The organism is Amycolatopsis decaplanina DSM 44594, assembly GCF_000342005.1.
GTDB classification, from domain to species: domain Bacteria; phylum Actinomycetota; class Actinomycetes; order Mycobacteriales; family Pseudonocardiaceae; genus Amycolatopsis; species Amycolatopsis decaplanina.
Window position 1 is genome coordinate 57,672 of sequence record NZ_AOHO01000065.1, and the last position, 57,671, is coordinate 115,342.

Annotated in this window: 51 protein-coding genes (2 of these 51 cut by a window edge); 24 read left to right on the forward strand and 27 right to left on the reverse strand. The window is 68.0% G+C overall.

Features of this window, described 5'->3' with window-relative positions; translation table 11 throughout:
* The 7 genes from H074_RS24185 to H074_RS24215 all read right to left on the reverse strand — a co-directional run.
* Positions 1-126: the start of a beta/gamma crystallin domain-containing protein gene (locus tag H074_RS24185; protein WP_007032695.1), read on the reverse strand. Its footprint begins 225 nt before the window's first position; only the first 126 of its 351 coding nucleotides appear in the window; the start codon lies at positions 124-126; its stop codon lies beyond the left edge, outside the window.
* A gap of 148 nt (positions 127-274) precedes the next feature.
* Positions 275-1,093 (reverse strand): type I methionyl aminopeptidase, encoded by an 819-nt coding sequence (map, locus tag H074_RS24190; RefSeq protein ID WP_007032696.1) that lies wholly within the window; start codon positions 1,091-1,093, stop codon positions 275-277.
* Between the two features lie 152 nt (positions 1,094-1,245).
* On the reverse strand, positions 1,246-2,619 hold the full coding sequence (locus H074_RS24195; RefSeq protein ID WP_007032697.1) for a diaminobutyrate--2-oxoglutarate transaminase family protein: 1,374 nt from the start codon (positions 2,617-2,619) through the stop codon (positions 1,246-1,248).
* Entirely contained in the window at positions 2,616-6,680 is a 4,065-nt protein-coding gene (locus H074_RS24200) for a Pls/PosA family non-ribosomal peptide synthetase (protein WP_007032698.1), read from the reverse strand. The genes H074_RS24195 and H074_RS24200 overlap by 4 nt, the downstream gene beginning before the upstream one ends.
* On the reverse strand, positions 6,677-7,945 hold the full coding sequence (locus H074_RS24205; protein ID WP_083920489.1) for an aspartate kinase: 1,269 nt from the start codon (positions 7,943-7,945) through the stop codon (positions 6,677-6,679). Before H074_RS24205 ends, H074_RS24200 begins: the two co-directional genes overlap by 4 nt.
* A 549-nt stretch (positions 7,946-8,494) precedes the next feature.
* A complete protein-coding gene (locus H074_RS24210) occupies positions 8,495-9,181 on the reverse strand; it encodes an ABC transporter ATP-binding protein (RefSeq protein WP_007032700.1) in 687 nt (228 codons plus the stop codon).
* Positions 9,178-10,260, reverse strand: coding sequence for an ABC transporter permease (locus H074_RS24215; RefSeq protein ID WP_007032701.1), 1,083 nt, complete (start codon positions 10,258-10,260; stop codon positions 9,178-9,180). The genes H074_RS24210 and H074_RS24215 overlap by 4 nt, the downstream gene beginning before the upstream one ends.
* 170 nt (positions 10,261-10,430) lie before the next feature.
* On the opposite strand from H074_RS24215, the gene H074_RS24220 reads away from it, so the two are divergent.
* Together H074_RS24220 and H074_RS24225 are read left to right on the forward strand one after the other, a co-directional pair.
* Entirely contained in the window at positions 10,431-11,606 is a 1,176-nt protein-coding gene (locus tag H074_RS24220; protein WP_007032702.1) for a sensor histidine kinase, read from the forward strand.
* A complete protein-coding gene (locus H074_RS24225; RefSeq protein ID WP_007032703.1) occupies positions 11,603-12,238 on the forward strand; it encodes a response regulator in 636 nt (211 codons plus the stop codon). Before H074_RS24220 ends, H074_RS24225 begins: the two co-directional genes overlap by 4 nt.
* 55 nt (positions 12,239-12,293) lie before the next feature.
* Here the strand turns inward: H074_RS24225 and aztD are convergent, their stop codons facing one another.
* From aztD to aztB, 4 genes are read right to left on the reverse strand one after another with little or no spacing between them, the layout of a single operon-like run.
* Positions 12,294-13,466, reverse strand: a complete 1,173-nt coding sequence (gene aztD / locus H074_RS24230; RefSeq protein WP_007032704.1) for a zinc metallochaperone AztD — start codon at positions 13,464-13,466, stop codon at positions 12,294-12,296.
* Positions 13,467-13,493: 27 nt separating this feature from the next.
* Complete coding sequence (gene aztC, locus H074_RS24235) at positions 13,494-14,393, reverse strand: zinc ABC transporter substrate-binding protein AztC (RefSeq protein ID WP_007032705.1); 900 nt, start codon at positions 14,391-14,393, stop codon at positions 13,494-13,496.
* A complete protein-coding gene (locus tag H074_RS24240) occupies positions 14,390-15,586 on the reverse strand; it encodes a WD40 repeat domain-containing protein (protein ID WP_039923301.1) in 1,197 nt (398 codons plus the stop codon). Before H074_RS24240 ends, aztC begins: the two co-directional genes overlap by 4 nt.
* The gene (aztB, locus tag H074_RS24245; protein ID WP_039923267.1) at positions 15,583-16,434 is read right to left on the reverse strand and encodes a zinc ABC transporter permease AztB; all 852 of its coding nucleotides are present in this window, start codon (positions 16,432-16,434) and stop codon (positions 15,583-15,585) included. Before aztB ends, H074_RS24240 begins: the two co-directional genes overlap by 4 nt.
* A 47-nt stretch (positions 16,435-16,481) precedes the next feature.
* Between aztB and aztA the strand changes: the two genes are divergently transcribed.
* Complete coding sequence (aztA, locus tag H074_RS24250; protein WP_007032708.1) at positions 16,482-17,192, forward strand: zinc ABC transporter ATP-binding protein AztA; 711 nt, start codon at positions 16,482-16,484, stop codon at positions 17,190-17,192.
* On the opposite strand, the gene H074_RS24255 is transcribed toward aztA, so the two are convergent.
* A complete protein-coding gene (locus H074_RS24255) occupies positions 17,193-17,789 on the reverse strand; it encodes a TetR/AcrR family transcriptional regulator (RefSeq protein WP_007032709.1) in 597 nt (198 codons plus the stop codon). It abuts the gene before it with no gap.
* Positions 17,790-17,878: 89 nt separating this feature from the next.
* Between H074_RS24255 and H074_RS24260 the strand changes: the two genes are divergently transcribed.
* A complete protein-coding gene (locus H074_RS24260; protein WP_007032710.1) occupies positions 17,879-18,340 on the forward strand; it encodes a nuclear transport factor 2 family protein in 462 nt (153 codons plus the stop codon).
* 17 nt (positions 18,341-18,357) lie between these two features.
* On the opposite strand, the gene H074_RS24265 is transcribed toward H074_RS24260, so the two are convergent.
* On the reverse strand, positions 18,358-19,041 hold the full coding sequence (locus H074_RS24265) for a class I SAM-dependent methyltransferase (RefSeq protein WP_007032711.1): 684 nt from the start codon (positions 19,039-19,041) through the stop codon (positions 18,358-18,360).
* Between the two features lie 53 nt (positions 19,042-19,094).
* Here H074_RS24265 and H074_RS24270 point away from each other — a divergent pair, with 53 nt between their 5' ends.
* The 4 genes from H074_RS24270 (at position 19,095) to H074_RS24285 (ending at position 23,004) form a co-directional block, all read left to right on the forward strand.
* Positions 19,095-20,135 (forward strand): DUF2891 domain-containing protein, encoded by a 1,041-nt coding sequence (locus tag H074_RS24270; protein ID WP_007032712.1) that lies wholly within the window; start codon positions 19,095-19,097, stop codon positions 20,133-20,135.
* Between the two features lie 16 nt (positions 20,136-20,151).
* Positions 20,152-20,535: a hypothetical protein gene (locus H074_RS41295; RefSeq protein WP_039923270.1), complete on the forward strand. Its 384-nt coding sequence runs from the start codon at positions 20,152-20,154 to the stop codon at positions 20,533-20,535.
* A 464-nt stretch (positions 20,536-20,999) separates the two neighbouring features.
* Entirely contained in the window at positions 21,000-21,401 is a 402-nt protein-coding gene (locus H074_RS24280) for a hypothetical protein (RefSeq protein WP_235096862.1), read from the forward strand.
* 127 nt (positions 21,402-21,528) lie between these two features.
* Positions 21,529-23,004 (forward strand): trypsin-like serine protease, encoded by a 1,476-nt coding sequence (locus tag H074_RS24285; protein ID WP_235096863.1) that lies wholly within the window; start codon positions 21,529-21,531, stop codon positions 23,002-23,004.
* Positions 23,005-23,086: 82 nt separating this feature from the next.
* On the opposite strand, the gene H074_RS24290 is transcribed toward H074_RS24285, so the two are convergent.
* The gene (locus H074_RS24290) at positions 23,087-23,575 is read right to left on the reverse strand and encodes a hypothetical protein (protein ID WP_007032716.1); all 489 of its coding nucleotides are present in this window, start codon (positions 23,573-23,575) and stop codon (positions 23,087-23,089) included.
* A 303-nt stretch (positions 23,576-23,878) separates the two neighbouring features.
* Here H074_RS24290 and H074_RS24295 point away from each other — a divergent pair, with 303 nt between their 5' ends.
* The gene (locus tag H074_RS24295; RefSeq protein ID WP_007032717.1) at positions 23,879-24,130 is read left to right on the forward strand and encodes a hypothetical protein; all 252 of its coding nucleotides are present in this window, start codon (positions 23,879-23,881) and stop codon (positions 24,128-24,130) included.
* Here H074_RS24295 and H074_RS24300 read toward each other — a convergent pair.
* Entirely contained in the window at positions 24,102-25,562 is a 1,461-nt protein-coding gene (locus H074_RS24300) for an aldehyde dehydrogenase (protein WP_007032718.1), read from the reverse strand. The two genes, H074_RS24295 and H074_RS24300, sit on opposite strands and share 29 nt — an antisense overlap.
* A gap of 77 nt (positions 25,563-25,639) precedes the next feature.
* Here H074_RS24300 and H074_RS24305 point away from each other — a divergent pair, with 77 nt between their 5' ends.
* From H074_RS24305 to ligA, 3 genes are all read left to right on the forward strand, one after another.
* Positions 25,640-26,176: a TetR/AcrR family transcriptional regulator gene (locus H074_RS24305; RefSeq protein WP_083920490.1), complete on the forward strand. Its 537-nt coding sequence runs from the start codon at positions 25,640-25,642 to the stop codon at positions 26,174-26,176.
* A gap of 134 nt (positions 26,177-26,310) precedes the next feature.
* Positions 26,311-27,408 carry a calcium:cation antiporter gene (locus H074_RS24310; RefSeq protein WP_039923273.1) on the forward strand — a complete coding sequence of 366 codons (1,098 nt, stop codon included), beginning with the start codon at positions 26,311-26,313 and terminating at the stop codon, positions 27,406-27,408.
* 54 nt (positions 27,409-27,462) lie between these two features.
* Positions 27,463-29,454 carry an NAD-dependent DNA ligase LigA gene (gene ligA, locus H074_RS24315; RefSeq protein WP_007032721.1) on the forward strand — a complete coding sequence of 664 codons (1,992 nt, stop codon included), beginning with the start codon at positions 27,463-27,465 and terminating at the stop codon, positions 29,452-29,454.
* 30 nt (positions 29,455-29,484) lie between these two features.
* Here the strand turns inward: ligA and H074_RS24320 are convergent, their stop codons facing one another.
* The 4 genes from H074_RS24320 to H074_RS24335 are packed head-to-tail and all read right to left on the reverse strand — an operon-like array spanning position 29,485 to position 34,373.
* Positions 29,485-30,624 carry a family 2 encapsulin nanocompartment cargo protein terpene cyclase gene (locus tag H074_RS24320; RefSeq protein ID WP_007032722.1) on the reverse strand — a complete coding sequence of 380 codons (1,140 nt, stop codon included), beginning with the start codon at positions 30,622-30,624 and terminating at the stop codon, positions 29,485-29,487.
* A gap of 25 nt (positions 30,625-30,649) precedes the next feature.
* The gene (locus H074_RS24325) at positions 30,650-31,513 is read right to left on the reverse strand and encodes a geranyl diphosphate 2-C-methyltransferase (RefSeq protein WP_007032723.1); all 864 of its coding nucleotides are present in this window, start codon (positions 31,511-31,513) and stop codon (positions 30,650-30,652) included.
* A gap of 53 nt (positions 31,514-31,566) precedes the next feature.
* Entirely contained in the window at positions 31,567-32,955 is a 1,389-nt protein-coding gene (locus tag H074_RS24330; RefSeq protein ID WP_007032724.1) for a family 2B encapsulin nanocompartment shell protein, read from the reverse strand.
* On the reverse strand, positions 32,952-34,373 hold the full coding sequence (locus H074_RS24335; protein WP_007032725.1) for a family 2B encapsulin nanocompartment shell protein: 1,422 nt from the start codon (positions 34,371-34,373) through the stop codon (positions 32,952-32,954). Before H074_RS24335 ends, H074_RS24330 begins: the two co-directional genes overlap by 4 nt.
* 453 nt (positions 34,374-34,826) lie before the next feature.
* Here H074_RS24335 and cmtR point away from each other — a divergent pair, with 453 nt between their 5' ends.
* From cmtR to H074_RS24355, 4 genes are read left to right on the forward strand one after another with little or no spacing between them, the layout of a single operon-like run.
* On the forward strand, positions 34,827-35,153 hold the full coding sequence (gene cmtR, locus H074_RS24340) for a Cd(II)/Pb(II)-sensing metalloregulatory transcriptional regulator CmtR (protein ID WP_007032726.1): 327 nt from the start codon (positions 34,827-34,829) through the stop codon (positions 35,151-35,153).
* Positions 35,150-35,803, forward strand: a complete 654-nt coding sequence (locus tag H074_RS24345; protein ID WP_007032727.1) for a cation efflux transmembrane domain-containing protein — start codon at positions 35,150-35,152, stop codon at positions 35,801-35,803. Before cmtR ends, H074_RS24345 begins: the two co-directional genes overlap by 4 nt.
* Before the next feature lie 10 nt (positions 35,804-35,813).
* Positions 35,814-36,425 (forward strand): class I SAM-dependent methyltransferase, encoded by a 612-nt coding sequence (locus H074_RS24350; RefSeq protein ID WP_007032728.1) that lies wholly within the window; start codon positions 35,814-35,816, stop codon positions 36,423-36,425.
* 43 nt (positions 36,426-36,468) lie between these two features.
* The gene (locus tag H074_RS24355) at positions 36,469-36,900 is read left to right on the forward strand and encodes an LppU/SCO3897 family protein (RefSeq protein ID WP_007032729.1); all 432 of its coding nucleotides are present in this window, start codon (positions 36,469-36,471) and stop codon (positions 36,898-36,900) included.
* Positions 36,901-36,904: 4 nt separating this feature from the next.
* Here the strand turns inward: H074_RS24355 and H074_RS24360 are convergent, their stop codons facing one another.
* Positions 36,905-37,957, reverse strand: a complete 1,053-nt coding sequence (locus H074_RS24360; RefSeq protein ID WP_007032730.1) for an oxygenase MpaB family protein — start codon at positions 37,955-37,957, stop codon at positions 36,905-36,907.
* 89 nt (positions 37,958-38,046) lie between these two features.
* Here H074_RS24360 and H074_RS24365 point away from each other — a divergent pair, with 89 nt between their 5' ends.
* A complete protein-coding gene (locus H074_RS24365; RefSeq protein WP_007032731.1) occupies positions 38,047-38,694 on the forward strand; it encodes a TetR/AcrR family transcriptional regulator in 648 nt (215 codons plus the stop codon).
* 294 nt (positions 38,695-38,988) lie between these two features.
* On the opposite strand, the gene H074_RS24370 is transcribed toward H074_RS24365, so the two are convergent.
* On the reverse strand, positions 38,989-39,573 hold the full coding sequence (locus tag H074_RS24370; RefSeq protein WP_007032732.1) for a TetR/AcrR family transcriptional regulator: 585 nt from the start codon (positions 39,571-39,573) through the stop codon (positions 38,989-38,991).
* A gap of 70 nt (positions 39,574-39,643) precedes the next feature.
* Between H074_RS24370 and H074_RS24375 the strand changes: the two genes are divergently transcribed.
* Positions 39,644-40,591, forward strand: a complete 948-nt coding sequence (locus tag H074_RS24375; protein ID WP_007032733.1) for an NADP-dependent oxidoreductase — start codon at positions 39,644-39,646, stop codon at positions 40,589-40,591.
* Here the strand turns inward: H074_RS24375 and rraA are convergent.
* The 3 genes from rraA to H074_RS24390 all read right to left on the reverse strand — a co-directional run bounded on the left by rraA (position 40,543) and on the right by H074_RS24390 (position 42,875).
* Positions 40,543-41,028, reverse strand: a complete 486-nt coding sequence (rraA, locus tag H074_RS24380; RefSeq protein WP_007032734.1) for a ribonuclease E activity regulator RraA — start codon at positions 41,026-41,028, stop codon at positions 40,543-40,545. The two genes, H074_RS24375 and rraA, sit on opposite strands and share 49 nt — an antisense overlap.
* Positions 41,029-41,129: 101 nt before the next feature.
* Entirely contained in the window at positions 41,130-41,975 is an 846-nt protein-coding gene (locus tag H074_RS24385; protein WP_007032735.1) for a TetR/AcrR family transcriptional regulator, read from the reverse strand.
* A 9-nt stretch (positions 41,976-41,984) separates the two neighbouring features.
* On the reverse strand, positions 41,985-42,875 hold the full coding sequence (locus H074_RS24390) for an EamA family transporter (protein ID WP_007032736.1): 891 nt from the start codon (positions 42,873-42,875) through the stop codon (positions 41,985-41,987).
* 79 nt (positions 42,876-42,954) lie between these two features.
* Between H074_RS24390 and H074_RS24395 the strand changes: the two genes are divergently transcribed.
* Positions 42,955-43,836 carry a LysR family transcriptional regulator gene (locus H074_RS24395; protein WP_007032737.1) on the forward strand — a complete coding sequence of 294 codons (882 nt, stop codon included), beginning with the start codon at positions 42,955-42,957 and terminating at the stop codon, positions 43,834-43,836.
* A 46-nt stretch (positions 43,837-43,882) separates the two neighbouring features.
* Here H074_RS24395 and H074_RS24400 read toward each other — a convergent pair whose 3' ends face one another.
* Complete coding sequence (locus H074_RS24400) at positions 43,883-44,743, reverse strand: NAD(P)-dependent oxidoreductase (protein WP_007032738.1); 861 nt, start codon at positions 44,741-44,743, stop codon at positions 43,883-43,885.
* A gap of 10 nt (positions 44,744-44,753) precedes the next feature.
* Positions 44,754-45,629: an NAD(P)-dependent oxidoreductase gene (locus H074_RS24405; protein WP_007032739.1), complete on the reverse strand. Its 876-nt coding sequence runs from the start codon at positions 45,627-45,629 to the stop codon at positions 44,754-44,756.
* Between the two features lie 83 nt (positions 45,630-45,712).
* Between H074_RS24405 and H074_RS24410 the strand changes: the two genes are divergently transcribed.
* From H074_RS24410 to H074_RS24425, 4 genes are all read left to right on the forward strand, one after another.
* Positions 45,713-48,901: an ATP-binding protein gene (locus tag H074_RS24410; protein WP_039923314.1), complete on the forward strand. Its 3,189-nt coding sequence runs from the start codon at positions 45,713-45,715 to the stop codon at positions 48,899-48,901.
* A gap of 147 nt (positions 48,902-49,048) precedes the next feature.
* The gene (locus H074_RS24415; protein WP_007032741.1) at positions 49,049-51,625 is read left to right on the forward strand and encodes an ABC transporter permease; all 2,577 of its coding nucleotides are present in this window, start codon (positions 49,049-49,051) and stop codon (positions 51,623-51,625) included.
* Positions 51,618-52,310: an ABC transporter ATP-binding protein gene (locus H074_RS24420; protein WP_007032742.1), complete on the forward strand. Its 693-nt coding sequence runs from the start codon at positions 51,618-51,620 to the stop codon at positions 52,308-52,310. Before H074_RS24415 ends, H074_RS24420 begins: the two co-directional genes overlap by 8 nt.
* The gene (locus H074_RS24425) at positions 52,310-52,972 is read left to right on the forward strand and encodes an ABC transporter ATP-binding protein (protein ID WP_007032743.1); all 663 of its coding nucleotides are present in this window, start codon (positions 52,310-52,312) and stop codon (positions 52,970-52,972) included. Before H074_RS24420 ends, H074_RS24425 begins: the two co-directional genes overlap by 1 nt.
* A gap of 61 nt (positions 52,973-53,033) precedes the next feature.
* Here H074_RS24425 and H074_RS24430 read toward each other — a convergent pair whose 3' ends face one another.
* Positions 53,034-54,677: a tannase/feruloyl esterase family alpha/beta hydrolase gene (locus tag H074_RS24430; protein WP_039923316.1), complete on the reverse strand. Its 1,644-nt coding sequence runs from the start codon at positions 54,675-54,677 to the stop codon at positions 53,034-53,036.
* A 226-nt stretch (positions 54,678-54,903) separates the two neighbouring features.
* On the opposite strand from H074_RS24430, the gene H074_RS24435 reads away from it, so the two are divergent.
* Positions 54,904-57,671: the 5' portion of a GH92 family glycosyl hydrolase gene (locus H074_RS24435; protein ID WP_039923276.1), read on the forward strand. 1,525 nt of this gene lie beyond the right edge of the window; only the first 2,768 of its 4,293 coding nucleotides appear in the window; it begins with the start codon at positions 54,904-54,906; the stop codon falls past the right edge of the window.

The following is a 57,671-nucleotide window of genomic DNA, read 5'->3' on the forward strand; positions in this document are numbered from 1 at the left end:
GACGAAGTCGTCCCTGTTGCCGCAGGCGACCTCGCCGATGGCGAAAGCCGGGCTCGCCGGAATCGCGACGAGCAGACCGAGGGCGGCCGCACCGACGACCGAAAGCCTCTTGAGACTCTTTCGCATTGTGGCTGGATTCCTTCCTCAGAGGGATAGTCGCCCGACTGGGCGCGAGCGAGCCTATCCACGCTGCAGCGGCGAAGAATGAAAAGTTCGCGAAGCTGCCTGTTGCGCACGCCGACGCTGTTCGAAGAGGCAACGCGGGTGCCGAAGATCACTCGACGTCGCAAGAATTCTTTGCCGGCAAGCGACCGGCGGCCGACTCGTGCTCGCGCCGCGTCAGGACCAAGGGATCGCCATCGGTGATGGCCACCGTGTGCTCGGAATGGGCGGCGCGTGAACCGTCGGCCGAGCGGATGGTCCAGCCGTCGTCGTCGAAGACGATCCGGTCGGTCGTGCGGGCGAACCAGGGTTCGAGCGCGACGGTCAGGCCCGGCTGGAGCTTCAGGCCGCGACCCGCCTTGCCCTTGTTGGGAATGTGGAGTTCTTCGTGCATGGTGCGGCCGATGCCGTGGCCGCCGAACTCGGTGTTCACCGGATAGCCGTGGTCGCGGGCGACCGCCCAGATGGCCGCGGAGATGTCACCGAGGCGGTTGCCCGGACGCGCGGCCTCGATCGCGGCCTCCAACGCCTCTTCGGTGGCGCGAATGATCCGCAGGTCCTCCTCGGCGGGTGTCCCGACGATGACCGTGCGCGCCGAGTCGGCCGCCCAGCCGTCGATCTTCACCGCGAGGTCCGCGGTGAGCACGTCCCCGTCGCGCAGCGTGTAGTCGTGGGGCAGGCCGTGCAGGACGGCGTCGTTGACCGCCAGGCAGATGACGTTGCGGAACGGGCCCTTGCCGAACGATGGCGCGTAGTCCCAGTAGCACGACTCCGCCCCACGTCGTTCGATCATGCCGCGCACGTGGTGTTCCAGGTCCATCAGGTTGACGCCCACATCGGCGAGCGTGCCGACCTCGCTGAGCACCTCGGCGACGAAACGCCCGGTCACGTGCATGCGCTCGATCTCGGCGGGCGTCTTCAGTTCGATCATGGGATCCCCGTACAGGTTGGTATTATTATACCGGCACCTTAGCATTGAGCGGTATAATAATACCAACCTGCGGCGGTCCTACGGTCGCGTCTCGTGAGTGGTAAGGACGGTTAGAACCGTCCTTACCACTCACGAGACGAGCCGCCACGACTTCACTGCAGCGGCGGGCCACAGCGCTCGATCGCGTCGAGCAGGATCACGCAGGCGAGTTCGATCTCCTCGGCGGTCACGGTGAGCGGCGGCATCAGCCGGATCACGCTGTCGTCGCGGCCGCCGAGTTCGACGATCAGTCCTTGCCGCAACGCGTACGCCTGCACGGCGCGGGCGTATCCGCCTGCCGGACGGCCATCGCGCGGATCGGCCAGCTCGATCCCCCACATCAGGCCGAGGCCGCGAACCTCACGGACCCAGAGGTGACCGTGCAGGGAGCCGAGCCGCTGTGCGAGCTGTAACCCACGCTGCCGGACATTCCCCAGCACGTCGTCCCGCCGGACGACGTGGACGGCCGCCACACCGGCGGCGAACGCGGCCTGGTTGCCCCGGAACGTGCCGGTGTGCGCACCGGGCGCCCAGCCGTCCAATCGCTCGTCGTAGAAGATCACCGCCACCGGGAGTCCCATTCCGCTCAAGGCCTTCGAGGCGATGATCACGTCGGGCTCGATGTCGTAGTGCTCGAACGCGAACCAGGTTCCGGTGCGGCCGCACCCGGTCTGCACCTCGTCGACGATGAGGGGGATGTCCAGCTCCGCGGTCAGCGCGCGGACACGCCGCACGAAATCGCGGTCCGCCGGGATGATCCCGCCTTCGCCCTGCACCATTTCCAGGATCACCGCGGCGGGAAGGGGAATACCGCCGTTGGGATCGCGCAGCGATCGCTCCAGCAAGCCCACGCAGTTGGTCTCACAAGTGTCCGGCGAGAGGCCCACCGGACACCGGGCGCAGTAGGAGTACGGGAAGAAGTGCACCCCGGGCACACCGTTGGCGATCGGCCGTTTCTGCGCGACGAGACCGGTCAACGCCATCGCGGCGTGGCTCGAGCCGTGGAACCCGCCCTGGAAGGACACCAGGTCACCACGGCCGGTCGCGGTCTTGCACAGTTTGATGGCGGCGTCCACGGCGTTCGCCCCGCCGGGGCCGCAGAAGTGCATCCGCATCCGCGAGCGCAGGCTCGAAGGCAGCATGGACAACTGGGCGTCGACGAACTCGCGTTTCGCCGGTGTCGGGAAGTCCAGGCCGTGGGTGAGCACGTTCAGTTGTCCGGAGGCCGCATGTACCAGTTCGGGATGATTGTGGCCGAGGGAGAGCACACCCGCGCCTGCCAGGAAGTCGATGAAGACGTTCCCGTCCACGTCCCACAGATAGCTGCCCTCGCCACCCGCGATCGCGATCGGCAGGTGGCGTGGATACGCCCGCGCGCTGGACTCCCACTGTCGCTGGTGTTCGAGGAACTCGGCTGAGCGCGGGCCGGGCAGGGCACCTTCGACGCGAGGCGCCAGTGCCGGTCTCGCCGTGGGGGTGTGGGTCATGGCAGCCTCCTTGCCGCGGTGATCTCTTCCGCCGTGTCGAGCTCGACCGCGGGATTGGCGTGCCAGCGGGTTCGCGCCGGGGGCGCGGTGCCCTTCATCAAGAACGCGTCCGCTTCGGCGATCGCCGCTTCCGCCATCGTCACTCCATAGTGGACAAAGGCGCCGGTGCCGAGAGTGCATCCCGCGCCGATGGTGATGTAGTCGGATTTGAACGTGCCGTCCTCGAGCGAATGTCCTTGTACGACGGTGTGCAGGTTGAGCACACAGTCGTCGCCGATGGTCACCAGGGACCGTTCCGGGATCGCGCATCCGTCGTCGAAGACGCGGCGGCCGATCCGGACGCCGAGTCGGCGCAGGAGGAAGGGCTTGAACGGAGTGCCGTCGAACAACGCGAGATAGCGGGCGGGACTGAGCTTCCAGAACCGCTCGTGCCGCCAGAAGACCGGATCGTAGATCGAGCAGAACCTCGGCCGCAGCGCCCGGAAGCCCTGTACGGCGAGTTCCGCCAGCATGAGGAACGCCACCGAGAAAACCAGGGTCGCCACGATGCCGCCACCGACGGCGAGTGGGCCGAGCCTCTCGTGCAGGACGCCGGCCGCCGTGCCGATCAGCAGGACTCCGAACAGGTGCAGCCAGTGCACGAGCAGGTAGACGAGGATCGTGACGGTGTTGTGGCGGTTCTTCGCTCTCAGCCCCTGACGCAAGGCGTCTCCGGTGCCGAGGTGCTCGAACCCGGTGTCACGCCGGACCGTCCGGGGAATCTCGAACGCGGGTGACCCCAGCAGACCGACGTTCTCCCGGACAGGTCCGTCCAGTGGAACGAGGACCTTGGTCGCCAGCAGGCAGTTCCGGCCGATTCGCGCGTCCGGCGGGAAGGCGATTTCGTTGCCCAGGAACGCCTGCGGCGCGACGGACGTCCTGCGCAGCCGGAATGACGAGGCGGAGAAGTCGGCGTTGAGCAGTGAAAGACCGTCCGAGACTATCGTCCCGGTGCCCACCGTGCTGAGGAACGGCGTCTCGTGCTTGACCTCGACCCCGAAGTTGGATCCGGTCTGCTGGACCTTCGACAGGTCGTACCCCAGCGCGCGCAGGTAGTACACGATGTAGCTGCTGTCGCCGAACAGGTACGTGTACGTACGCAAGTTGGTCAGCCGCGCGATCAGCCGCTGGATCGCGAAATGCCTGCCGTAGAGCGGGTAGACGTGGTCCGGCCGGAGGAACAGGCCGAGCAGGCGTGGGATCGTGAGGACGACAGTCAGCCCGGCGAGCAATGCCCCGAAGTACAGCAGTGCCGAGTCCGCGATCCGGCCGCGGTAGAAGGCCCAGCTCGTGAAGTCCGCCGTGGCGGTGAACCAGCGGTCGACGAGCACGTCCGCACCGCCCAGCATCACGGGAAGCGTCACCAGCAGCAGAAGCAGCAGGCTGGACACGCAGAAGACGATCGGCCTGAGCCTGCCGCGCGGAACCGTTCCCAGCGCCCGGTAGTCCACAGCGGAGAGACGGGCGGGAGACCCGTGCCAGCTCTCGCCGTCGGGAATGGACTGTCCGGCGTTCAAGGACGACGAGTGACCGAGCTGCGCGTCATCACCGAGTGCCGTGCCGATGTCGAGCACGGTCATTTCACCGACGAAGGCGTGGTCTCCGAGGGTGACCCGGCCGGTCTGGATCCGGCCCGCCCTGGCGCGGTAGCACGAGAAGTAGGCGTCCTTCCGGATGACCGTCCCGGCGCCGACGCTCAGCAGATCGGTGCAGACCGGCGGGTTCCGGGACAGGATGACCGCGCCTTCGCCGATGTCCGCACCGAGCGCCCGCAGGTACCACGAATACAGCGGCGTTCCGGTGAACAGCATCAGCGGGCTGAACCTGACCAGCGTCTTGACCGTCCAGAAGCGCAGATAGCCGAGGCTCCACAACGGGATCTCCCCCGGCTTCCACCGGCCGACGACCACCCACTTCGCCAGAATCGGCACCACGGAGAGAACGACGAACACGACAAGCCCGACTCCGACAGCGCGCGCGTAGCTCTCGACGAAACCCGTCGCGGCGGAGATCCAGGTGAATCCCGTGTCCAGGATCCAGCCCGAACCGGCGGCGTAGGCGAGGAAAGCCAAGAGCTGGAACACTCCACAGAGGGCATACGAAACGCTCGACGCCCGGAGCGGCTCCTCGGCACGCGCGACCGTGACCTGGGCCGCGGGGGCGGCCAAGCCGGCGAGCCCCCGAATGGTGGGGTTGAGGTACACGTCCCTGGCCGACAGCGGCGCGACGTCGCCACGTTCCCGGACCACGGCGCAGAACTTGGCCAGCAGCAGGGAGTCGGCACCGTAATCGTCGAAGAAGTGCCCCGTCGCCGAAATCCGCTCGATTCCGAGGACACCACCCAGAGCCTCCGCCAAGTGGAGTTCGGTCTCGGTGGCAGGTGCCACGTAGTCGACGTCGTTTCCCGCTCTTCGCGGGCCGCTGGGTGCCGGGAGGTGCTTGCGATCGGCCTTCCCCGCCGGTGTCAGCGGGATGTGGTCGAGCTGTTCGAGGTAGGCGGGCACCATGTAGCCCGGCAGCAGTTCCGCCAGACGACGACGTAATTCTCCGGGATCGATGTCCGCCTTGTCGCGTCGCAGGCTGTAGTAGGCGACCAGTTCGGTGGTGCCGGCTTCCGGATGGTGGGTTTCGACCACCGCCTGGGCGATCCCGGGGATCTGCAGGAGAACCGATTCGATCTCGGTGAGCTCGACACGGTACCCGCGGATCTTCACCTGGGTGTCGGCACGGCCGTGGTACTCGATCTCCCCTTCCGGGGTGATCCGGCCCAGGTCTCCGGTGCGATAGATGCGGTGGGACGGGTTGTGCCCGATGCCGAGGAAGTCCGGGATGAACGCGCGCTCGGTCAGATCGGGCCGGTTCAGATAGCCCCCGGCGAGCCCGATCCCGGCGATGCCGATCTCCCCCAGTTCGCCCGCGGCCAGCGCCTTCGGCTCGTCCGGATCGAGGATGACGACCGAATAGGTGGGCAAGGGCACCCCGATGGTCACCGGCCGATCCGGTCGCAGCACCGACCACGTCGCGGTGACAGTGGCCTCTGTCGGCCCGTAGACATTGAGGAAACGTCTGTCCGCGCGATACCAGCGGCGCACGAGATCTTCGGGGCACGCTTCACCGGACACGAGGAGGAACCGCAGCAGCGGCAGGTCCTCGTCGAGACTGGCCAGCAGCGTCGGGACGCAGCACAACGCGGTGACCCGGTTCTCCCGCAGGAATTCGAGGAGGTCGTGGCCGACCAGGGCGGCGCCGCCGGGCTTCGGCACGAGCGTCGCTCCGCACAGCAACGGCACCCAGATCTCCTCGACCGAGAAGTCGAACGCGATCGTCATGCCCTGGTAGATTCGGTCGGTGCCCTGGATGCCGTAGACGTCGGCGGCGACCCGGACGAAGTTGCAGATCGAAGCGTGGTCGATCGTCACGCCTTTAGGCCGCCCCGTAGAGCCGGACGTGTAGACGACGTAACAGAGTTCGTCCGCCGGAGTGCCCTTCTCCGCCGCGCTGAGCCGGTCGCCCGGCAGCGCGGCGATCCGGTCCGAGTCCTCGTCGAGGCAGACCAGATCGACGCTGCCGGGCTCGAACCGGTCGCGCAGGCCGGAGGTCGACACCACGAGCCGGACACCGGCGTCCTGGACGATGTAGGCCAGGCGGTCATCCGGAAATCCCACGTCCAGGGGCACGTACGCCGCGTTGACCTTGAGCACGGCGAGCATCGCGACGTAAGGATGAACCGGCTCATCGAACAACAACCCGATCCGATCGCCGGGCCGCACCCCGCGCGCTCGCAGGTGCCGGGCGAGCCGGTTGGCTTGCTCGTCCAAGCCGTCGAACGTGAGCTTCGTGCTCCCGGCGTCCACCGCGAGGCGGTCGCCGAGCCCGTCCGCGCGCAACCGGTCACAGAGCCGCTCGTACAACTGCTCCAGCCGATCGCCGACGCGCCACCGAACCCGCTGTTCGTGACCGTCGCACGTCAGGACCAGGCCATCGGTGGTGAACTGACCCGACGGCTGTCCGTACGGGCTCATGCCCTGTCCTCCGCCAAGCCGAAAGAATCGTGCAGCGCTCGGACGGTCGTGTCGACGGCGTCTGCGGGGATGACGGCGGTGAGGCGCGACTGCGACGTCGTCATCGCCGGCACCGTGACCCGGTGGTCGGCGAGGACCCGCAGCAACTCGGGCAGGAACCCGGGCGGATCTAGGAGCGCGGTGCCGACCACGGAAACCGAGCCGAGATCCTCGAAGACCGTGGAGCGGGCGTCCAGTTCCTTCGCGAGTTCGGTGATCGGCAGGCCGGGCGGCTCCGAACCCCGGACGGTGAACCGCAGCTCGCCGGGATCGGGCCAGCTCAGGTTGTCCGGTCTCACCCCGCAGCCTGCCAGCATCGCGAGCACGCGCGCGTAATGGTCCGGGCCGGAGGCCGAAACCTCGACCCGGACCAGCCGCACGTCACGTTCATGCGCGATGCCGATGACGCGGGGAGTGCCTTCCAGCGACGCTTCTCCCGCCGTGACGACGGTGGAAGGACCGGGATCCGAAGAATGCGTCACCCGCACCGCCACCCCGTGACGGCGCGCCAGCTCGACGGATCTGGGATGCAGCACACGGGCACCGAGCCCGGCGAGCTCGACCATGGTGTCGTAGGAGATCTTCCGGACCGGACGGGTGTCCGGGACGATCCGGGGGTCGGCCGTGCGAACGCCGTGGACGTCGGTGCGGATCTCGCATTCGGAACCGCCGAGCGCGGCCGCGAGCGCCACCGCGGTGGTGTCGGAACCGCCTCTGCCCAGGGTCAGCAGTTCGCCGTCGGCGTCACGTCCCTGAAACCCGGCGACCACGACGACCTGCGCGTCACGCAGTCGCGCGACGATCTTGCCGGGATCGACCCGCACGATGGTTCCGGCGCCCGGTTCGCCGCTCACTTCGATCCCCGCCTGGTCACCGGACAACGAGACGGCCGCGACCCCGCGCTCGGCAAGGGCCATGGCGAGGACCGATGCGGAGACCTGTTCACCTGTCGCCATCAATTGGTCGAGCTCCCGGGGAACGGGTGGTTCGGCGAACTCCTCGGCCAGGGCGATCAGCCGGTCGGTGGTGTCCCCCATCGCCGACACGACCAGGACCACCCGATCTCCCGCTTCGGCGATCGCGGCCACCTCGGCGGCCACCTCGTTCACCATTCCAGGTGTGGCCAGCGACGAGCCGCCGTATTTCCGTATGACCAGTCCTTCGCTTCGCTTCTTCCGTAAAGGTGACTCAAGGCTGACATCGAGATTCGCGGAAAAATTCACCATTTTCCTTAATAGATCGCCACTTCGGTCGTGTTTGCATTCGGACAATCAACCCGCCACAAATACGGGTATTCGCGACGGGGTCCACGGCAAGAGTCCGGAAGTGCCTGCCGGACATGATGCCCTGGCGCGGGTGACAGGTTTGGAAAGTAGTGCGAGACACTTTGTTCGGGTACCTACATAAGTACTAAAGATCGGCCGGCCGTTTCTCGCAGGTCATAACCCGGCGACAATGCGCAAGGTTATGGCGGCAAACAGCCGAGTTCGATGGAATTAGGTCAGAAGAATGACGTGTTCGCATTGCCTTCGAAATTCGACAGAGCGGCCGCGTGGCAAAGCGGAACGAATTCCATCGCTCGTCGGAGGTTACGATATCCTTTTACGCGCCCGACAGCCGGGATGAACCCGTCAAAATGACCATGTCGGGCTTGGCGGTCGAAACCCAGCATTTCCCTGATTCCTCCTGCTCGAAGTACGTGAAGGCCCCCTTCATTGCGTCTAGCGCAATGAAGGGGGCCTTCACGTACTTCTCGGCCGTTCAGCCTGGGAGCGTTAAAGAGGGGCCGGTGAAGGGATGCTCAACCGTCCATCGTGGACTTCGACGATCCGGTCCACCGCGGCGAGATGGACGCGGTCGTGCGTGACCAGAACGGTGGCGGTGGCGCGCTGGCGGGTCAGGCGGGTGATCAGGTCGATGACGGCGGCGCCGCGGTCGTGGTCGAGGGCGCTCGTCGGTTCGTCGATCAGCAGCACGGTGGGTTCGTTCATCAGCGCGCGGGCGATGTTCACCCGCTGCCGTTGACCGCCGGAGAGCTGATGCGGGCGACGTCCCGCCTGCGGCGCGAGCCCGACGGCGTCGAGCAGATCCATGGCCACACCACGCGCCTCGGCCGGGGAGCGGCCGTCGATCCGGGCCATGACCTGAAGCTGTTCGGCGGCGGTGAGGGACGGCAGCAGATTGGGTTGCTGGAAGACGATCCCGATCTTGCGGCGGCGTAGTTCGGTGAGTTCGCCTCGGGTCAGACCGGTGGTCGTGGTGCCGTCGATGGTGACGGCCCCGTGATCCGGGGTGATGAGGGTGGCGGCGACGGCGAGCAGGCTCGACTTCCCGGAGCCGGAGGGCCCGGCGACAGCGGTGAGCGCACCCGGCGGGACCTCCAACGTGACGTCGTCGAGGGCGGTGAGGCGGGAATCGCCGTCAGGATAGGTGAGGGTGACACCGGTCAGGCTCAGGCTCATCGGGCACTCCCCAGTGCGGTCAGCGGGTCGACGGAAGTGATGCGGCGGACGGAAAGCGCGGCACCCAGCGCGCCGAGCAGGATCATCACGGCGGCCGGGACGAGCACGGTGGCCGGAGTCAGCAGGAAGGGCACGGCGGAGCCGGCGACGACGGTGCCGAGGCCGACGGCCAATCCGGTCCCGACGGCGGTGCCGCCGACGAGAAGGACGACAGCCTGGCCGAGCGCATCCTTCAGCAGGAAGGCCGTGCTCGCCCCCAACGCCTTGAGGACGGCGATGTCGCCGCTGCGCTGGATGGTCCAGACGGTGAAGAAGGCGCCGATCACGAGGGCGGAGATGGCGAACAGGAAGCCGCGCATCAATTGCAGCGAACCGTTTTCGGAGGTGTAGGAGCCGATCGCGGACAACGAGTCGCTCTTCGACACCGTCTTCGTGCCGGCGGCGAGATCGGTGGCCGCGAGATCGGCATCGGCCGTGGTGGCCAGCGCGAGCACCGTCGCGCTCGTCTCGCCGCCCGTGGGCGGCGCGGTCTTCGCCCAGACGTCGAGGCCGGCCCACACCACCGGGGTGTGGCTGAACCAGGCGTCCCCCGAGACGGCGGCGACCGTCAGCGGGCGCCCGGCGACGGCGATGGTGTCCCCGCTCCGGACGCCGAGGTCTTCGGCGGCGGGCGCCGACAGCACCACCGAATCGCCGGTGATCTTCTCGCTGTCCGGGGCGAGCGCCGAACCGGCCTGGACACCGAACACGGAGATCCCGGTGCTGCGGTTCGCCGCCGTGGCCTTGGTGGTGGCGATGCCCAGCGGCTCGGCACCGGTGACACCCGGGGTCTCGGACCACTGTCGCCGCTGTGTCTCGGTGACCGCGGAGTTGGCGTACGAGAGGCTCTGCCCGTCACCAGGAGCGGCGAAGACGATCTTGTCCGCGGGCAGGCCGGTGATCGCGGAAATGTTCTGCTCGCCCAGCCCCGCGGTGAGCCCGGACAACAGGCCGACCAGCAGCGTGATCAGCACGACGACGGCCCCCATCAGGGCGAACCGCCCTTTGGCGAATCTCAGGTCTCTCCAGGCGACGAACACGGCTCGGTCTGTCCTCTCCGGCGGGTGGGCTGGTTACCACCCCACGATCGCCGCCGGTGACCGCGACGACATCTGGCCGGAGATGGCACTTCGCCCGCCGGAAGACGGCACGCCGTCTCTACCTTTGGATAGAGGCGCCCGCCGATCCCGCTCCGTAATCTGGACGCACTGTGACCACCGCGCCCGCTTTGACCCCGACCAGCCGGGTGCTGACCTGGTGTCTGCACCTGCTGCTCATCGCCCTGCTCGCACTGGCCGCCGCGCGGGCGGTGACCGACGGCTCACCCGACGCGGGAGCGGTCGTCGCGGCGGCGCTGACGTGCGTTGTGGTGTACGCGGCCGGCCCGCTCCTGCCCCGCGTCAGGACGTCTCGGCGGGCCGCCATGTGGTGGCTGATCGCCGTAGGCCTTGTGTGGCTGGTCCTGCTGGTGCTGACCGCCGACGGTGTCTGGGTCGCCTTCCCGCTGTACTTCCTGCAGCTGCATCTGCTGCCGCGCCGCCAAGGCCTGTTCGCGGTGATCGCGACCGCGCTGGCGGCGATCACCGCGTTCGCGGCCCACCAGGGTTCCTTCGTCCCGGCCGCGGCGATCGGCCCGGCACTCGGCGCAGCGGTCGCGGTCGCGGTCGTATGGGGTTACCAGGCGTTGTACCGCGAAAGCGAACGACGCCGAAATCTGATCGAGGAGCTCACCGCCACCCGCGCCGACCTCGCCGAAGCCCAGCACGCGGCGGGGGTGCTCGCCGAGCGGGAGCGGCTGGCCCACGAGATCCACGACACCCTCGCCCAGGGACTGTCGAGCATTCAACTCTTGTTGCGTGCCGCGGAAAGAACGCTGCCCGACACCGCCGGGAACGCCGCCCGCTACGTCGAACAGGCTCGTCAAGCGGCCGCGGACAACCTCGCCGAAGCCCGCCGGTTCGTCGTCGCCCTCTCACCTCCCGCGCTCGACGACACCACGCTGGCCGACGCGCTGCAACGGTTGTGCGCCACCACCAGCGCCCGGCACCGGATCACCGCGCGCTTCCACCTCACCGGCGTTCCGGTTCCGCTGCCGACAGCGCACGAGGTCGCGTTGCTGCGCATCGGTCAGGCAGCCCTCGCGAACACCGTCCGGCACGCCGACGCTTCCACCGCCGAGGTCACCTTGAGCTACCTCGGCGAGCACGTCACCCTCGATGTCGCCGACAACGGCATCGGCTTCGATCCCGAACACAGCGGCTTCGGACTGACCGCGATGCGTACCCGGGCGGAAGCCCTGGGCGGCACCCTCACCGTCGAATCCTCCCCCGGGCAGGGCACCAGCTTGTCCGTGCGGCTGCCCGTCGAACCCAAGGAACGCCCGTGACCGAACCCCCGATCCGGCTCCTCCTGGCCGACGACCACCCGATCGTCCGGGCGGGACTCCGCGCCGTGCTGGAAACCGAACCCGGTCTCGTCGTCTCGGCCGAAGCCGCGACCGCGGAGGAAGCGGTCGCCCGCGCCGCGGAAGGCGACATCGACGTTGTGCTGATGGACCTGCGCTTCGGCTCCGGCATGACCGGGGCCGAAGCCACCGCGGTGATCACCGCGCGGCCGGACGCTCCCCGCGTCCTGATCGTCACCACCTACGACACCGACGCCGACACGCTGCCCGCCATCGAAGCGGGCGCCACCGGCTATCTCCTCAAGGACGCTCCTCCCGAGGATCTGGTGGCCGCCGTGCGCACCGCCGCCGCCGGGCGCACCACACTCGCCCCGACCGTCGCCGACCGGCTCATGAACCGGATGCGGATGCCCTCCACCGCACTGACCTTGCGCGAGATCGAAGTCCTGGTCCTGGTCGCCGACGGCCTGTCCAACCGGGCCATCGCGGACCGGCTCCATCTGACCGAGGGCACCGTGAAATCCCACCTGGCCCGCAGTTACACCAAACTCGGCGTCGACTCACGTACCGCCGCCGTCGCCACCGCGACCGATCTCGGCCTCATCCGCCGCTGAAACACCTCGTGAGTGGTAAGGACGGTTAGAACCGTCCTTACCACTCACGAGTGGATCATCCTCCGAGCACGCCGCTGACCTCGTTCGGCGTTCCCGGAATCGTCCCGGTCGCGGTCTTCGTACCGGAGGCGAGGTCGACCGAGTGGATCTCCTTTTTGCCGGGATCGGTGACGTAGGCGGTTCCGCCCCGGACGAAGATCGCCGGACGCGGCTGCTGCCACTCGATCGGTTCCTGCCAGGAACCGATCACCGCGATCTTCCGCGTCACCGCACCGGTCACCGGGTCGATCACATGGATCTGCCCGTCGGTACCCAGCACCAGGGCCTCGCCCTGGGGGCCGCGGGCCAGCGACCGGAAGGTGTAGCTGGTCCCGATGTCGACGTGCTTGAGCGTGGCCTTCTCGGTGTCGATCAGGGAGACCCGGCTCGGGCGTTCGAGCTCGGCCGCCTCGTCGACCTTGTAGTCACCCAAGGTGATCGGGGATACGTCCGAGCCAGCCTGGTTGCCGATGCGTCCGTAGGGGTCCGGGCTGGTCACCTTGGTGATGACGCCGTTTCGGTAGATCAGCGCACCGGTTTGGCAACCGACCACGATCGCCTCCCCGCGAGCGGCGGCTTCACCGTGCACGCCAGGGCACTGCTCGTTGCGCGCGATCTCCTTTTTGTCCCTGTCCAGCACCACGATCCCGGACCGCTTGTCCTTGTTCCCGACGGTGGTGACCAGTTCGCCGTTTTCGAGTTCGACGGCCACACCGTGATGCGCTTCGGGCGTCTTGTGTTTCGGTGCGGGTAACGCCGCGGTGCCGATCGTCTTCGGGTCGAAGACGGTCACTTCGCCGGTCCCGTCGGCGAACAGCGCCGTCTTGCCGGCGTGCCGGACGACGTGACCCGGCTTGGCCGCCTTCAGCTCGTTGTCCGTGAGCACGGCACCGACGGCGTCGAGAACCCGGAACCCGGTGGAGGTCGAGACCAGGAGGTGCCGGTCGTTCCCGGCGGGGTTGAGCCGGTTGAAGCCTTCCAGCGGAAGGTTCTTGGCCACCTTCAGGGTCTTCCCGTCGAGCAGGACGATTCCCCCGTCATAGGTGACGGCCACCGGATTCGCGACGACCGGTGCCGGAGCCGCGTCCTTTCCGGCATTCGCAGCCGGCTGTTCGGTCCCGCACGCGGCGAGCGCGAGCGTGCTCGCCGTCGTCGCCATCAGCGCGAGGTATCGGGTTTTCCGTGCCATTTCAGTTGTGCCTTTCGTCTGTTCCGATCAGGAACGGGTCAAACCGGTGGTGATCGATTCGGTGTTGGCGCGCATCATTTCGAGATAGGTGGCCGCGCCCTGGCCTGGTTCACTGAGCGATTCCGAGAACAAGGGCTTCACCTGGACGTGCAGCCCGGCCTGCTCGGCCAGTACCCGCGCGAGCCGGTCCGGTTGCGAGGAATCGGCGAAGATCACCGGGACTCCCGCCGCGCGAACGGTGTCGGCGAGTGCTTTCAGATCCGAGGAGCTCGGCGAAGCGAGCGTGGTTCCTCCGGGGATCACCGCGCCGACGACCTCGAACCCGAACCGCTGGGCCAGATAGCCGAACACGTGGTGATTCGTGACCAGCTTCCGGCGCTCGGGCGGAATCCCACCGAACTTCTCGTTCATCATCGTGTCGAGCGCCTCGATCTCCCCGCGATAGCGTTCGGCGTTGGCCCGGATCACCGCTTCGTCCACCCCGTCGACATGGGCGACGACCTCGTCGGCGATCGTTTTCACCGCGTCGCGCACCCGTGCCGGATCCGTCCAGAAATGCGGGTCCGGCTTGTTGTCGGCGTAACTGATCGGGTTCACCCGCTCGCCGGCGGCAAGCGCCGGTACGCCGTTTTCCTCGGCTGTGCGGACAGTGCGCAGCATGCCCTCTTCGAGACCGAGTCCGTTGTAGACGATCAGACCGGCCCGCTCGACCTGGGCCGCCTGCTGTGCGGAGATACCGAAAGAATGCGGGTCGGCGTTCGGCTTCATCAACACGGTCACTTCGGCCTGATCGCCGACGACGGCACGGGTGATGTCGCCGAGAATGTTCGTCGTGACGACGACCGACTTGCCGCCTCCGCCGCTTCCGGAGCACCCTGCCGCCGCCAGCAGCGCCACCACGAACAGGGCGAGTGCCCGGCGCCTCATCGGCCGGTCTCCACGATGTGGCCCGCCTTGCCGCCGACCTTCAGCGTCCTGGCGCGACGGAGGTTGTCGTTGTAGTCGATTTCGTACACCTCCGCCGAGAGCGGGTTGTTGAGATAGGCGCGGGTCGAATCGACCTGGATCGAGGGAACGTCGGCGGCGGTCGCTTCGGGCGTCAGGAGCGGGATGGCCGCCTGTTCCTTTCCGGCGCTGTCGAAGGAGCGGAGCTTTCCGTCTCGAGTGAGGACCAGCAGCGGGCCGCCCTCTCCGACGGCGTTCACCGCGGCGATCGGTCCGGTCTCGACGTACTGCCAGCTGCGGCGCCCGACGTCCAGCGACCACACGGCGGACTCCCCCGCCCGCGCCGCGAGCGTGGCGCCACCCGGCCGGTGGAAGAAGGCGGTGGCGCGTTCCTGCGCGGTGACACTGCGCGGGTACGGGATCTTCACCCCGGCGAACGCACCGTCCTTTTCGGTCACCAGCAGAGCGCCGTCCGCACAACCGAAGACGACACCTCGCCGGGTCACGGCCTGGCCCCGCAGTTCCGGGCACGGCTGGTCGATCTCCGCCACGGCCTTGCCCTGACGGTCATGGACGCGCACTCCGCGAGCGAGCGGCTTTCCGATGTCCGCCACCGTGGCGATGATGTGCCCGCCGTAGGGGATCGCGACACCGGCGTGCGGCTCGCGCGTGATCTTCCCCAGTGCGGTCACGGATCCCTTGTCGAGCGCGGCCCGGTCGAGCAACGTCGCGGTACCGTCCGAATAGGACAGTGCGGAGACGGCGGGATCGCTGTAGGCCGCCAAAGGCTGTTTGCCCGGTGCGACGCCGACGTCTCGGACCTTCGCCCGGTAATAGTGGACATGGTCACCGTGGTCGACCATCCAGGACCCGCTGTCGATCACGCGGATCGTGCCGTCGCGAGCGGTCAGGTAGCCGAAGCGGCCGTCACCGGTCACGGCCCGCACACCGTCGACTCGTCCGACTTCGTGGACCTCCTCGGTGATGAGATCCACGACGCGCACGGCACCCGTGTCCGCATCGGCGACGATCAGCCGTGACTGTGCCTCGGCCGCCTCTTCGGCACCTTCGACGTAGCCGTGCGGAACTTCCGGGGGCACCTCACCCGGCTGTTCCGCGCCGCACGCCGCCAAGGTCAGCGCCGCGACGACCGCCGTCACTGCTTTCAGTTTCATCGTGAGCACTCGATCTCCGGTGTCAGGGAACGGAATCGCTGTCGCGCGAAGGACAGGAACGCGGAAAGGAAGAACAGGAGGACCGCGCCGGCGGCGATGGTCGCGCCCGCCGCGGTGCCCCAATGCCACGACACGAGCAGGCCGCCGACCGTGGCGGCGATGCCCAGTGACGCCGCGATGAGCATGATCGTGGTGATCCGCCGCGACCAGAAGAGCGCCGCCGCGGCCGGGGCGATGAGCAGGCCGAACACCAGCAGCGTCCCCACTACGCGGAACGACGCGACGATCGTCAACGTGACCAGCCCGAGCAGCACCGCGTTCGCCAGGCGCGGGCGAAGCCCCAGTGTGTGCGCTTTGCGGACATCGAAGGTGAGCGCGGTGAACGAGCGATGTCCCAGCACGGCCGCCACTCCCACGACGAACAGGGTGATCGCGAGGCCCACCAGGTCGCCGGATCCGACGGCGAGCACATCACCGAACAGGAATCCGGTGAGATCCACCGCGAACGACCGCGAGTGGGACACGATGATCACGCCGCTCGCGAGCATGCCGACGAAGAGCAGTCCGATCGTGGTGTCCTCGGACAGCCGCCGCGAACGCCCGAGGGCCGTCACGCCGAGGGCCATCACCCCGGCACTGATCGCCGCGCCGATCAACAGGTTCACGCCGGTCAGGGAGGCGATCGCCACGCCGGGCAACATGCCGTGCGACATCGCGTCGCCGATGAAGGCCATACCGCGCAACACCACCCAGGTGCCCACGATGGCGCACACCGCCGAAACGAGCACTCCCGCCACCAGCGCACGCTGGACGAACGACACCTCGAAGGGGATCAGCAACCACTCCACGCGTCACACTATAGTGGTAATGATTGTCATTATCTGAAAGAGGTGGGATGACTCCGGACACAACGGCACTCACGATCGACCGCGCGCACGCCCACTACGGCTCCCGCGAAGTGCTGCACGGGATCACCGCCCGGATACCTTCGGCGCGGCTCACCGCGATCGCCGGCGCGAACGGTGCGGGCAAGTCGTCGCTGCTCAACCTCGTCGCGGGTGTGCTGCCGCCGACCACCGGTTCGGTGACCCGCCGGGACCAGGGGCGCGTCGCCTACGTGACCCAGCAGAGCGAGGTGTCCCTGTCGCTGCCGATCACCGTGCGCGCCACCGTCACGATGGGGCGCTGGGCGCACCGCGGCCACTGGCGACGACTGTCCAGGATGGACCGGAAGATCGTCGGGGAATGCCTGGAGTTGCTGCAGATCACGTCGATCGCGGACCGGCTGATCGGCACACTCTCCGGCGGGCAGCGCCAACGGGCACTGGTGGCACAGGGACTGGCTCAGCGAGCAGGACTGCTGCTGCTCGACGAACCATCGGCCGGTCTCGATCTGCACGCCCGCGGCCTGATCGACGAAGCCTTGCGCGTCGCGCTCGCCGAAGGAACGACGGTCATGCGCGTCACGCACGACCTCGAGGTGGCAGGCCGGGCCGATCACTGTCTGCTGCTGCAGGACGGCCGCCTCGCCGGTGAAGGCCCACCGGCTTCTGTGCTGACCTCGGAACGCGTGGCGGATGCCTGGGGCCTGCCGGCCCGCATTTAGTCACCTACTTGCGAGCCCAAGGTCGGAAGAGACGTGGCAGCGGAGCAGCGCCGAGACCGCCTCGCGGGCCTGCCGGGCAGGCTCCGCGTCGCCGCTGATGCCCGCCGTCACGATGGCCCCTTCGGCGAGCAGATAGACCGGTTCGGTCACCGACAACCCGGTGGCCCGCACCCAGGTCTCGATCTGCTTGTGGAACGCCCGTTTGTGCGCCCGCACTTCGGCCAGCACCGCCTCGGATGAAGAGCCGAATTCGCCATGGGCGTTGATCCAGGCGCAGCCGCGGAACCCGGGTTCGGCGAACCATCCGGCGAGCCAGTCGAAGATCGACAGCACCCGCTCACGAGGATCCGCGACCTGTTCCACATGAGCGGCCAGGCTCCCTCTCCAGCGAAGATCACGACGTTTGAGCATCGCCACCACGAGATCTTCCTTGGCTTCGAAGAACCGGTAGATCCGCTTCAGCGAGAGGCCGGACGCCGCGCGCACCTGGTCCATGCCGACCGCCTGGATGCCGTTTTCGTAGAAGAGTTTCTCGGCGGCATCGAGCAGGACCTCGCGATCCAAGCGGTTCTGCTCGTCGGTGACGGCGGCCGGCATCGGGACTCCCTTGACGTTGAGAACGATCGTTCCCTATCGTAGGCGCCAGATATGGAGAACGAACGTTCTCAACCCGAGGAGGTTCGACGATGCCGGAAGATCGCCCGCCCTACCCGCCGTTCACCCGTGAGACGGCGCTGCGGAAGGTCCAAGCGGCAGAAGATGCCTGGAACACCCGCGATCCCCGCCGGGTGGCGTCGGCGTACACGCCGGACTCGGTATGGCGGAACCGGGACACGTTCGTCCGCGGCCGAGCGGAGATCGTCACGTTCCTGACCGGGAAGTGGGAGCGTGAACTGGACTACGCGCTGCGGAAGAACCTCTGGGCGTTCACGGAGAACCGGATCGCCGTCCGGTTCCAGTACGAATGGCACGACCAGGCCGGACAGTGGTGGCGCAGCCACGGCAACGAACTGTGGGAGTTCGACGAGCACGGTCTCATGAGCCGTCGTGAGGCGAGCATCAACGACGTCGCCATCCCCGAGACCGAGCGGCGCATCCACGGCCCGCGACCGAAGGAGGAACACGGAGCCGACATCCCACTCCGGTGAGACGGGACCACCGCGGTTCAGTCCACGATCGCGGAGATCTCCCACAATCCCAGGGACTTGTCGGCGTAGGCGCCGTCCTCCTCGGTGCACCCCTCGACCAGCACCGCCAGCGGCTCCGGGTACCCGAACGGTTCCCGGCACAGGTTCAAGGGCCGCCAGTCGCCGGTCACGATGTCGGTGTTGGTGCCCAGTTCGGTGAAAGTCGTGGTCAGCAGGTACCGGGAACCGCTCCTCCGGAGGTTGCGCAACGCCCGCTCGATGTCGGCGAAACTCAGATGCACCAGGCAATCCCGGCACAGCACGAGATCGGCCGATGGCAGCGGATCGCCGGTCAGATCGAGCACCCGGAACTCATGAACCGGATCGTCCCGGAACCGCTCGGCGTTCATCTCGATCAGATCGGGAACGATGTCGGCACCGATGTACCGGTCGAGGTCGAGATCCACCTCACTGAGCCAGCCATAGTCCCCGCACGGCAGGTCGAGGAGGGTGCGCACCCCGAAGCGATCGAGGAGAGCCGGTAACCGGTCGCTCAGTTCCCGCGTCTGGACCGGTTCGGAACCGGGCCCGGAGACCGACGAGGAACTCCACAACCGGGATCGGAAGATGTAGGTGAAACGATCCTGGGTCCCCATGCTTTCCAGCTCTTCGGCGACCCGCCGGAAGTTACGCTGCGCTGTGGTGATCGGTCGTTCGTACACCCTTGCATCGTAGATCGATCCGAGCACTCTCACGAGAGACCGGGAGCGGGCCGATGACCGAATGGGATTTCGAACGAGGCAGGCTGCTGAAGGCGAGCGCAGACGCTCTGGCCAGGACAGCGCTGGCGAATGTCGTGCGCGAGTATCCGCACCACGAGAGTCATTGGCATCTCGAAGGCGTGCCCATCCTCTCTCCTCGACTGTCGCACCCGTGCTTCTACGGCAGTTTCGACTGGCATTCCTGCGTGGAGATGTTCTGGGTGCTCGTGCGCCTGCTCCGCCGGCACGCCGAACTCGTGCCGGCCGCGGAGATCCGCGAGTGCCTCGACGAACATCTGACCGCCGAGGCACTCGCGGGCGAGGTCGCCTTCTTCGCTCCCGAGGAACACCGCACCACCCAACGCCCCTACGGCTGGTCGGCGCTGCTGGAACTCACCTTCGAAACCGCCACCTGGGACGATCCGGACGCCGCGCGCTGGGCATCGGTGTTGCAAAAGTTGAGCGCGGTCTTCGTGACCCGCTACCTCGACTGGCTGCCGCGGGCCACTTACCCGATCCGGTACGGGGTGCACGACAACAGTGCGTTCGGTTTGTCCCGCGCCCTGCCGTACGCGGGCCACCTCGCCGACCAAGGCGATTCGCGGCTGCACCGGCTCATCACCGAGACCGCCTGGCGTTGGTTCGGGTCCGACCGCGACTACCCCGGCGCCTGGGAACCGTCCGGCGCCGATTTCCTGTCCCCCGCCCTCGCCGAAGCCGAACTCATATCCAGGCTGGTGCCCGCGACCGGATTCGCCGGGTGGCTGGAGGGTTTTCTACCCGGCCTCGCGGAACGGAAACCCGCGACCCTCTTCACCCCGGCGACCGTGGCCGACACCTCCGACGGACAGATGGCCCATCTGCACGGCCTCAATCTGCACCGAGCCTGGTGCTGGCACCGGCTCGCGCTCGCCCTTCCCGACGATGACGACCGGATCCCCGCCCTACTCGAAACCGCGCACGCTCATACCCATGCCTCACTCGCACAGACCACCGGCGGCGCCTACATGGTCGAACACTTCCTGGCCTATTACGCACTGCTCCTGCTCGACTGAGTCGACGATGACCTGCTTGATACCGCACATCACCCTCGGCACCGAACGCCGGCTTCTCGAGGCCATGCTCGACCGCAACCGGGCCGAACGGATCTTGTTCCATCACGTCCTCGGCGGCCTTCCGGAGAACGAGTGCGACGCCAGTTTCGTCGTCGGCGACGCCAGCCTTCGCTTCGTCTACTTGCTCCTGATCGAGGACTTCGCACGTCACGCCTGCCAGGACGAGCGCCACGCCCAGCGCTCAGGCCCTCGCTCTGCCGTGCAGCCTCCACGCCACGCGCGAGGCCGACGCCTGACCCGCCAAATCATGTTCGGAGCGTGTCCACCCGTTCAGCGCAGTCACTCGCTGTTGGTAAGCCGAGTGAGGCGACAAAGGGCAACCAAACGCCTGATCGAGTGAACTCTCCGTGAGTACGAATGCTCGAATCTCGTCGCATTTGGCGGAAGATCGATCGTACCCGGCGGTTGCGATCAGCATTTTTCATGATGCGAAAGCAGCGAGTGCGCATGCGGCGACGTGTTACTCCACCTGCGGAGATCGCTGTTGCCACACATCTCGCGGCGACCTGGCACGACGTCGAACAAAGCAAGGCGTCGGGCTGTCGAGCCCTCTCGACGGCACTGGTCCGTTCGGCCGCACCCACTACTTTTAGTAGTTTCCGGGGTCACCCAGACCGTTGAGCGACGCGTGCATACCGTTCAGCGCGACACACGCAGTACTACTGAACGGTCACAGTCCGCTTTCGCCAAGATGGCTTCAGTCGCACCGGTCAAGAACCGGTAGCGCACGTGTGGCCTCCTGCTGTCACAGGAGGCCACACGGATGTCCATTCGCCCGCTCGCTAGAACAAGGACAGGACAGTCGTGACCTTACAGCCTGATAATGCGAAGACACCAGACAACGATCCGCCCCGACGGGTCAAAGTCGTCATCGAGCACGTCGAAAAACCGGCTCGGCGCATTGCGACCTCCGCGGAAATGATCCGCGCGGCGCGGCCGCTCCTGAGGACACCGGGACGCCACCGCAAAGTGCAGACCCGCGACAGCTGGCTTTGCCTGGCGATGACGGTTCTCGCCGGCTGGGCCCCGACACTGCGCATGTGCCTCCTGCTGACGATCGGCGGCGGAATCGTCGTCGGCGTCGTCAGGATCAGCACACCGGAAGTCGGAGTGTCGGCAGGGACCAGCATTGGTCTCCTGACTCTCTTCGGTGCCTGGATCGTCAAAGCCCGCCAAGGAAAACAGCGTCGGGAGCCGAGTCTGTAGCCCGAGTTCCGCCCCGTGCCCGCCGCATCGCGGGTGCGGGGCGCTCTGGCATTGTCGGAAAATCTCCCCACCCGTCCGGTGTCCTCCGGTTAAATGATCGCGAAGTCCCGACATGTGAGGAGATCTCGTGCGGAGAGCTAGAAGACTGGGGGCCCTGGCCGTTTCGGTGCTGGCAGCGACCACAGCACTGGGCAGTCCGGCGTCGGCTGACACCGTACAGTCGTTCCACACCTCGCTCGACCCCGCTTCGGTAGCGGAGTCGGTGCGATATCTGGTCGAGAACTACCAGGTCGACGAGCAGGAGGCGCTGCGCCGTCTGGAATTGCAGACCGACGGCGTCAAGCTGGACGAGCTGCTGCGACGCGATCGCGGCGCCGAGTACGGCGGCATGTGGCTCGACCAGGACAAAGGTCAGCTGGTCGTGGCGATGACCAAGCCCTCGGCGGCCGAGCCGTATCTGAGGGCGATGCCCGTCCGTTCCGATGTTCGCACGCACCAGGTCCAGCACTCGTTGCAGCAGCTCACGGCGGCGAAGGAACGCGTCGCGGCCAAGGTCGGCGCGGGCCCGGAAGCGGTCTACCTGCCGTCGGTGAGCGAGTCCGAAAACCGCGTCGTGCTTTGGGAACGCGATTGGGTGGCGCGGGAGAAAGCGGCCGTGCGCGCCGCCGGCGACGTCGTAGCCGCCGAAACGAACACCGCTCGCAATGCCGCGGCGGCGGAATCCGGCATGGTCGTCTCGCGCGTACTGAAGAACCCGAACGCGCTGTCCACGCCGAACGTGGATCTGGGTTTCTGTCATCCGCTCTACTGCACGAACTACGGCCCGATGCGCGGCGGCATCCGGCTGGACATGAAGCGGGACGACGGCACCTGGGGCGGCTGCACCAGTGGCTTCAACCTGCGGTCCACCGGTGGTGGTTTCCCCGGCAAGGGCTGGGTTCTCACCGCGGGGCACTGCATGCGGACGAAGACCAACAACACGCCGACTCAGCACAACGGCAACGACGTGCTGCAGCAGCACGGCATCGAGAAGAGCTCGTACCCGTACGACTACGCGGCCCTGCCGTATGTCAACGACGCGGCGTCGACGAAGTGGCTCGAAAGCCAGACCGGCCGCAACCGGGTGCTGAAGTACTGCCGCAACGGTGGCATGGACAGCAACGCTGACACTCCGTGCGGCGCGCAGGCCACCTCGGTCGACGAGTACATCACCGGCGCCCGCAAGCTCGCCGAGATCAAGGCCGGGTATGTCGTCTGTGCCTCCGGGACGGCGTCGAGCGCGGTGAACTACCCCGATTCCGTGGACAGCGGCGCGGGCGCCGGCTACCTCGTCGGGACCCGCTGCGGCCGTGTCCTCTCCACGGACGTCGGCATCAACACCGACCTCTGCGCCCGTCCGGGCGACAGCGGCGGACCACTGTTCAGCCAGGCCGACCACGCGGCTCTGGGCATCCTGATCGGCAACCAGCAGTCCCGGTCGGGCCCCTGCCAGGCCGGTGAACTGAACAACTACGCGCCGATCGAGACGATCACCACCGATCTCAGCGAGCGGATCGCCGGCCAGGGATCCAAGTTCGCCGTGATCACGACTCCGAACGGCTGATCTCACCAGTACGTGATGGCCCCCTTCATTGCGCCTAGCGCAATGAAGGGGGCCATCACGTACTTTCGGCGACTCGGGTCGGTCACGTGGTCAGCAAGGGACCTTCGTACCGCAACGCGTCGCCCTCGCCGTACACCCGGACCGTCAACTCCGGCGGCTCCCACGGCGCGAACACTTCGTCGATCGTCTGGGGCACGGGACCCAGGTCCACGTCCACGGCGAAGGTGTGCGCCACGATCGCGGCCTGGACGACGACGCCTTCCGCGTCGGCTACCTCCAGGCGGCACACCCCGGTGTCGATCGCTCCGAGCACGCCCGGCCGCCTGCTCCACACCGCGAACCCGCGTTCGCTCGTGTCGTTCCCGTACCCGCCGCTCATGATGTTGAACAGCGTGCGCTCTCCCTCCCGGAAGATGCATTCCGCCTCGACACCCGAATCGTTGTAGGCCAGCATCCGCCCGTTCGCGGTGCTCGTCCCGATCCGGGCCCCGGCGTGCCACCCCGCGTGCGACACAGCCTCTGCCGACCCCGCGACCTCGGCGGACCGGTAAAGCTCACTGAGGGTCGTCAACTCCGCTATCCATCGCGTGGTTTCTTCGTCACTTGCTGGGGCCACTACGCGTGTGCCCTCCTCCCTGACTGTCCACAATGGTCATCTCCGAGGCTGACACGCACGGATGTCGATCACATCGGGGTTTTCCCGGAGATCGCTCCGGCCCACTGCACGGTTCGGTGCAACCCACGTCAGGTGGCTAGGCAGCGCCTAGGCCGAGTAGCGCAATCTGTCAGGTTTCCCGTCATGGGTGTTTTCGTCGCCCGTCGGAGTGTCGCCGGGGCAAACCCGGCGACACTCCGACGCAGAGGGGTACGGCTGATGACCGCGCAGCGCACGATCGAGGACGAGATCGGCGAAATCGGTGTCTGGCTGATGGGCGAATTCGGTGGTCGCGTGCCCGCGGCCGTGATCAGCCGGGTGCTCAACGCGAGCAAGCGCGACCTCGAAGGCCGCATCGACCCGGAGGAACTGGGCGAGATGTTCCACACCCTCTGCCGGTTCCGGCTTCAGCGGATCGTGGCCGCGGACCAGCGGATCACCGTCAAGATTCCCGGAACTCGCCTCGCGTGATGGTCTTGAGCTCCACGTACTGGGCGAGGCCCGCGGCACCGTATTCACGGCCGATTCCACTGGCTTTGTAGCCACCGAAGGGACCGTCGAAGCCGATCGGCGCCCCGTTGACGGTGACGGTCCCGGTGCGCATCAGCCGTGCGACGGCGAGCGCGCGGTCCTCGTCGGCCGACCAGACACCACCGGAGAGCCCGTACTCCGAGTCGTTGGCGATGCGGACCGCGTCGTCCTCGTCCTCATAGGGAATGACGACCAGCACCGGCCCGAAGATCTCCTCCCGGGCGATACGCATCGTGCTGTCGGCGTCGGCGAACAATGTCGGCGTGACGTAGTTGCCCTTCTCCAGGCCTGCCGGGACTTCCGAGCCTCCGGTGACGAGCCGCGCGCCCTCGGCGACACCGATCTCGATGTAGTCGCGCACACGCTGCTGCTGACCGGGCCGCACCATCGGGCCGATGAAGGTCTTCTCGTCGGCCGGATCACCGACCACGAGCGATTCCATCATCTCCTCGAGTCCGGCGACGACCTCGGCGTACCGGCCACGTGGCGCGAGGATCCGCGTCTGCGCGATGCACGCTTCGCCGTTGTTGAGCAGCGATCCGAACTTCAGCCCGGCGATCACGTCCTCCATGACGGCGTCGGGCAGGATCACGGCCGCGGATTTGCCGCCCAATTCCAGGCTGACCCGCTTCAGCCGCTCCCCCGCCAGTGATGCGATCCGGCGGCCGGCCGCGGTCGAACCCGTGAACGCGATCTTGTCGACCCCGGGGTGTTTCACCAGGTACTCACTGGTCTTCCGGTCCGCGGGCAGCACGCTGATCACCCCGGACGGCAGCCCGGCCTCCGCCAGCATGTCCGCGAGCAGGCTCATGCTGAGCGAGTTCTCCGGCGAGACCTTGAGGACGACCGTGTTCCCCGCGAGCAGCGCCGGGATGATCTTGGCCATCGACGCCGAGAACGGTGAGTTCCACGGAATGATCGCGGCGACCACCCCGATCGGCTCCCGGCGCACGATCGAACGGAACGGCGCCGAGGGATCCGAGGGCGTGAGCGTCTCTTCCCACCCGAATTCCTCCGCCGCCTTCAGATACGAGACGGCGAGGCGTCCCACCCCGGGCTGCCCGGCCCGCGTGAACCAGAGGGCCGAACCGTTCTCGGCCGAGATCAGCCTGGCGATCTCGTCCGCGCGAGCCTCTCGCAGCGCGTTCAGCCGCCGGAGCACCGCGATTCGCTCCTCCGGCGGGGTCCTTGGCCACTGTCCTTCGTCGAAGGCGGCCCTGGCGGCGGAGACAGCACGGTCGACGTCCGCGGGGAGAGCTTGGACGACCCGCCCCAGAACCGACTGGTCATGCGGGGACACGATGTCCAGTCGTGTCGGATCGCTTGGCGTCGCCCATGCGCCTCCGATGAAGAGCTTGTCGTTCGTGATCACCGTTCCGCCTCTCTAACTGCCACAGTAGTGTGGTACTTATGGCAGTTAACGACACATCAGCGTGATACATTCCCGAAATGAGAGCTGATGCGGCACGCAATCTCGAAGCCGTCCTGGCCACGGGCGCGCGGATGCTCGCTCATGACCCGTCGGCCGCCATCAGTGCGATCGCCGCCGAAGCCGGAGTCGACAGGCGCACCGTCTATCGGCGCTTCGCCTCTCGCGAAGAACTCTTGGCCGCCATCTACGACTCCCGGCTGACCGCGGTCGAAGAGGTCGTCCGCGCTGCCCGGCTCACCGAGACGGCGGTCCCCGTGGCATTGCACCGCTACGTCGAAGGCATCATCGAGGTCAACCGCGCATGGCCGGTCGAACTGACCCGGATGCGCGCCGAACCTTCCATCCAGGACCGTCGGGGGCGAATCTCCGCAGAGGTGGACACGTTCCTCCAGCGGGCCACCGACGAGGGATTCCTCCGCGCGGACGTCCCGGACGGCTGGGCGAGCCGTCTGCTGATCCAGCTCCTCCACCTCGCCTCCCGGGAGGACATGGACTCCCCGCGCGCCGCCGATCTGCTCGTCGAGACCTTCCTGCGTGGAGTCGGCGCCCGCTAGCGCCCGCACCGTCCTTGCTTTTCGAAGGGGCGCGATCACGCCTTTCTTCCTGAGCAGGCCGATCACCACGACCTTCGTCACCCTGCGCCCCTCATGGAGCGGCGACGTCACGCAGAGTGTGCGAAGGTGACGGCATGGCCGCTTCGCGCAGACGATTTCCCGTGTCCTGGACCACCGTCATGCCGGTCCTCGCCATAGTCGTGCTGGCGCTCAGCTGGGGTCGCGATCTGGGCCCCGTGCCGGTGATCGTAGTCGCGCTCGCGCTCGGCGGGACCGTGCTGGCCGCGGTGCACCACGCCGAGGTGGTCGCGCATCGCGTCGGGGAACCCTTCGGCTCGCTGGTGCTGGCGATCGCGGTCACGGTCATCGAAGTCGCGCTGATCGTGACGATGATGTCCTCCGGCGGCCCCGAGGCCGGGACGCTGGCGCGCGACACTGTGTTCGCCGCCGTGATGATCACCATGAACGGTATCGCCGGCATTTCGCTCATGGTCGGCGCCCGTCGCTACGGCGAGACGCACTTCAACCCGGAAGGCAGTGGCGGCGCCCTCGCCACCGTGGCGACTCTCGCCTCCGTCAGCCTCGTGCTGCCGACGTTCACCACCAGCACCCCCGGCCCGGCGTTCAACGGCACACAGCTCACCTTCGCGGCGGTCGCCTCGCTTCTGCTCTACGGCCTTTTCGTGCTCACACAGACCGTCCGCCACCGCGACTTCTTCCTGCCTGTCGACAGCGAGGGCTCCGTCAAGGAGGAGGAACACGCCGAACCGCCGACCGGCAAGGCCGCGCTGACCAGTCTCGGACTGCTGCTGGTCGCGCTGGTCGCCGTCGTCGGCCTGGCGAAGGTCGAATCACCCGCGATCGAAGCTGGGGTCAGCGCGGCGGGCTTCCCGCAGTCGTTCGTCGGCGTCGTGATCGCCATGCTGGTGCTGCTGCCGGAAACCCTGGCCGCGACACGGGCCGCACGGCGCGACCGGATGCAGACCAGCCTGAACCTCGCCTACGGTTCGGCGATCGCGAGCATCGGGCTCACGATCCCGACCATCGCGCTGGCGTCGATCTGGCTGGACGGGCCGTTGCTGCTGGGCCTCGGCGCGACCCACATCGTGCTGCTGGCACTGACGATCGCGGTCAGCGTGCTCACCGTCGTCCCCGGCCGCGCGACCCGGCTGCAGGGCGGGGTGCACCTGGTCCTGCTCGCCTCGTTCCTGGTGCTCGCCGTCAATCCGTGACACGAGTCCTGTTCGGACGGTGTTCTGTCGGTGGTCCCGGGTAACCTCTGCGCCGTGAACGCTCGGGACCGCATCCAAGAACTCGCCGATCAGATCGTCGTCCTTCGCGACGCCTATTACCGGGGCTCGCCGAAGGTGGCCGACGCCGACTACGACGCGATCGAAGACGAATTGCGCGGGCTCATCGAGGCGAACCCCGAACTGACCCCGGACCCGAACCCGCTCGACCAGGTCGGCGCGCCCGCCGTCCTGCACGCGCCCATCCGGCACTCGCGCCCGATGCTGTCGCTGGAGAAGGCGACCAAACCGGAGCAGGTCGCGGCGTTCTTCACCCGGTTCCCCGGCCAGCCGGTGGTCGTCATGCCGAAGCTCGACGGCCTGTCACTGGCCCTGGTCTACGAGAACGGACGATTCGCGAGGGCGGTCACCCGCGGCGACGGGACCACGGGCGACGACGTGACCATGCTGGTCCGGGCATTGACCGACGGCGTCCCGGACAAGGTCGACGCGCCCGGCCGGGTCGAGGTCCGCGGCGAGGCGGTCATGCTGCGCTCCACTTTCGCCGCCTACAACAAGGTCCACCCGGACAAGCCGCTGATCAACCCGCGCAACGCCGCAGCCGGGACCCTGCGCGCCAAGGATCCGGCCACCGTCGCCGAGCGGCGCCTCCAGTTCTTCGCCTTCGACCTCTCCACCGAACCCGAAAGCGCCGAAACCGATCTCGAAGGCGCGCTCCGGACGCTCGGGTTCGCCGCCGCCGACATGCGGCACTGCGACGACGCCGAGTCGGCGCAGGCCGTCATCACGACCATCGAGCAACAGCGCAACGATCTCGACTACGACCTCGACGGTGCCGTGCTGCGTCTGGCGGATCGCGACGCCTACGCCGCCGCCGGAACCAGGTCCAGTTCACCTCGTGGGGCGCTGGCCTTCAAGTTCGCCGCCGAAGAGAAGACCACCGTGCTCGCCGATGTCGTGTGGGATGTCGGCAAGACCGGCAAGATCGCTCCCGTCGCGTGGCTCGAGCCGGTGTTCGTCGGCGGGACCACCGTCACCAGGGCGACGCTGGCCAACCAGGAGGTCATCCGGGCCCGCGGGATCAAGATCGGCGACACCGTGCTGGTGCGCCGCGCCGGCGACGTGATCCCGTTCGTGGCGGGTGTCCTCGACGCCGCCAAGCGCACCGGTGAGGAGCGGGAGATCGTGCCGCCGTCGGTGTGCCCGTCGTGCGAAGAACCGTTGACCGAACAGGGCAACAGCCGGGAACTGTTCTGCACCAACGTCGCCTGCCCCGCCCAGACCGTCCGGCGGCTGATCCACTGGGCGTCACGTGCGGCCGCGGACATCGACGCGATCGGCGGGGTCTGGATCGAGCGGCTCGCCGAGGCCGGGATCCTCGAACACCCTTCGGACTTCTACCGGCTCACCAAGGAACAGCTGCTGGAGTTCGACCGCATCGGCGACATCTCAGCAACCCGCATGATCGAGTCGATCGACGCGAGCCGGGCCGTCGGTCTGCGCCGGGCGTTGATCGGCCTGGCGATTCCCATGGCGTCCGAGGGCACCGCCGCGCGACTGTGCAGGGCGGGGTTCGGTTCGCTCGAAGCCGTCGCCGACGCCGGCGAAGAAGGTCTCGTCGCCGTGGAGGACATCGGCCCGAAGGTCGCCGCGTCCCTGATCGAACACCTCACCCGGCTGCGTCCCGAACTCGAGCGGCTCCGGGAAGCCGGAGTCTCGCTGGATGTACGCGAAGAAGACCTCCCGCCGGTCGTCGCGGCCGGCGCGCCGCTGGAAGGCAAGACGGTCGTGGTCACCGGGGCGATCAGCGACCCCCGCTCCGGCGAGAAGGTGCCACGCCCGACCTTCCAGCGGCTGTGCGAAAGGGCGGGCGCGACCATCGCGTCGTCGGTCTCGGCGAACACGGATCTGCTGATCACTGGTGCCGACGTCGGGGCGAGCAAGCTCACCAAGGCCGAGAAGCTGGAAGTCGAGGTCGTGGACCAGGGCGTGATCTGGGGGCAATTGATCGAAGCGGGTGTCGTCTAGCCTTGGGTCTCGTGAGTGGTAAGGACGGTTCTAACCGTCCTTACCACTCACGAGCTTGTATCGCGGACTCGTCGAGTGCCATTCGAAACCGCCGCCCATCCACCCCCGCAACCCACGTAGAAACCGTTGCAGTTCAAGGGAAGGAACCGCGCTCAGCTTCTCGTGCGCCGACTGGAAGTCCCGGACGACGTCGTTGTGCAGTTCGACGGTGATCGCCGTGGCCTCTTCGATCGAGCACTTCCGGTCGTCGGCGATCAGCAGTACCGCGTTGCAGGGCGGTGACTCGTCCTCCAGGTCCTTGGCGACCGAGTGCACGTCGTTGACGAGCACGGCCGCCGTGCCCGCCTGGATCGCCGCCTCGCGGACCCGCGGGTCGTAGTAGAGGTTCGAGGTCAGTTCGTAGCCGCCGAGGACGTCGATCAACGTCATCGAGGTGTAGAAGCTGTCGTGCTGCCGGGCCGCGAGGTACTCCCACGCCGGTGGGTATTTCCCGCTGTGGCGCCATGCCGCGTAGGCGGTCCAGCTCACGAACATCGCGAAGGTCGAATAGCAGACCCGCTGAACCTGCGCGGCGGTCCCGGCTCGCCGCAAGAAGTCCGTCCCCGAGTTCAGCGCCACCAGAACCCGGTCGTTCCGCAGCGTTTCGTCGAGGTCGCGGCTGAATTCACCCAACGACGGCACCGGATCCATGGCGGCCATCCCCAGCGCGAGCTTCGGCGGCAGCTCCGCCGGCACGGCGCCGAGCGAGGTGTCGTCGGCGTAGAGGTCGTCGGCCGCCCACCACGCGGCGTTGAGCCGCGCGGAGATCAGCAGCTTGTCGGGGTCCTCGCAGTCCGGGTGGGCGAGCATGACGAGCCTGCCGAAGCCCGCCTTCCCGATTTGCTCGCACTCTTCCTCGTCGAACCCGCACTCCCCCGCCCACAGGACGAGCCGCCGGTCGACCTCCTCGGCGAGCGGATCGTTGATCCGCTCGGTGACGGGACAGTACAGCGGCGGCGCCGCCCCGTCGCCCCACGGCCGGTACGCGTACGCCGGGTCGAGAGCGGGTTTCCCCGGCGGCGGAGCTTCCTCCACCGCCGGAGAAACAGCGGTCAGCCGGGCCGCCAGCCGGGCGGCGGACGTGCCCAGTCCGCTCGGACCGGCCAGTAGCGTGGCGAGCGGTTCGGTCATCGCTTGCTCCGATGGTCTCGCGGGATCAGACGCGGTCCGCGGCGATGAGCAGGTAGTGGAAGCTGCCTTCGCGATAGGCGTCGAGGAACGGTCCTTCGATCCCGGTCGCCACCGACGACTTCGCCCGCAGTTCCCAGTACGGGATCGTGTCCGGCGTCAGATCCACCACCGAGATAGGCACCAGGTCGTTGGCCGTCATGGCCTTGAAGTACTCGCTGCGCGGGTGGATGTTGCAGGTGTAGTGCTGGTCGATCTGCGCGACGGCCTTCGACCGCCCACCGGTCACGTCGTTGTAGCACCCGGTGATGGTGACGTACCGCCCGCCGAACTCCAGCTGCCGCGCGTGCTCGGCGAAGAGCTCGTAGAGGTCCACGTACATCGTGCTTTCGTTGTTCCAGATCGCCTTGCGCGAGCCGGTCTCGAAGCCGGTGTCGAGCATGTTGCGGAAGTGATACCGCACCCGGTCTGCGACGCCCCTGATCTCCGCCTGGTGATTGGCGAACTCGACCTGCTTCTCCGAGATCGAGATCCCGTCGACGTGGCAGCCGAACCGCGCGTTGGCCATGATGCTGGACCCGCCACGCCCGCAGCCGGCGTCTAGAAGCCGATCGTCCGGTTTGACGTCGCCGAGGTGATCGAGCAGGACGTCCGCCTGCGCGGTCTCCAGGCGGTGCATCTCGGCGATGATCCGCTCGTCACGGGTGTCCTCGGGGCCTTCCAGCACCGACCAGTCGACCTCGCCGACCCCGTAGTGGTGGTGATAGAGCCCGTCCACATCGCCCAGGCGCAGGTTGACCGGGTCCTTCTCCTTGTTCCAGTACGACGCCACCGACTTCTGGTACTCGGTGCGCAGAACCTTGGCGGGAGCGGGAGTACGGGCGATGGTCACGTGCGTGGTCCTTTCTGGAGCCTTGTTGTTCGTTGTCGTTGCGGGGCGAGGGGTCAACGCGCGACCTCGACGTTCTCCAGGACGCCGAGCGCGTCGGGAACGAGCACGGCGGCCGAGTAGTAGGTGCTGACCAGGTAGGTGGCGATCGCCTGTTCGTTGATGCCGTCGAAGCGCACGTTCAGGCCCGGCTCGTACTCGTCGGGCAGGCCGGTCTGGTGCAGCCCGATCACGCCGTTGTCCTCCACGCCGGTCCGCATGGCGAGGATCGAGGAGGTGCCGTTGTCGGTGATCGGGATCTTGTCGCAGGGCAGGAGCGGCACCCCGCGCCACGCGGCGACCACCTTCCCGTCGACCGTGGTGCCTTCCGGGTAAAGGCTGCGGCGTGTGCATTCCCTGCCGAACGCGGCGATCGCGCGCGGATGGGCGAGGAAGAACTTCGTCTTGCGGCGGCGGCTGACGAGTTCGTCCATGTCGTCGGGCGTCGGCGGGCCCGACCGGGTCTGGAACCGTGACTTGAGGTCGGCGTTGTGCAGCAGTCCGAACTCGCGGTTGTTGATCAGGTCGTACTCCTGCCGCTCCCGCAGTGCCGCCACGGTCAGCCGGAGTTGCTCGCCCAACTGATCCATCGGCTCGTTGTAGAGATCGGTCACCCGTGTGTGCACCCGCAGTGAGGTCTGCGCGACGGCGAGGTCGTATTCGCGAGGCGAGATCTCGTAGTCGACGAACGTGCCCGGCAGCAGTGGCTCGCCGTCGTGCCCTGACGACATCCCGATCTCGGCCTCGCCCTTGGCGTTCTGTGGCTTTCCCTTGTGCGCCAGCATGTCCTGCACATGGCGGCGCATCGACTCGGACCGGCCGTTGAGGTCGGCGAAGTCTTCGGCGCGCAGGGTCAGCACGATGACCGGGGTGACGGCCTTGGCGGTGAACGGCCAGTTCCGGTCGATGCCGGCGAGCATTTCTTCACCGAAGTGGTCGCCGTCGGCCATGCTGCCGATGGTGGCTTCCGTGCCGTACTCGCCCGGTGCCACCTTGGCGACCTTGCCGTGTGCGACCAGCACGACCTCGTCGAGCGGAGAGCCGTGGCTGACGATGGTTTCGCCAGGCTGGTACTCGTGCTGCACGAACCGGTCGGCGAGCGCGGAGAGCGTGTCCTCGTCGTCGAAACCCCTCAGCAGGGCCAGCTCCGCGAGTTCCTGCGGGACGACCCGGACCTCGGTGCCGACATTGGTGAAGCTCACCCGTCCGTCGCCGATCGCGTAGGTCAGCCGCCGGTTGACCCGGAAGGTGCCACCGGTCGCCTCGACCCAGGGCAGCATCTTCAGCAGCCAGCGTGGCGTGATGCTCTGCATCTGCGGCCGCGTCTTGGTGGTCGTCGCCAGGTTCCGCGCGGCGGCGGGGCCGAGACTGAGCCGCCGGTCGGCCTCCGGCCTTGTGGCGGTCATCCTTCGCGGCCGAGTTCGGCGGCTTCGAGGACGGCCAGCGCGTCCGGCACGAGTACGGCGGCGGAGTAGTAGGTGCTGACGAGGTAGGAGATGATCGCCTGCTCCGAGATCCCCATGAACCTGACGTTCAGCCCGGGCTCGTACTCGTCCGGAAGACCGATCTGACGCAGGCCGACCACGCCCTGGTTCTTCTCGCCGGTGCGCATCAGCAGCACGGAGCTGGTGTTGGTCTGGCTCACCGGAATCTTGTTGCACGGCAGGATCGGGACCCCGCGCCAGGACGGCACCTTGTGCCCGCCGAGATCGGCGCCGGTCGGGTAGATCCCGCGTTTGCTGCACTCGCGACTGAACGCGGCGATCGTGCGCGGATGCGCGAGGAAGAAGCCTGGTTCTTTCCACACCAAGGCGAGCAGGTCGTCGAAGTCGTCCGGAGTGGGCGGACCGGTGCGCGTCGCGATGCGCTGGGCGAAGTCGGTGTTGTGGAGCAGGCCGAAGTCCGTGTTGTTGATCATTTCGTGCTCTTGCCGCTCGCGCAGCGCCTCGATGGTCAGGCGCAACTGCTGCTCGGTCTGGTCCATCGGCTGGTTGTAGAGGTCGGACACGCGACTGTGGACCCGGAGCACGGTCTGAGCGACGCTCAGTTCGTATTCACGCGGCGAGGTCTCGTAGTCGACGAACGTCCCCGGCAGCAACGGCTCGCCGTCGTGTCCGGAGGAGATGTCGATCTCGGCCTCGCCGAAGTCGTTGGCGCGCCCGGAGTCCTGCGACGCCTGCTCGATCTGCGCCTGCAGCGATTCGGACTGTTCCAGTACCCGCTCGAAGTCCTGCCGGGTCAGGGTGAGCACGGTGCAGGCGGTGGCCGCCTTGGCGGTGAATTCCCAGATGCCGTCGCCGTCGACGAGGGTTTGCGCGCCGAAGTAGTCGCCGTCCTTGACCACGCCGAGCGCGGTCTCGTCACCGTAAGGACCGGGGCCGGTCTTGGCGATCTTGCCGTGCGCGATGAGGTAGACCCGATCGGCCCGGTGCCCGAATTCGACGAGCACGTCGCCCGCCGCCACTTCCTGCTGTTCGAAACGGCGGGCGAGTTCGGCGAGTACTTCTTCGTCGTCGTATCCCTTGAGCGGCTTCAGTTCTCCCAGTTCCGCCGGGATCACGCTCACCTCGGCGCCCGCCTTCGAGAACGTCACCCGTCCGTCGCCGACCGCGTAATTGAGCCGCCGGTTGACCCGGTAGGCGCCACCGTTCACCTGAACCCATTCGAGCATCTTCAGCAGCCACCGGGACGAAATTCCCTGCATCTGCGGAACGGATTTGGTCGTCGTCGCCAGATTACGCGCGGCGGCCCGGCCCAAACTCAGCTGCGGATTTTCCGGCCCCTGGACACCTTCGGCGGAAGTGTCCGATTCGGTCACGGTCACAGCAAGGTCCACCCTTCGATAGTCGTGTGACAAACAAGATCCACAATTCGCGGCGCGCCGGCCATGCCCCGAAGTGCGGCCCCGCAGGATCAACATAGCAAGGGGTTTTTCTCGCACAAGCGCACTTTCAGGTAATGCGACAAGGCCACCCGAATGCCGATTCTTCCATTGCGCACGAAAGCTTTTGTCAACGTTACTTGACGCTTTATGATGGCCACGCAATCGGGCCAGCAATTGTTCTGAGGTGTCATGCGAAGCCGCGCCGGGACTCCCGGGCGTGCCCACGATGCGGCCGTTGGAGTGTCACGCCGGCCTCTTTCGGGTCGCCTCCGCACCGGTGTTCGGCGATGACTTGACAGACAGCGACGAAACAGAGGGTCGCGTCCGGACACTCCGTCGGGTCAATGATTCAGCCCTTGCTGATATATCAGTGTGGACTGTACTGTCCCATCTGTGCTGACATGTGAGACCCAGGGGGCCGCACTCGCCCGGCTCGGTCGTGCACTCGCCGACCCGAACCGGTGCCGGATACTGGTCGCCCTGCTCGACGGGGTGAGTTACCCCGGACTGCTGGCCGCCGAACTCGGCTTGAGCCGCTCGAACGTGTCGAACCACCTCGCCTGCCTGCGAGGCTGCGGACTGGTCGTCGCCACCTACGAAGGCAGGCAGGTCCGCTACTCGCTGGCGGACGCGCATCTGGCCCGCGCCTTGCGGGAACTGGTCCAAGTCGTATTGGCCGTCGACACCGCTGAGCCCTGCGTGGACGAGGTGCTCCGGTGAGTGTCGAGAACGGCTCCTGCCCGGACGGCTGCTGCACCACGAAGTCCACAGTGGCCCCGGATCGCCGCGCCCTGCTGTCTCGAAGGGTCCGGCTGCTGGTCGCCGCGACGATCACCTACAACGTCGTCGAGGCGGTCGTCGCCATCTCCGCGGGCACCATCGCCTCGTCGACCGCCCTGATCGGCTTCGGCTTGGACTCGGTCATCGAAGTCGCGTCCGCCACGGCCGTCGCCTGGCAGTTCTCCGGCAAGGACCCCGAAGCCCGCGAACGCGTCGCGCTCAAGGTCATCTCGGTGTCCTTCTTCGCACTGGCCGCCTATGTCACCGTCGAATCGGTACGCACCCTGTTCGGTGCCGGCCCCGCCGAGCACTCCCCCGTCGGCATCGTGCTGGCGGCGGTCTCGTTGCTTGTGATGCCCTTGCTGTCCTATACCCAGCGTCGGGCCGGGCGCGAACTCGGCTCCGCGAGCGCCGTCGCCGACTCGAAGCAGACCTTGCTCTGCACTTATCTTTCCGGTGTGCTGCTCGTGGGATTGCTGCTCAACAGTCTCTTCGGCTGGTACTGGGCCGATCCGCTGGTCGCGCTCGTCATCGCCGCCGTCGCGATCAAAGAAGGCCGGGAGGCCTGGCGCGGTGAGCACTGCTGCTGAAAGGAGCGCCATGACCCGGACCGCGCGGTGGAACCGTTACTGGGACGGCAAATCCCGGAACTACGACCGGGAGATGCGGTTCATGGACCGGAAGCTCTTCGGCGACTCCCGGGCGTGGGTCTGCGGCCAGGCCACCGGCGACGTCCTCGAAGTCGCCGTCGGGACCGGCCTGAACCTGCCGCTCTACCCCGACGGCGTGACGCTCACCGGCATCGACCTCAGTGACGGCATGCTCGCCATCGCCCGCGACCGCGCCGGACGCCTCGGCCATCCGGTGACGCTGCGGCGGGCCGACGCCCATGACCTGCCGTTCGGCGCCGATTCGTTCGACACCGTGGTCTGCACCCTCGGACTCTGCGCGATCCCTGAGGACGGCATGGCGTTGCGGGAAATGGCCCGGGTCCTCCGGCCAGGCGGCAGGCTCATCCTGCTCGACCACATCGCGAGTTCGTCGCGTCCCGTCCGCGGTCTGCAATGGATCGCCGAAAAGATCACCGTGCCGATGGCGGGCGAGCACTTCCTCCGGCGCCCGCTCGACAAGATCGGCGGCCTCGGCCTGACCGTCGAGCGGCGTGAGCGGTTCAACCTCGGGCTGGTGGAACGGCTCGTCGCCCGCAAGTGAGCCGTGTCATCGGAATTTCATCGGCACGGCCGATCCTGATGACGTGACCTACCCTCAGCAGCAGCCGCCCATCTGGCAGCAGTACCCCGTCGCGCCGCCGAAGAAGACCCCGAAGACCGGACTGATCGTCGGGATCGCGGCCGCGGCGCTCGTCGTCACCGGTGGAGCGATCGCGGTGACCGTGGCGATCGCCACCGGGGGCGGCGTCCCGGAGGTCGACCCCGACCCGTTTTCCGCGCAGGCCGGGGACTGCATCTCGGCCGACGAAGACGCCGGCAGCAACGGTGCGTTCAGCGCCAGCGCCGTGCGGGTCCACTGTTCGGACAGCTCCGCCAACTACTCGGTGATCGCCCAGCTTTCCTCTGAGGTCGGCTCGGACTGCGACTCCGTACCCGGCTACGAGTACGGCAACCCCGTCGTCTACGACTTCGAGTCGGGGAGGTCCCGGGAACTCTGCGTCATGCCGAGGGACTGACGATTTAGGACAACGAGCCCAGTACCGCCTGGGATTCGAGAAGACCGTCATCGCTGGGTGCCTGGCCGTCAGCGAACACCCGTTGGTGTTGCTTCGCCCGGATGTCACGGTGGGCGTCCGCCGGTTTGTCGTAGCCGTAACGTCGCCGGGCCTCCGCCGGGGTCAGAATCTCATCCGACACCGGGGGCACCCCGAGAACGTAGGGAGCGATGATCGGCACCGCGGAAGGCGCCAGCAGACGCGCGACCGCCAGCTTCAGCCGCGGGTTTCCGTCGACGACGCCGTAGCCGAGCCGCAGGACCGGCCGGACCAGCAGGTCGACGAGCCTCGGCTGGGTGAACCCGCTCAGCTTCCGCATCCAGCGCGGCATGGTCGCGATCGTCCCGGCCCGCAGGAACCAGTTCACGAGCCAGAGGGCCGGAGTCAGCAGCCGCGGCGCCGGCGGCAGGACGACCTTCGCGGTCAGCAGGTGGTCCATCATCTTCCGGGCCGCCTCGCTGACGGCGAGCCGGGGACGCATCCGCTCGAAGTACTCCCGGACGCCGTCGCGGGTGCGGGGAACGCCGGCGGGATCGCAGGTCTGGAACTCGGCGGCGACGGCGCATTCCTCCCAGTACCGGTCCTCCTCGGCGGGAGTGAGCCTGCCGCCGCCGTACAGCTCGTAGGCCTTGAGCACCGAATGCCAGCCGGTGAGCAGGATCCACAACTGCGAGTGCGGATCGTTGGCGTCGTAGTGATTGCCGCTGACCGGTTCGACGCCGATCGCCTTGGCGTGCACCTTCACCAGTACGTCCGCGGCTTGGGCGACCTTCCGGCTGTCGGCGAAGGCGACCATGGCGAAGTAACGGACCGTGCGGTCGTAGCGGGTGCGAGGCCGGGCGTAGTTCGCACCGGTCTGGTCGACGGCGGCGATCAGCGCCGGATCGAGTTCCTCCACCACGACGGATCGCTGGAGCCCGGTGACGGCCGCCGTGACGTGCCCCCACACCTTCCACGTGACCGAACCCGGCCCGAAGAACCCGTGGTCCAGCATCGGTTCCACCGGTGTCGTCGTCACGTCAGCCTCCGCTCTCCGCATTTACTACTGATGCGTAGCAATATCCTACGCTAGAGTAGCTTTGTCCAGGGCGCGATCAAGGAGGACCGTTGACCAGCACGACACCTCGGAAACGCCGTGCCTACGCCGCGCGGGTGCCCGCCGAGCAGCGCCGTACGCAAGTGCTCGACGCGGCGCTGCACCTGGTCGTCACCCGCGGGCACAACGCCACGACCATGGACGCGGTCGCCGAACAGGCCGGGGTCACGAAACCGGTGGTCTACGGCCAGTTCCGCAGCCGAAACGAACTCCTGGCCGCACTGCTGCGCCGGGAGCAGGAGGCGGCGCTCCGGCAGTTGCTCGCGGTGTTGCCAGGCGATCCGGGCCGGTTACTCACCGAGGACGCCCCCGACTTCCTCGCGCGGATGCTCGCCGACTTCCTCAACGCGGTCCAGGAAACGCCGGACCGGTGGTATTGCGTCGTCATGCCGATGGCGGATATGCCCGCCGAGTTCCATACCGCGCGTGAGGCCGCACGCGCGATCGCCCTCGACCGGGCCGAATCACTGACGCGGTGGCTCCTGGAAGCCATCGACGCGCCGGCGGAACTCGATCCGGAGATCGTCGCGCACACCGTCACCACCCTGTTCGAGATGGCCGCGCGACTCGTGCTCACCGACCCCGGTCGCTATCGGCCGGAGCGCTTCGTCGCCGCGATCCAGGCCGCTCTCGGCCTCGTGAGTGGTAAAGAGCGTTAGAACGGACCGGTATTTTGCCTACCTGCTGCCGGCCTGCGCGAGGGCGACGATCCCAGTGGGTATCGGGATCGTTGATGAAGGAATTAGGACGCTCAACGTCCCGATTCCTTCATAGACGCGAGGTGGCCCTATCCCGGGCCATGATCAACAGAAGGCCTAGGACACTCAACTTCCCCAGGTCCAGTAGATAAGCAAATACCGGTCCGTTAGAACCGCCCTACCCCTCATTAGAACCGTCCTTGCCACTCACGAGGCCGAGCGTGCGCGAGCACCTGAACGCGGCCTGCCTCGCCGCTACCGACTGTCCGGGCCGGTGACTTCCCAGGCCGCTTCGATCATCCGGAAGATCTCGTCCACCGCGGCCTCCGGATCGGCCGCCTCCCGGCCGAGCGAGTAGGCGTCGATCACGAACCTCGCGATCGTGCGGCAGGCCGTGGCCGACCGCGACAACTCCGGATCCGCCGCGATCGCCGCGGCCAGGGACTCCGCGTGGCGCAGCCTCATCGAGTCCTCGTACTCCCGCAACGCGGGCGATCCGTCGATCATGCGCCAGATCGGGGCGGCGCCGTCCGCCGCGCAATGGCGCACCATCGCGTGGATCTCCCGACGCAGTGCCGGGATGAGCGGCTCGTGCGGCGCCCTCTCGGTGACAGCCCGCGTGAGTCCTTGCTCGAAGTCCGCGTCCTGCTCGAATACCAAGGCCTCTTTCGAGGCGAAGTGGGAGAAGAGCGTGGTGACGGCGACATCGGCCTCCGCGGCCACCTCGCGGATACCCACCGCGTCGTACCCGCGTTCCAGGAAAAGCCGCAGGGCGGTGTCGGCGATCTTCTGACGGGTGGCGGCCTTCTTCCGCTCACGACGTCCGGTCGGCACGGTCATGTAGCGACGCTATCAGATCCAAAACAACAACGGTTTCAAAACCCTAACCGTTAGTGCTACGGTCGACCGCATGAAGAAAGTGATCTTTACCGAGTTCGGCGGTCCGGAAGTCCTGCAGCTCGTCGACGCCGAGGATCCGCACGCGGGCCCAGGCCAGGTACGCATCGCCGTGCGGGCGGCAGGGGTGAACCCTGTCGACTGGAGGATCCGCGAAGGCCAGGTCCTGGGCGCGCATCCGACCGTGCTGCCGTCCGGCGTGGGCCTGGACGCCGCCGGCGTGGTGGACGAAGTCGGCGAGGGCGTCGTCGGCGTCGAGGTCGGCGACTCCGTGTTCGGCGAGGGTTCGAGCACTTACGCCGAGTTCGCCGTACTTTCGGCCTGGGCCAAGATGCCCGAGGGTCTCACGTTCGAAGAGGCGGCCGGATACCCCTCGGTGGTCGAGACCGCGTTGCGGCTGATCCGCGAAGTCGGTGTGCGGCCCGGCCAGACGCTGCTGGTCAGCGGCGCGTCCGGCGGGGTCGGATCGGCGGTACTGCAGATCGCGCGCGAACGCGGCATCGCGGTGATCGGCACGGCAGGCGCCGCGAACCAGGATTATCTGCGCGGCCTGGGCGCGCTCGCCACGACCTACGGCGAAGGCTGGGTGGAACGGGTGCGGCGGCTCGGCCGGGTCGACGCCGCCCTCGACCTGGCCGGATCAGGCGTGATCGCCGAGCTGGTCGCCCTGACCGGGGATCCGGGAAGGGTGATCTCCATCGCCGATCTCGGCGCGCCCGAGTTCGGCGTCCACTTCTCCGGCGTGGCCGGGAGCGTGCCGGACGCGCTGGCCGAGGCCGTCGATCTCATCTCGCGGGGAAGGCTGCACATCCCGGTCGAAAAGTCCTACTCGCTCACCGATGCCGCGGCGGCGCATGCCGACAGCCACGCCGGGCACACCCGGGGCCGCCGGGTCATCGTCGTCGAGCCGGTTCAGGCGATGGCCGAGGGAAGGACCACGACGCCGTCGTCGTCGGAGTAGAGCGTGTCACCGGGAGTGAACGTCACTCCCCCGAAACCGACCGGGACGTCGACAGCGCCGACACCCGCCTTGGAGCTCTTGCGCGGGTTGGTGCCGAGCGCCTTCACTCCGAGCGGGAGCCCGGCGAGCTCGGCGCTGTCGCGTACCGCGCCGTTGACGACCACGCCCGCCCAGCCGTTGTCGACGGCGGACTTCGCGATCATGTCGCCGGTGAGCGCGCTGTGCAGCGAGCCGCCGCCGTCGACCACCAGGACGGCGCCGTCGCCGGGAGTGGCCAGCAGTTTCTTGACCAGGCCGTTGTCCTCGTGACAGGAGACGGTCCGGATCGGGCCCGAGAACTTCCGATGGCCGCCGAACTGGCGGAACTGGGTGTCGCAGACGCGCAGCCGGTCGCCGTGTTCGTCGACGAGGTCGGCGGTGGTGAAGGAATCGATCACGGCGCCTGAGTGTAGGTGCCGCTCAGCCTGTTTCGCGCCTGCGTGATGAGATCCGCATGAATCCTCCTCAGTCGTCATCGGGAGTACGTCCGGACCGTCCGTCACTTTGCCTCGGGCGGGAACACGGTGCCCAGCACATGGGTGAGGACCGCGGCGGGGTCCGCCGCGGGAGCGACGGTCTGACGCGGCGCGAGGCCGATTCCCAAGGCGCCGATCATCACGACGGCCTGGTCCAGTGGGATGGCGGGCTCGAGGCGCAGCCGCCGGGAGTGCTCGGCGAGCAGGGCGACCACCTCGTCGTCGTGACGTCGCTGGATGGCGGCGATCCGCACGGCGGTTTCCGGTTGCCGTGCCGTCGCGGCGAGTACTTCCGCGGCCGCCGCGCTCCACTTCGCCGCGTCCTTGTCCGCCACGTCGGCGGGGTTCAGCGCCGCGATCATCTCGTCGCGCGAGGTGGCGCGAGAGAGAGCCTCGCGCAGTCCTCGCAGATGGCCGTCAGCGTCGGCTTCGACGATCGCCAGCCACAGGCCTTCCTTGCCACCGAAATGCTTGTAGACGGCGCCGCGGGTGTAACCGGCGTCGGCCGCGATCTCCTCGACCGTCGCCGCCAGGAAACCGTGCCGCAGGAAGACCTGACGTCCGGCGTCCAGCAGGTGTTCATGGGTGCGTCGCTGCTGTTCTGCCCATGTCAGCCTGACCCTCGTGGCACCCGTGGCGGCGTTCCTCAGCCTTCCCCTCTTCCTGGCCGGGTTCGCGTGGTACGCCGTGCGTGCCCGCCGTTGCGGCGTCAGCCAGTCCCTGCTGGCACCGATCGAGGAGATCTGGGACCCGATAGCGCACAAGACCAACATCGAGATCCAGATCGAGGCCGAACGGAGTCCGGAGACTCCCTCCCCCGGCGATCCGCCCGAGCCGAAGTGGCGGCCTGCACCCACGACCGCGTCCAACGGCGATCCTCATCGGACCACACCTTTCGGGGTGATCTGGCCCGCGACGATCGAGGCGAGGGCGAGAGCGAAACCGGCGAGCTGGACCAGACCGAGCGACTGACCGAGCAGCGCGGCGCCGAGTACCGCGGCGACCATCGGCGAGAGCAGGCCGAGGACGGCGACCGAGGTGACCGGCAGGGACGTGATGCCGCGGAACCACAGGACGTAGGCGAGCAGGCCACCGATCAGGCCGAGCCAGAGGTACCCGAGACCCGCGTTCAGGTCGATGGACGGCGGCGCGCCCTCGAACAGGAACGTCACCGGCACCAGGAACAACCCGCCCGCGGTGAGCTGCCACGAGGCGAACGCGGTCGGCCCGACGTCCGCCGGACGTCCCCACCGTTTGGTGAGCGTGACGCCGAGCGCCATCGTCGCGGCGCCTCCGAGTCCGGCGATCACCCCGACGACGTCGAAGCCCGCCGCCGGTCCGATCACCACCAGCCCGACACCCACGATCCCGACGATTCCCCAGGCGAACCGCCACGCGGACGGGCTCTGGCGCAGTACGGCCACGGCGAGGATCGCGACGAGGAGCGGCTGGGCGGCGCCGAGTGTCGCGGCGACTCCGCCGGGCAGCCGTTCGGCGGCGGCGAACAGCAAGGGGAAGAACATCCCGATGTTGAGGACACCGAGCGCGGCGGCCTTCAGCCACCAGGTTCCTCGCGGGAGGGTGCGGGTGACGGCGAGCGCGATCAGTCCGGCGGGGAGGGCGCGCATCAGACCCGCGAACAGCGGATGCCCCGGCGGGAGGAGTTCGGTGGTGACCACGTAGGTCGTCCCCCAGACCATGGGGGCGAAGGCGGTCAGCGCGGTACCGGCGAGACCGGCGGCGAGCGGCGTGGTCGTCAGCGTTTTCACGCTTCCCAGCTTCGGTGCCCAGGATCAATGAGTCCAACACATGTTTGTCACTTGATCCATCGTGATTCAAGATGGATCCATGGAGCTTCAGCAGATGCGGTACGTCGTGGCCGTGGCGGAAACGAACAGCTTCACCCGTGCCGCGCAACGGTGTCTCGTCGTGCAATCGGCGCTGAGCCATCAGATCGCGCGATTGGAACGGGAACTCGGCGCGCGACTGTTCGAACGCACGAGCCGCCGGGTGCGGCTCACCGCCGCGGGCGAAGCGTTCCTGCCCGCGGCCCGGCAATGTCTCGAGGCCGCCGACCGAGCAGGCTCGGAAGTCGCCGCGGCCGTCGGCGAGATCCGCGGGCGGCTCACCGTGGGCGTCATCCCGACCGTCGCGGCGGTCGACGTCCCTGCCGCCCTGCAGACCTTCCGCGGCCGGTACCCGCACGTCCGGATCGGGCTGCGGGTCGGGGCGAGCGGGCAGTTGGTGGAGCAGATCAAGGACGGCGCGATCGAGGTCGCGTTCCTCGGCCTCCCGGTATCCGACCGGCCGGACGGCGTGGGCACCTGCGAACTGGGCCGTGACGATCTGATCGCCGTGGTGGCTCCCGGCCATCCTCTCGCCGTCGAGTCCGAAGTGGACTTGAAGCGGCTTTCGTCGGAGGTGTTCGTCGACTTCCCCTCGGGATCCGCTGGACGGGCCCAGACGGATCAGGCGTTCGCCGCGGCGGGAGTGACCCGTGAGGTCGCCTTCGAGGTGACGGCCGCCGACTTCATGGCGCGGCTCATCCATCAGGGACTGGGTGTGGCGCTGCTGCCGTCGAAGTACGTGCCGAACCTGACCGACGTGGTCACCGTGCCGGTGAGGGACGCTCCCGCGCGGATCGAGCACCTCGTCTGGAACCGCTTCACGGTCACTCCGGCGGCGAAGGCCTTCCTGGAAGTGCTGGGCGTCGTTGACGACCGCAAGTAGTCGCCTACTTGCGGTCGTCAACGCGCGTGCAGGAGCAAGTAGGTGACTACTTGCGGTCCGCCTTGATGATTTCGAAAAGGCTGGTCCACGAGCTGCGCCCGTGCCCCGCGGCGATCGCCCGGTCGTAGTGCGATTTGACCGCTTCCGGCAACACCACGTCCACCCCGGCGTCCCGGCTCGCCTGGACGATGTGGTCGGCCGTCGCACCCATCATGGTCACGTTGGCGTCGTCGCCGGGGTGCTCGCCCTTTTCGATCTGCTCGGCCGCGGCGTCCAGGTAGAAATCCATCATCTTGAAGTTGTCCTTGGCGTACGGGACGAACTTCTCCACCGGCACACCCGCCGAACGCACCAGCGCGCTCGCGTGCATGAACACCGAAAGCGAGGTCAGGAAGATGTCCAGCTGCGCCTGGTAGAACAGCTGTGCCAGCCGGACGTCCTCACCGAGGAAGTCCGGCCGCCCGATCAGCGCCAGGGTCTCGCGGTGCTTCTCGAACACGTCGGCCGGGCCGCTGTAGAAGACATACGCCTCCTCCTTGCCCACCAACTCGGCAGGCACCATCACGCCGCCCGCGACGAACCGCCCGCCCCGGGCCTTGACCCAGTCGGCGGCTTCACGGGTCTTCTCCGGAGTGTCCGAGCTGAGGTTGACGATCACCTTGCCCGCCAGGGCATCCTCGGCCTTGCCGAGAATGTCGTACATCGCCGCGTAGTCGGTGAGACTCAGCAACACCAGCTCCGATGCCGCCACCGCGTCCGCCGGTGTCCCGGCGCGCACGGCGCCCGCGGCGACGACGCCGTCCGCGCGGGCGGCCGTGCGGTTCCAGACCGTCACTCCGTGGCCGTTCTCCAGGAGTACCCGGACCATGGCCTGTCCCATCGGACCGAGCCCGATCAGTGTGATCATTGTGTTTCCCTTACTTCTTGAGGAGTTCGATGACGCCGATCAGGTCTTCGGCGCCGTGTCCGCCGGCGACCCGCTTGTCCATCAGCGGCTGCAGCGGGGCCAGCAGTTCCGCGCTGACGCCTTGTTCCGCCGCGGCTTTGGCGAGGTTCGGGAACGCCGCGGCCTGCATGGCGATGTTCGACACCACGTCGGTCACGTAGTCGCCGTCGTCGATCTGTTCGGCCGCGCGCTCCAGAAAGCCGCTCATCGCGTCGATCCAGCCTCGGAGCAGCGGCGCGAATTCCCGAGCCTTGACCCCCGCCGAGCCGACCAGCGCGTACGCCTGGATGACGCCGATGAAGTGCCCGTACATCCCGCTGAGCAGCGCGATGTCGTGCAGCGGCGCCAGCCCGGGGTCGGCACCGAGGTAGTTGACCCCGCCGAAGGTGTCCAGCGCGGTGCGGGCCCGGCCGAAGGTGGAGCCCGAGCCGCTGTAGAAGATGAACGCCGCCGGGGTGCCGATCATCGGAGGGACGGCCATGATCCCGCCGTCGAGGTATTCCGCGCCCAGTTCCTCGGCCCAGGCACCCATTTCGCGTGCCTGGCCGGGGGTGCCGTTGGTCAGGTTGATCAGCTGCCGTCCCTTGAGTCCCGCCGCGACCGGGTCCAGGACCTCGTGCACCGAGTCGTAGTCGAGCAGGCAGGCGATCACGATCTCGTTCGCCGCGAGAGCCTCCGAGACGGTCGACGCGACCGAAGCTCCCTTCGCCGCCACCGCCTCGGCCCGGCTCGCGGTCCGGTTCCACGCGGTGACCGGATGGCCCGCGGCCAGTAGTGCCTCTACGAGCGCGGTTCCCATCGCGCCCAGCCCCAGTACCGTCACCGGGGTCTTGCCGTGTTCGCTCATGGGACCACCGTGACGCGGCCCGCGCACGGATCGCTGCGGGTTCACGCACGATCCTGTCGGTGGTCCGCGCTAACGTCGGTTTCGTGCGTTTCGGAGTGCTGGGGCCACTCGCCGTGTGGACGACCGCGGGCGAGCCCGTCGTCGTGCCCGAGGCGAAGGTCCGCCTCCTGCTCGCCGCGCTGCTGAGCCGGGAAGGCAGGGCGGCGTCGGTGTCGTCGTTGACCGACGATCTGTGGGGCGAGCATCCGCCGGGCAATCCGGGCAACACCCTGCAGACCAAGGTCTCCCAGCTCCGCCGCGCCCTGGATCGGGCCGAACCCGGTGCCCGGGAGATCGTGGCGTATCAACCCGCCGGCTACGTCCTCACCGTCGAGGCCGGCGATCTCGACGTCCACCGGTTCCGCGCGCTCACCGCCCGCGCCCGCGACACCGCCGATCCGCGCGCCCGTGCCGCGCTGCTGGCGGACGCCCTGGCGTTGTGGCGAGGGCCCGCGTATGCCGGATTCGAGGAGGAACACTTCGCCCTGGCCGCGGCCCAACGGCTGGAGGAGGAAAGGCTGCTCGCCGAAGAGGAACGGGCCGAGGCCCGGCTGACGCTCGGCGAGCACGCCGTCCTCACCGGGGAATTGGCCGGTCTGGTCGCACGGTATCCACTGCGAGAGCGCCTCCGCGGCTTGCTGATGCGCGCGTTGTACGCGGCCGGGCGGCACAGTGAAGCACTCGAAACCTATGCCGAACTGCGCGCCCGACTGCGTGATGAGTCCGGGCTCGAACCGGGGCCGGACCTCGCGGCTCTGCACCAGGCGGTCCTCACCAGGAGTCCGAGTCTCGAACCTGTCCACGCCGCCGAACCGGTACGCGGCAACCTGCCCGAGGCACTGACCGAGCTGATCGGCCGCACGACGGCGGTCAAGGAGGTCGGAGCGCTCGTCACCGACGCACGGCTGGTCACCCTCACCGGTCCCGGCGGTGTGGGCAAGACCAGGCTCGCCATCGAGGCCGCGTCGAAGCTCGCGATGGCCGATGGCACCTGGCTCGTCGAGCTGGCGGGCCTGGACAACGTCGCGTGCCCGACGTGCCCGCCCGAGGATCTGGTCGCCGTCGTCCTGACGGCCGTGCTGGATCTTCGAGAGGAGGCGACGTCGACCGGAACGGCGACACAGTCGCTGACCGATGCCTTACGGGACAAAGAGATCCTGCTCGTCCTGGACAACTGCGAACAGGTCGTCGAACCGGTCGCGGCACTGGTCGAACGGCTGCTCGCGGCGGCGCCTCGCCTGCGCGTGCTCGCCACCAGCCAGGAACCGCTCGGGCTGCCCGGGGAGAACGTCTGGGCGGTGCCGCCGCTCGACCTGCCCGAGCACGCGGATTTCGCCGTGGTGCGGGAGTCGAGCGCGGTCCGGCTGTTCGCCGCCCGTGCCACGGCGGCCGCACCGGGGTTCGCGCTCGACGCGGAGAACGCGGCGGTGGTCGCCCGGATCTGCCGCACACTCGACGGGATCCCGCTGGCGCTCGAACTCGCCGCCACCCGGGTCCGGACGCTCGGTGTGCACGAACTCCTCGCCCGCCTCGACGACCGGTTCGCTCTGCTGTCGTCGGGCAGGAGGGGTGGACCGCGCCGCCAGCAGACTCTGCGCGCGATGATCGACTGGAGCTGGAGCCTGCTGAGTGGGCCCGAGCAGATCGTGCTGCGCAGGCTCGCCGTCCACGCCGAGGGCTGCGGGCTCGACGCGGCCGAGTCGGTCTGCGCGGGCGGCGAGATCGCCTCCACCGACGTCCTGGACCTGGTGTCCCGGCTCGTCGACAGGTCATTGGTGGTCAGCAGGCCCGGCAGGTCCGGTGAACCGCGGTTCCGGCTGTTGGAGTCGGTCTCGGCGTACGCGCTGGAACACGCCGGGCGGGCGGGCGAACTCGATGATCTGTACTTGCGGCACGCGCGTTTCCACGTCGAATTGGCCGAACGCGGTGACGCGGGGCTGCGCGGCCGGGAGCAGCGGCGCTGGCTCGACAGGCTGGACGCAGAAGGCGCCAACACCCGGCGCGCGCTGGAAACGCTGTTGAGGCAAGGAGAGCACCGGCTCGCGTTGCGGCTGGTGAACGCGACGACCTGGTTCTGGTTTCTCCGCGGACGGCTCACCGAGGCCCGGCGTTCGCTGAACCTCGTACTCGGCACGGAGATCGACACCGGCGACGAGCACGCCCAGGCTCTCGGTTGGCGTACCGGGATCGCCGTGCTCGACGGCGCCGGCATCGAGGACGCGGCGGAAGAGACCGTGTGGGGTATCGCCGATCCTCTCGCGCGGGCAAGGACGCTGTGGTTCCTCGGCTACGCGTGGTCCACGATCGGAGACCTGTGCCGGGCGGAGAAGCTCACCCTCGGCGCACTGGAAACCGCCCGCGACCTCGGTGACGACTGGAGCGCCGCGGCCGCACTGAGCGACAGGGCGTCCCACCTGATCTCCGGCGGCGACCTCACCGGAGGGGGCCGGATCGCCGCGCAGAGCGCCGGGATCTTCGACGGGCTCGGCGAACGCTGGGGCTGGCTGCAGGCTTCGTTCGTCGTCGGCATGCTGGCTTCGATAGCCGGGGACTACGACCACGCCGCCCGTGTTCATCGGGAAAGCCTTCGCCGCGCGGAAGAACTGGAGCTGTGGCCGGAAGTCGCCTACAAACTGTCCTGGCTGGGCCGGACAGCGCTGCTCACCGGCGACTTCGAGGAAGCGAAGGAGTTTCACGAGCGGGCCAGGGCGCTGGCAGCCGACCACAGCTTCAAGCCTGGCGAGGTCTACGCCGAGACAGGGCTCGCGCTCGGCGCGCGACGCCAGGGGCTGTTCGAGGAGGCAGAGCGGCGACTGCTGTCCATACTGGACTGGCATCGCCGAGTGGAGTCCGAAGCGGGCAGCACTCTGATCCTCGCGGAGCTCGGGTTCATCGCCGAGCAGCGGGGAGACGCGGCGGCGGCGAAGCGGCTGCAGCTGGACGGCCTCGCGATCGCCCGCCACAGCGAGGACCCCCGCGCGATCGCCCTCGGCCTGGAAGGTCTGGCCGGGGCGGAAGCGGCGGCCGGCTCGTATCGCCTGGCCGCTCGACTGCTGGGTGCCGCGGCGGCGTCGCGGCGATCGGTGGGCGCTCCCCTGCCGAAGGCCGAACGCGGCGACGTCGACAGGATCACCGATGTCATCGTCGCGGCGCTCGGAGAAACCGCATTCTCAGCAGAGAGCGAGGCGGGCGAGGCGACACCGATAGATCATCTGGTGACTGACGGTCAGTGATCACGCTCCCGTATCACCACAATGGACCATGCCTTACTTCACGCCAGCAACAAACTGTGATTTCTTCCTGTCGTCCAGGCGCCTTGACCGGTAGCGTGCGTATCCATGCGGGTGAAGTGGGGGGCTCCCGGCGGGCCCAGGGTGACAATGCCGTGGCGAGCGGCTCCGAAGGCGGCGCTGACCAGTCCCCTGACTTTGATCATCGCCGCGGTGACCGCCTTATTGGCCTGCTTCCTCGGTACCGCCGCCGTCCTGCAGTCCTCGGCCGCGGGCGGCGCGGCCGTCACGTACCAGTCCGACATCGTGTGCCCGGACTACTACGGACCCGTTTTCAGCAAGGACAACGTCCCCACCGCGGTCGCTCCGCAGGTCGTCGACTCGGTCCGCCGGAACGCGGCGGCGCACGGCTTCTCCACACCGGTCACCTCCCGCTACACGCCTGTCCTCTTCGGCACCGAGTTCAACGGCGACCCCCACTACAAGGTCGTTCTCGCCCATCGCGACCAAGCGCTTCAGGGCCACCTCGATCTGGCGGACGGATCACCGGGAGCCGGGTTCTGGCTCGGCACCATCGTGGCCGGGGCGCAAGGCATCAAAGCCGGGACCACACCGAGCATCCACGGCACCCCGATACCTCCGGTGACCGGGCTGTACCGCGACCTTCCCGACCCGGCGCCGCGCTGGTGGTGCTCGCAGCAGCGGAACGCCGTCGTCGGCAGGCTCGCCAACGACCCGCTCGACTCGGTCATGTTCGCCGACGACGGGAAGACGTTCGACGACACGGTCCACACGCTGGGCGTCCCGATGATCAAGACGCTGCACATGTCGTTCTACGAGGCGCCGCCCAAGACGGTGAGCGAGGCCGAGGACCTGCAGGAGCGCTCGAAAGCCCTCATCGCCGCCGTCAAGGCGGATCTGGGCTCCCGCGGCCTCGGTGACGCGATCGTCGGGTCGCTGCCGTTCGAGCGCTCGGTGGAGATCAGCAACCAGGCGGAATCGAATGTCCTGATCTCGATCCTGCCGCTCGCGGCCATCAGCATCCTGGTCGGCTGCGCGGGGATCGGCACTGTCGCGTTGCAGTGGTACCAGCGGCGGCACCCGCAGCTGAGGTTGCTGTCCGCGCGCGGCAGCGGCCCCTGGGCGCTGGGGATGCTCGCGGTCGCCGAACTCGGGCTCCCCATCGTCGCCGGTGGCACGGCCGGCACGGTGCTCGCACGACTGTTGCTCGGGGTCTACGGACCACCGGGTGAACCGGACGACGGCGCGACGCTGTGGGGGTCGCTCGTCGCGGCCACGATCCTGCTCGTCTCGCTCTCACTGCTCGCCGGGGTGATCTCCGTCCGCACCCATCGGGAGTTCGAACTCGGCCGGGTCCGGTCCGGGCGGCGAAAGAAAGTGAAGTTCCTGGCCTTCTTCCCGTGGGAGCTGCTCACCGCCGCTGTCGCCCTGCTCGGCTGGAACCGGCTCGTCGACTACAGCAAGGGATCCCGGATCGGCAACCCGCTCCCCCAGGTCGACCCGCTCGCGCTCACGTACCCGGTGTTCGTCGTGCTCACCGTCGGGCTCGTCGCCGCACGACTGGCCTGGCTCGCCCTGCACGCGTCGCATCGCGCCCGGCTGTGGTCCCGGCCCGCACTGCAACTGGCCATCCGGCGACTCGCCAGTGCCCGCGCACCGGTCACCGGTGTGCTCGTGATCGGCACCCTGGCCATCGGAACCCTGGCCACCGGGATCGGTATCGCCCGCGGACAGGAAGAGGCACTGCAGACGAAGTCCGCCATCTTCGTCGGAGCCGAGACCAGGGTCGACACCGAAAGCGTCGTCGGCACCGGGAAGGTCCGGCTGCCCGCCTCGATCAGCGGCAGCACCACGATCATCGGCGAGCTGACCGGCACCGGCAATGTGGTGCTGGTCGTGGACCCGCGCAGCTTCCGGCAGGCCGCCACCCTCGGTCCGCTCGACGGTGCTGAAGTCGACCGGTTGCTGAGCGGCCTGTCGAGCCCCGGCAACGGCGTCCCGGCGATCCGGATCGGGAACGACGCCGCCCAGAAACCCGCGCTGCCCGCCGGCCTCGGTGACGCCAGGGCGATCGGCGACCTGCCGATGTTCCCGATCATCGGCACCAAGGCCGGATACGTGATCTCCCGGGAATCGCTCAGCGACGCGCAACTGGGCACCGTGCCCAAGTGGAGCCTGCTGTCCAGCTCGTCGATGACGCAGGTGACCGAGGCGCTGACCACCGTGGGGGTCGTGACGGCGGTCAACCGCGTCACCCGTGAATCAGCGCTCGACGCCCTCCCGTTCTACGTGGTGTCCTGGACGTTCTCGTTCATGGCCTTGCTCGGTGCCGTGCTCGGTGTGGTGGCGGTGCTGTCGCTGCTGGTCGCGGTCGAAGTCCGCCGTCGCCAGAACGCGCTGGCCGGGGCGCTGGTGCTGCGGATGGGCATGCGGCCGCGTGCCCTGCTGGCGAGTCATCTGATGGAACTGGGCACACTCAGCGGGCTCGCCGTGGTCATCGGCGTCGTCTGCGGTGTCTTGGTCGCGGGGCTTTCGGTGCCGCGTTTCGACCCGGCGACCTTTCTCCCGCCGCAGTCGGCACTGCCCGACCCGACCCCGCTCGCCCTGACCGTACTCGCCGTCGGTGTGCTCGTCGTGGCGCTGGCGGGCTGGATCGCGATGCGCTCGGTGCGCACCGCCCGGACCGCGGAGTTGATCCGTGCCTGAGAAACCGATCTTCCGGCTGCGCGGGATCGGCGTCGACTACCAGACGCCGGCGGGCACGGTCACCGGCGTCGACGATGTCACCATCGACATCCCGACACGCGGGATCACCGTGCTGGCCGGGCCGTCCGGCTCCGGCAAGTCCACCCTGCTGCGGACACTCGGCCTGTTCGAGCAACCCGCGCGGGGCACGATCTCCTTCCAGGGCACCGAAACCGGCAAGCTGCGGCATCGTGACCGGCGGGCACTGAGGCGAACCCACCTCGGCCTGGTGTTCCAGAACCCGACCGACAACCTGCTCGCGTACCTGAGCGTCGCCGACAATCTCCGCGCGGCGGCGGAATCGGCCGGGACGGAATGCCTGCCTGACGACATCCTCGACCAGCTGGGTCTGGGCGGGACAGGCGACTGGCGGATCTCCGCGCTGTCGGGCGGGCAGCAGCAGCGTCTCGCGTTCGGCTGCACGCTGGCTCGCCGCTCGACCGTCGTCCTCGCCGACGAGCCGACGTCCCAATTGGACGAGGGCTCGGCCGACCGGGTGCTCGACACCCTGAAGTACCTGGCGGATCAGGATTTCGCCGTCATCGTCGCCTCGCACGACGACCGGCTCATCGAACTCGGCAGCCGGGTCGCTCGGATGCACAAGGGCAGACTGGAGAAGGTCGAAGAACGGGAGGTCGTGCCGTGATGGCGGAACCCGCCCTCGAGACCGTCGGGTTGCGCCGCCGGTTCCCCCATCCCAGCGGGGACGTCGAAGTCCTGCGCGGGCTCGAACTGCGTGTGGCAGCGGGAGAACTGGTCACCGTGTCCGGTCGGTCCGGTTCCGGCAAGAGCGCGCTGCTGGCGCTGCTGTGCGGTTTCGACTCGCCCGATTCCGGCAGTGTCCTGCTGGACGGTGTCCCGATAGCGGGCGCGCCGCCGTGGCACACCTGCGCCGTCCTGCCACAGGCGCTCGGCCTCGCGAACGAACTGACGATCGCGGAGAACGTGGCGCTCCCGTTGCGGCTCCGGTCCGACGTCCCCAAGCCCAGCGCGAAGGACATCCACGCGAGGGTTTCGGAACTGCTGGAGGAACTCGGGATCGGCGACCTCGGCGACCGCTACCCCCTGGAGGTCTCGTTCGGGCAGCAGCAGCGGGTCGCGCTCGCCAGGGCGGTCAGCGGGCGGCCCCGGGTCCTGCTGACCGACGAGCCGACAGCGCACCTCGACGCCGGGAGCACACCGCGAGTGCTTCGGCTGTTGCGGCGCTGCGCCGAGGAGGGTGCCGCGGTGATCGTCGCGACGCACGATGACGAGGTGCACCGGATCGCGGACCGGCGGGTGCGACTGCTGGACGGCGTCCTTTCATAGCTCGTGAGTGGTAAGGACGGTTCTAACCGTCTTTACCACTCACGAGACGTGCCCCAAATCTCTAGGGAGCTACCGGACCAGCCTTGCCGTAAAGACCGTTCCCCGCCCAGTTCACAAGATCCTGCGAAGGCCGCGAAGGCGGGACCGGCACGAAGTTCGCGGCTTCGTCGATGCTTCCGGTGCCGTCGTACCTGGCCTGCAGCGGGTACGGGAACACCGGCCGCGTGCGGAAGACGTTGCCGTCGGCGTCGCGGCCGGTGGCGATCGTCCGGTCCGGGGCGGTGCCGCGCTCGACCCAGGCGACCAGTTCCTTCAGCGGGTCGTACTCGGTCAGCTTGTCGCCGGTCGCGCAGTGGTACAGCGCGGGAACCATGAACAGCCGGGCCCAGTTCCGTGTCGCGGCGGGACCGCCGTTGGCGTGGGTGAGCCGCTGGTAGTAGTCGACGGTGCCCGCGGCGGGGATCGCCTGATCCGCCCAGCCGTGCCAGATCACGAGTTTCCCGCCGGCGCGACGGAATTCGCGCAGGTCCGTCGACATCGCGTTGGACCGGATGCCTTCCGGGGTCAGCCTGTCGAATTCACGGGACGTGAAGGCGAACTTCTCGACCGACGAATGCGGCGTCCCGATCGGGTAAGCCATGTACTTCAGGTAGCTGTCGGCGAGTGCCTGTGCGAAGGGAACGCCGCCGGTTTCCGGTGACGGGATGATCCAGCCGTACCAGGAGAGCTCGGAGCCGACCGTCTGGCCGCCCGGATACAGCTTGCGGCCGTGTTCGTCGGTCGGCGGCGCGTAGATCTTCCTGGTGGCCCCGACCTGCGCCGCGGTGAGGCAACCGGCGTTGTCGGTGCCCGGCGGGCAGGCGATCGTGGCCGGGTCGAAGCGGCAGGTGCGCGGATCGTCGATGGCACCGTCGCCGAGTCCGTCGGACTTGTCGCAAGAGGAGAGTGCGGCGGCGTGCAGGGCCGGGAGTTTGTCGGCGGTCAGGATCGGCTTACCGTCGGCGCCGGTGTTCACCTTGGCGAGCCAGGTCTGGTAGACGCCGAGCAGCGGTCCCCAGTATCCGGCCGGTGCGCCCGCGACGATGCCGTCGAAGTCGTGGGGATAGCGCTGCGCCAGCAGAAGCGCCTCACGACCCCCGTCGGAGCAGCCGCTGAAGTAGGACTTCCTCGGCGGAGCGCCATAGAACGCCGTGATCAGTCGCTTGGACGCCTTCGAGACCACGTGCGGCGCACGGAACGCGAAGTCGTCGCGAGCGACCTGATCGTTCTCGGCCCACTTGCCGTCATCGACGACCGCAGGGGTCCTGCCGACGTGACCGTCATCGGTGGCCGCGACGGCGACATCGCCACCGTGCGGGAGGCCGCAATCGGCGAACGGCGGCGTGGTGACCACACCGCAGAATCCACCGCAGCCGAACTGCAGGTACCGGCCCGCGTAGGTCTTGGTCGGCAGTCGCAGCTGGAACCGCACCGCCGGTTCGACGTAACCTCGGACGTCGCAGTTCTCCGGCTCGGTCGCCGTCGCCGGCACCACGGTCGCGGTCTCGACGTGCGTGATCGCGCCGGGAACGTCATAGGTCCGCACCAGGTCGGCGCAGGCGCGCACCGGGCGGAAGGTCGTTTCGCCGGCGGTGGCCGCCGGAGCCGTGAGTATCGAGCCTGCCGTGATGAGCGCTGCCACGCCGAGCATGGACAACCGCCGCATGTCCCCACCCCAGTTTCCCGGATCGGCTTCAGTCGTGTCTTCACCCTGGCCCCGAGCCTGTCGGTTGTCCACCAGGTTTCCCGGCATCCGGGTTGTCCAGTTCGGGCCAGGTTTGTCCGAGTGTCTTGACATCGATGTCACACCCGGGCTTTTCTCTCTTGGCGCCACCGGTCCCCCTGCCTGAGCGGCGCCCAGCATGCCCCCGCGAGAAAGCATTGGTGCAACGATGCCCCGAAGCGTCAGACCTCTGGTCTGCAGCGTCCTGAGTGCCACGGTGGTGGCGTCTGGGCTGGTAGCCCTCCCGGCCACCGCCGCGGCCGAAGAAGCCCCACCAGACTTCTACTCCTCTTTCGAGCAAGGTGAACCGCAGCCGACGTGGAGCGACACCGTCGACGTCGACCCGTCCGGCAAGCCGAAGGCGTTCGGCGTCGACGGCGCGAACGCCACCACCATCCCCGGTGACATCCGCGGCAAGGTCACCGAGACCTCCGCCAACATCGAGAACACCCCGAACGAGGGGGTGTCGAACCTGGTGGACGGTTCGACCGACACCAAGTGGCTGGCCTGGACCCCGACCGGCTGGGCCCAGGTCGCGCTTTCGGAACCGACGTCGATCACCCGCTACGCGCTGTCCTCGGCCAACGACTTCGACAACCGCGACCCGCAGGACTGGACCCTGCAGGGTTCCGCGGACGGCCAGGCCTGGACGGATCTGGACAAGCAGACCGGGCAGAAGTTCTCCGACCGGTTCCAGACCAAGGAGTACCGCCTTCCCGCGGCGAGCGCGGCCTACAGGTTCTTCCGGTTGACCATCACGAAGAACAACGGCGGCGACATCATGCAGCTCTCGGAGCTGCTGCTGGCCAACGAGGACCCGGCCCCGCCGGCACTGCCGAACATGCGCAGCTTCGCCGACAGCGGCCCGACCGGCGGCTACACGAACAAGAACCGCGTCGGATTCACCGGCCAGCGCGCGTTCCGCTACTCCGGCAGCCACAAGGCGCAGGGGCACGGCTGGTCGTACAACAAGATCTTCGACGTCGACATCCCGGTGGCGGCGACCTCGGAGCTGTCGTACAAGGTCCAGCCGGAGTTCATCCGCGGCGACCTCAAGTACCCGAGCACGAACGTCGCGGTGGACCTGGCGTTCACCGACGGCACCTACCTGAGCCAGCTCGGCGCGGTCGACCAGTACGGTTTCGGGCTCTCCCCGCAGGGCCAGGGCGCGAGCAAGGTGCTCTACACCAACCAGTGGAACCTGGTGCGCTCGCAGATCGGGGTGGTCGCGAAGGGCAAGACGATCGACCGGATCCTGGTCGGCTACGACAACCCGTCCGGCCCGGGTTCGCTGCAGGGCTGGCTGGACGACATCAAGGTCTCGGCGACGCCGACGCCGCCGGCGAGCCTGCGCCCGTCCGACAACGTGCTGACCACGCGCGGTTCGCTGTCCAACGGGTCGTTCTCGCGGGGCAACAACATGCCCGCCACCGCTGTCCCGCACGGGTTCAACTTCTGGATCCCGACGACCGACGCGGGCACGTTGAGCTGGATGTACTCCTACCACTCGCGCAACAACGAGCAGAACCTCCCGGCGCTGCAGGCGTTCTCGGCGAGCCACGCGCCGAGCCCGTGGATGGCGGACCGGCAGACGTTCCAGTTCCTGCCTTCGACCGCGAGCGGTGTGCCGAACCCGGACCGTGAGGCGCGGAAACTGCCGTTCAAGCACTCCAACGAGACGGCGCGGGCGCACTACTACGGCGTCGACTTCGAGAACGGGATCAAGACCGAGGTCGCGCCGACCGATCACGCGGCGCTGTACCGTTTCAAGTTCCCCGGGGCGGACTCGAACCTGATCTTCGACAACGTCAACAACAACGGCGGGCTCACCCTCGACCCCGCCGGCCGGTCGATCACCGGCTACAGCGACGTCCGCAGCGGGCTGTCCGCCGGTGCGACCCGGATGTTCGTCTACGCGACCTTCGACAAGCCGGTGACCGCCGGTGCGAAGCTGTCGACCGGTTCGGGTGACCAGAAGCGGGACAACGTCCTCGGGTACCTGAAGTTCGACGCGGGTGCCGACAAGACGGTGAACATGCGGATCGCGACGTCGCTGATCAGTGTCGACCAGGCGAAGAAGAACATGGAGCAGGAGCTCGCCCCGAACGCGACGCTCGAGTCGGTCGCCGACGCCGCGCAGAACGCGTGGGACGAGAAGCTCAAGGTCGTCGAGGTCGAAGGCGCCTCCAAGGATCAGCTGATCACGCTGTACTCCAACCTCTACCGCCTGTTCCTGTACCCGAACTCGGGCTTCGAGAACGTCGGCACCGTCGAGAAGCCGGTGAAGAAGTACGCGAGCCCGGTGTCGCCGAAGGCCGGTCAGGACACCCCGACGCAGACCGGGGCGAAGCTGGTCGACGGCGAGTTCTACGTCAACAACGGGTTCTGGGACACCTACCGCACGGTGTGGTCGGCGTACTCGCTGCTGAGCCCGGACACCACCGGCAAGCTCGTCGACGGTTTCGTGCAGCAGTACCGCGACGGCGGCTGGATCTCGCGCTGGTCCTCCCCCGGTTACGCGGACCTGATGACCGGAACCAGCTCGGACGCGGCGTTCGCGGACGCCTACCTCAAGGGAGTCAAGGGTTTCGACGTCCAGTCGGCCTACGACTCGGCGATCAAGAACGCCACCGTGACCCCGCCGAACGGCGCGGTCGGCCGCAAGGGCATCGACGAGGGCACGTTCCTCGGATACGCGCCGAACACCGCCGACCACGGGTTCTCCTGGGCGATCGAGGGCTATGTCAACGACAACGCCATCGCGAACATGTCGAAGAAGCTCTACGACGAGGCTCCGGCGAACGACCCGCGCAAGCAGGAGTACCTGGACAACTACGGGTACTTCACCGAACGGGCCACGCAGTACGTGAACGTGTTCGACCCGAGTGTCGGCTTCTTCCAGGGCCGGGACGCGGCGGGCAAGTTCACCCGCGCCAA

Excerpts from the sequence above, each read along its gene's own strand:
- map (WP_007032696.1), bottom strand. The coding sequence starts at position 1,093 with ATGATCGAACTGAAGACGCCCGCCGAGATCGAGCGCATGCACGTGACC.
- H074_RS24195 (WP_007032697.1), bottom strand. The coding sequence starts at position 2,619 with ATGACCCACACCCCCACGGCGAGACCGGCACTGGCGCCTCGCGTCGAA.
- H074_RS24200 (WP_007032698.1), bottom strand. The coding sequence starts at position 6,680 with ATGAGCCCGTACGGACAGCCGTCGGGTCAGTTCACCACCGATGGCCTG.
- H074_RS24205 (WP_083920489.1), bottom strand. The coding sequence starts at position 7,945 with ATGGTGAATTTTTCCGCGAATCTCGATGTCAGCCTTGAGTCACCTTTA.
- H074_RS24210 (WP_007032700.1), bottom strand. The coding sequence starts at position 9,181 with ATGAGCCTGAGCCTGACCGGTGTCACCCTCACCTATCCTGACGGCGAT.
- aztD (WP_007032704.1), bottom strand. The coding sequence starts at position 13,466 with ATGGCACGGAAAACCCGATACCTCGCGCTGATGGCGACGACGGCGAGC.
- aztC (WP_007032705.1), bottom strand. The coding sequence starts at position 14,393 with ATGAGGCGCCGGGCACTCGCCCTGTTCGTGGTGGCGCTGCTGGCGGCG.
- H074_RS24240 (WP_039923301.1), bottom strand. The coding sequence starts at position 15,586 with ATGAAACTGAAAGCAGTGACGGCGGTCGTCGCGGCGCTGACCTTGGCG.
- aztA (WP_007032708.1), top strand. The coding sequence starts at position 16,482 with ATGACTCCGGACACAACGGCACTCACGATCGACCGCGCGCACGCCCAC.
- H074_RS24255 (WP_007032709.1), bottom strand. The coding sequence starts at position 17,789 with ATGCCGGCCGCCGTCACCGACGAGCAGAACCGCTTGGATCGCGAGGTC.
- H074_RS24260 (WP_007032710.1), top strand. The coding sequence starts at position 17,879 with ATGCCGGAAGATCGCCCGCCCTACCCGCCGTTCACCCGTGAGACGGCG.
- H074_RS24270 (WP_007032712.1), top strand. The coding sequence starts at position 19,095 with ATGACCGAATGGGATTTCGAACGAGGCAGGCTGCTGAAGGCGAGCGCA.
- H074_RS24295 (WP_007032717.1), top strand. The coding sequence starts at position 23,879 with ATGACCGCGCAGCGCACGATCGAGGACGAGATCGGCGAAATCGGTGTC.
- H074_RS24305 (WP_083920490.1), top strand. The coding sequence starts at position 25,640 with ATGAGAGCTGATGCGGCACGCAATCTCGAAGCCGTCCTGGCCACGGGC.
- H074_RS24310 (WP_039923273.1), top strand. The coding sequence starts at position 26,311 with ATGGCCGCTTCGCGCAGACGATTTCCCGTGTCCTGGACCACCGTCATG.
- H074_RS24320 (WP_007032722.1), bottom strand. The coding sequence starts at position 30,624 with ATGACCGAACCGCTCGCCACGCTACTGGCCGGTCCGAGCGGACTGGGC.
- H074_RS24330 (WP_007032724.1), bottom strand. The coding sequence starts at position 32,955 with ATGACCGCCACAAGGCCGGAGGCCGACCGGCGGCTCAGTCTCGGCCCC.
- H074_RS24350 (WP_007032728.1), top strand. The coding sequence starts at position 35,814 with ATGACCCGGACCGCGCGGTGGAACCGTTACTGGGACGGCAAATCCCGG.
- H074_RS24370 (WP_007032732.1), bottom strand. The coding sequence starts at position 39,573 with ATGACCGTGCCGACCGGACGTCGTGAGCGGAAGAAGGCCGCCACCCGT.
- H074_RS24375 (WP_007032733.1), top strand. The coding sequence starts at position 39,644 with ATGAAGAAAGTGATCTTTACCGAGTTCGGCGGTCCGGAAGTCCTGCAG.
- H074_RS24395 (WP_007032737.1), top strand. The coding sequence starts at position 42,955 with ATGGAGCTTCAGCAGATGCGGTACGTCGTGGCCGTGGCGGAAACGAAC.
- H074_RS24400 (WP_007032738.1), bottom strand. The coding sequence starts at position 44,743 with ATGATCACACTGATCGGGCTCGGTCCGATGGGACAGGCCATGGTCCGG.
- H074_RS24405 (WP_007032739.1), bottom strand. The coding sequence starts at position 45,629 with ATGAGCGAACACGGCAAGACCCCGGTGACGGTACTGGGGCTGGGCGCG.
- H074_RS24415 (WP_007032741.1), top strand. The coding sequence starts at position 49,049 with ATGCCGTGGCGAGCGGCTCCGAAGGCGGCGCTGACCAGTCCCCTGACT.
- H074_RS24425 (WP_007032743.1), top strand. The coding sequence starts at position 52,310 with ATGGCGGAACCCGCCCTCGAGACCGTCGGGTTGCGCCGCCGGTTCCCC.
- H074_RS24430 (WP_039923316.1), bottom strand. The coding sequence starts at position 54,677 with ATGCGGCGGTTGTCCATGCTCGGCGTGGCAGCGCTCATCACGGCAGGC.